This window comes from Butyricicoccus intestinisimiae (assembly GCF_018918345.1).
Lineage (GTDB): Bacteria > Bacillota > Clostridia > Oscillospirales > Butyricicoccaceae > Butyricicoccus_A > Butyricicoccus_A intestinisimiae.
In genome coordinates, this window is record NZ_JAHLQI010000001.1 from 576717 (window position 1) to 634387 (window position 57671).

Consider the following 57671-nt stretch of genomic DNA (forward strand, 5'->3'; position numbering starts at 1 on the left):
AAATTCCATTATGCTTCGCATAGGAAAACAGTGCATAGCCAAGTGGCAGACCAACGATAAGTGCTACACATATGGTGCCAACCGTAAAAATCAGTCCCTGTAACTGCAGGCATAAATTTAATTGTTTATTTGTCATACCCACAGCCTGTAATACACCGTATTCCTGCTTCTTCGTGGTGATATTGATGATCATGGTGTTTGCCAGATTCATAAACCCAATGAGACCGACAATTGCCATGAACAGATAGCAGCCAAGCTTCATCATACGGCTTGCGTATTCTGCGGTTTGCAATTCTGCGTGATAGGTGTTCAGCTTGATATGAGAAGTATCGGAGAGCAGGTCATTCAGGCTTTGCTCTACAGATGCCACATCTTTTTTATCACAGTCCACCCACAGATAGCCATAGGCTGTTCCCCTCGGATTCATGGAACGGTATACTTCTTCCGGAATGACCAGATAAGTGTCCGCGCTTACAAAGGAGCCTGCGATTTTTCCATGATAGGTATAGGTTCCGCTTCCGTTATCAAAGTTGAATGTAATCGGTGCACCCGCAGAATACCCGTCAGCTTCCATCCACATGGACCAGCCAAAGAAAACATCCCCGTTTTTGACAGCCTGTGCATAGTCCATGGAACCGATATCGCCATCCTCGCGCATCATTTCAAAATCCTCTTGATTTACGATTGCAACCGGAAATTTTGTTCCGTTCAGATCTGCAGAGACGATTTCTCTCGTCAGTACATCCGTTACACCGGGGATGGATTTGATTTCTTTAATCAAAGAATCATTCAGTGGGTTGTTCTGTAGGATTGTGTCCAGATTATTCTCCGAATAGGCTTCATCATAATTCTGGGAATAATCCAGCTGCAGTTCAAATTGTCCATGATTAACGGAAAGACGCGCCTCGTGCTCCGTGTCAATATTTCCTACATAATTAGAGATAATTACAAACAATACACAGGAAAGCCCCATGGTAAGAATCGTAGCAATGGTTCTTTTCGGATTGCCTGTCACATTTGCCATTGCCATGGAGAAAACGGTGACATCTTTTCTGCCTTTTCGTCTGCCCTGTTTTTGCGTTTTGGAGCCGCCAAAATACCGTGTCGCTTCGATGGGTGAAATCCGGGAAACAATTTTCATGGGTTTGCGCAGAGCCAAAACGACCGTAAGAAACGATACCAAAATGCAGATGAGCATAATTGTCAGTGAAAACAGAGGCACCTGATGGTTCTTGATTCCGGACGATACCAGATTTCCCTGCTCCACCAGCCAGTTGAAGCTGACTTTTGCAATCAGGAAACCAAACAGCAGCCCCAGCGGTATCGAAGGAACCGCCAGAAGAATGCCCTCACGAAAGATCAACTGCTTCATCTGCTTTCTGGTTGCACCCAGCGCCTTGATTTTTCCGTACTCCTGAACCTTCTGGGCGATCCCGACCTGGAAGATATTATAAATGACCACAACGGAAAACAGCACGATTCCGAGGATCAGGGTTCCACAAACCACAATCATTTCATAGCTCGGCTGCAAGACCCATTGCAGGTAGAGGTCATTGATAATCACGTTTTTCTGGTCAATGCCGCAGGAATCCGCGATTTCTTTTATAACAGGCGCAACATTATTCATAGATACATTTGCAGAATCGCTCAAGGTAAAATAGATATTATATTGCCTGTCACCCTCCGCAACACGCTCATTATAAAAATCCTGCGAACCGAATACAACATAGGAAGCCTCGATGGTATATTCATCCCGATCATATAGGATTCCGCTGACAACAAATTCTTCCGGCTTATATTCTGACTGCATCCCTGCGCGGTAATCCAGTGTAACCGTATCTCCGATCTTTACATCACCATACCCCATTGCACGAAAAAATGCTCTTCCTGCGGCAATTTCCTGCATTTTTTCCGGATACTTTCCTTCCTTCAACTCATATTCTTTATTATAAGGAAGCATTTTTCTTGCAGTCTCATCCATGCAGACAAACCCGCCTTTTTCATTGCCTTTTATGATACCTTCGGTGCACATAGTGCCTGTAGCATCTATTTCCGCACGGCGGTTTACTTCTTTTAACTGCGATCCGTCTGCGGCGATAAACAGGCCGTAGTTGCTTCCGTATGAGCTTGCAGCCTGATCCTTCTGTAAGAGGATCAGTCCATTTCCAATTGTACTGATAATGACCAGAAGCATGGTAGTCAGGCAAATCGCCGTCATAATGAGGACACTTCTTGTCCGATTTCTTTTGTCGTTGCTGAATGCAATTTTGCTGATCGTCCTCAATTGAAATCCACCACCTGTCCATCCTCGATGACTAAAATACGGTCAGCAACCTGCGCGATCTCATCATCATGGGTAATCATTACAATCGTCTGTCCATATTTTTTTGCGCTCATTTTCAGCAGCGCGATCACCTCGTCACTTGTCTTGGAATCAAGATTTCCGGTTGGCTCGTCCGCAAACAAAATCTCCGGTCTGTTTACCAAGGCTCTTGCAATCGCAACGCGCTGCTGCTGTCCTCCGGAGAGGGTATTCGGAAGATTATGAATCCGGTGTTTAAGACCCAGTGTGGTGATAATATCATTGACATAAGCTTTATCCACTTTTTTTCCGTCAAGCCCCAACGGAAGAACGATATTTTCCCACACATTGATGGAGGATACCAGATTGAATGCCTGAAATACAAATCCGATCTTTCTTCTCCGGAAAACGGCAAGCTGATCCTCCTTCATGGAATACAGGTCCTTGTCAGACAAGATCACGCTGCCGCTGGTTGGTGTATCCAGCCCGCCCAGCATATGCAGCAGGGTACTTTTTCCGGAGCCGGATTTTCCGACAATGGCGACAAATTCTCCCTGTTGAATCTGGATATTCACATGATTGACGGCTTTGACCTGATTTTCCCCCGTCCCATAAAATTTGCAAAGCTGATTCGTTTCTAATATCACGCCCACTCCAATGGCCTCCTTTTCTTATTTACCAGCATTGTATCAAAGGAACCTTTCATTTCACTTTCAAAAAGAGAGCAGAAGTCTTACAGATTTGAAAGACTTCTGCTCATCATCTCTACGAAAGTCCATTTTCCGGCAGCTGAATCAAAAAGGTACTTCCTTTTCTGACTTTGCCGGAGGCTACCGTGATTGTCCCACCATGCTGCTCAATAATCTGTCTGGACAGATACAGACCGATGCCAGTTCCGCTCTTTTCGCGGACTTCCGGCGCAGTCCCTCTGTAAAACCGCTGGAATATTTTATGGTATTCACTCTGCGGGATTCCGATTCCCTGATCCTCGATCTCAATTCTCACAAAGCCAGTTCTTTTTTGTAGACGGATCGTGATTTTTGAATGTTCTGGGCTGTATTTGATGGCATTGTCCAAAACATTAATGATTGCTTCTCCAAGCCAACGTTTATCCTGCATGAGTGCACAATGCTCCAGTGATTCGTTGCAGTCGAAAATAAGTTCTATCCCTTTCTCCGCTGCCTTTGGATACGTTCGGTTTACTGCGGAGATGATCGTATCCATAATGGGAAGTGTTTTCTGATCAAGCTGAATCAAACCTGTCTCCAGTTTGGATATTTCCAGCAGAGACTGCAGCAATGTTTCCAATCCGTCCAATGCACTCCGGCAGCGGATGCGAAATTCCTGTTGCTCCGTCTCACTCAGATTGTTCCGCAGCAATATGCTAAAGCAGGTATCCAAGGCTGCAACCGGGGTTTTCAGCTGATGGGAAATGTCGGATACCATTTCCTTTGTGCTTTCCTTCTCCGCTCTGGCTTCCTCTTGCAGCAGCTGGATATGATGTCCGATTGCTTCAAGCTGAAATTTCAGTCTTCCCTGCCCGACATGATCTTCTGTGTCCGGCACTACCTCAAAGTGATTTTCCCGAAATGCAATCAGGATTTGCTCTAGCTGCTCCAATCGTTTCCGACTTTCTTTCGCCTCAGCTTTCTTCCGGTAAAACAGGAACGTTAGCAAAGACAGACATAGCACTGCACTTGTACAGCCGGTTATCATGATATTCTGCCGGAAGTGCACATAAAACGAAGTCCCTTTGTTTTCCCAGTACCCGTATTGCTCTAATAATTGCTTACCTTGTTCATTGGCTTGATGGTCGTTTCCTTTCAGCCATCCTGCGGCAACATCCATGCCGGTGGTCTCTGCGCCCGCCGCAACTTCTGTCAGGATATCCATTTTACATTGATAATCCTGATAATATAAATAGGCGGTAAAGCAGTTCAATACCGCAAAAAAGAGTAGAACCGGCAGCACCAGTGACAAGGCATCAACCCACTTTTTACGATGTCGTTTCGTCACTGACTTACCTCCTGATTCCATATATACCCAAGCCCGCGGATGTTTTTAATATAGACCGGTGCAGCCGGATTGTCTTCGATTTTCTCACGGAGTCTTCTGATATTGACAGCGATTGTATTTTCATCCACAAAATTCCCTTCCAGATCAAACACATTTTCCAATATTTGTGTTTTTGAAAGAATCTGTTTCGGGTTTTGAAGAAAAAAGGACAGCATTTTCAACTCCGTTTTTGTCAAACTGATTTCACGACTTTTTATCAGGACTTTCATTTCTCCTGCGATAAATACGATATCTCCCGAAATCATCTTTCCGGCTTCCGTTTTCTCCTGTCTGCGGCGGAAATGTGCTTCTATTTTCAAAAGAAGTACCGAAAGACTAAACGGCTTTGTAATATAATCATCTGCCCCTGCTTCATATCCCATGACCTGATCTGTCTCCTGATCTAACGCGGTAAGACAGATAATATATACATTTTGACAATTCCGCATCCATCTGACAAGCTCTAATCCGTTTCCATCCGGAAGATTCACATCACAAATGGCAACATCCACATTATTATCACTTGCAATTCTTTTCGCTTTTTTCACTGATTCTGCTGAAAAAACCTCATATCCGGATTTTTTCAGTGAAAAAGTGATTCCACGATTCAAGTTTTCATCGTCCTCAACCACAAGGATATTTGGCATAGCATATGCACCTCTCTTTATTAACTATTCATCTTAAAATGCTTCAATGCCTCCACAATTGCACTCTCTTTATCTTCTGGACACTGCGGTTGCCTGCTATCTTCATTTTTAGGTAAATTATAATTCTTTCCAACCTCAATTCCGCATTTTCTCTTTACCTATGAGATATACAGATTGGAAACCTTCATGTTTTCTTCATAAGCCTTGACCATATCCACTTGAAAGCAGGTCATTATCCTGCTTGAAAACTGTTGACAGGCTAACAGCTTACTTTTAAGCGTAAACTTTTCAAGTACTTTTAAGAATTCCAAACTGCTATGAACTAAGTTTTCTTCCATAGACAATACTGCCTCCACTTCCATAACATCTATTCCACTGCCAACTCTGTCTCTTAATATCGAGTAGCCTAAACTGCGGTCAGCTCTGACAACAATTTCAGTGCCACAACCTATGACATCTAATCCACAGCCTAAACCCTACTGCATTTTTCCGACCATCCACTTTTTCTTCGGTCAGACTAAAAAGTAGATATGTTTCCCTACAAGAAAACCGAGCTTTCCGCAAGGCTTCTCTGATGATACTAACCTCGCAAAAAGCCCGGAAATACGCCACTTTTCAGCACTTATTTATCTTTCTTTGACAGCAAACAGACCGTCTCATCTGTTGTTTTTAAAGGTGGGAAAATTTCTTTTGTCAGATGCTCATGATAATATACAGGAAAATGAAAATGAATGGATTTGACCCATCGACCATCTTTCTGTTTTTCAGAAAATAGTTCAATTCTACTAATAAAAGATTTCATAAACGTTTTCTTTTCAAAGTCAGTCATAAGATCATAGACTTTGCGAAACTGCAGAAGATATTCATATACAGAATCTCGTGACAACTGCCGCTGTTGAACATGGTTTATACGTGTTTGAACTTCTTGTATACGAAGATTAGCTCCATCGATACGTATAAATACATTTTCTAGTCTGCGATTTAAACTTTCATAGCGAAGATTATAATGTGTATCTTCCACGTCGAGGGAGTCCAATTGATTTTCAAGTTGATATTGTGTTTGCTTAGCTTGTCGAAGTTCTTTTTCAGCAGCTGTTAAAGCAACTTGAAGCTCATCTGAATCAACAGAAGTACCGATTAAATCTTTTAAAACTTGAGCAAATTGAGCATTATCCACTAAAGATATAATAGTATCTTGAACAGAAGAATCAATAGTTTTAGCATTTATTTGGTGATGCTTCCAAGTACATGTGTAACCGGATTGGCGAGTTTGATTGCGACATGTATAGCCATATGAAGGGGGATAGTAGGTTCCATCGGGTTTTCTTTTTTGAGAGTGAATACCGTACATGGACGCACCACAGCCGGGACACTTTAAGAGACCAGATAGAATGTATTCATGTTCTTTTACCTTTTTTTCTGGACGATGAGCGTGCTCTAAACGTTTTTCATGCGCCTTTTCCCAAAGTTCAGGAGTTACAATAGCTTCATGTATTCCGTCATATACAGGATAGTCTTTTTTCTTAACAACGTGATATTCGTTATGTTTACCTGAAATTTTTTCGGTTTTATGTCGTCCGTATGCGATTTTACCTGCATAAACAGGATTATCGATAATTTGAGCTACATAACGAGTTCCAAATTTCGTTAAATGCCCGTTCTGCCTAGGTCTTTTTTTAATTCCATGTTCATTAAGCCACTTGGCAACGCCGTCAACACCTAATGTCGTATGTACATACTTATCGAAAATGATTCGAATAGCGTTGGCCTCTTCTTCATTAATTTCAAGAAAACCATTGTTGAGGTCATAACCATATGGAGCAAAACCACCATTCCATTTTCCTTCTCTAGCCTTTTGAAGGCGACCAGCCATAGTTTGAGCACGAATATTTTCACGCTCAATTTCAGCAACTGATGATAAAATGGAAATCATCAGTTTTCCAGCACTTTGGGAACTATCAAGACCATCTTCAACACAAATAAGATTTACATCACAATCTTGCATAAATTGCAAATAGTATAGAATATCAGCAGCATTGCGACCAAAACGCGATAGCTTAAATACAAGAACATATTTAACATGATCTGTATTTTTTTGAATATCCGACATCATTTGCATAAACTGAGGACGATTTTGTGTGTTCTTTCCAGAGAAACCTTGATCGGAATACTCGCGTACAATAGTATAATCTTTATAGTCTGCGTATTTGCGGAGACTATTCAACTGAGCATCCAAGCTATAGCCATCTATCTGCATTATAGTAGACACACGAGTATATGTATAGACATTAATTTTTTTATTTGCAGACTGCATGTATTTCCCCACCTTGATTACAAACGATTTACTATTGAAATCATTATAACATGATATTGAAGAGAAAAAAAGAACAATGTTGAAGTGATGTTTAACTATAACAAACAATATACGCCAGAATTCAAAGAAATGGCAGTACCAGTGTATGCCCCCGGACGAAAGATATTCGGTAAAGTATGAGTCGCAAGGCAAAGTCAAAGGGCCTACCGCCTGTAATTCACAGACAGCAAGCCCTTTCGGTTGCTTGAATAATTTTTTCTGAAATATTATTTAACTTTTTGGGTCACTTCACTTGCAATACTCTCTACTTTCTTGTCATTTAATTGGACCAAAAAGTTTTTCATACTCTTCAACGCTAAGATGCTCAGCGACCCACGCTCTCGCATCTTCTTCCGTTACCGGAACAATGTCTCCATCATTCCTATACATCGATGGATCAGGTCCTACAGTAGAGTACAGAAAGAACGTTCCATCAATTTTCTCATATAGAATCTCATATGCATAGTAGATGCCTTCAATGCCACCAGTCTTTATATAAGCCAATGTCATTGCTTGATCTGTATCGTACAGTTTTTTATCAATAATTTTTCTCATGCTTACTCTCCTTCCAACCATACAATAACTTCATATACCACGGAGAATTCAATCTTGTTCTTAACTGTCCAATAATGCGTTCGTACCCCATGCGCTGTCGTTCTAACTCAGTGTTGTAATACGCTGTAATTTTTTCCATCGTTTTTTCCCACTGTTTGCTATCCTCCGCCTGTTGAACAGCCAATTCCATAGCATACTCTAACCTAGCCGCCTCAACTCGTTCGTCCACAGTGCGTGCTTTTTGTTCAGCGATCATCATGACTTGTTCGCTCTGCTTCAAAGCTTTTTTCAACTCCATGTTCTCGGCTTCTAGCTTGGTCGGTTCTTGATGTTCCAGTGCTCTGTTTTGTTTCTCCACTAAGCCGATCTGTTCTTGCAGTGAGTCGGCTAACCTCTGCTGCTCTGAGGAGAGGTTTGAAATCGTCTGTTCTTGTTCGCGTATAGTTTCTTGCAGACCTTCGTTCTCTCTGATCAGCTGTTCTAATGTGTTCATATTTTTCTCGTCCAATAATGTCATCTGCTTTCCTTAATAATACGTCTTGAATTTCACCGATGATTTTCACTAATTGAAGTTTAAGCGCATTCCGCCTTCTCACAACACGATTCTGCTCACATCGCTCAGAAATACTGCCCTTTTGCTCTATTTGTCTTGCAACAAATCCCTCATGAATTGTCGGTATAATTTCCTTTTTCTGACGCGCATAGCTCCTATGATCAACTGCCTGGCATCCAAGAAATTGATTACACTGTTTTGCCCATGCCGCTCGCCAAATCTCTGCATTTTCTCTGCTATTCCATTGATTAACCTGCACGGTTTCACGTTGCCATAGCTTGCGACCACGTGCCCCAATCTTCTGCTTTCCTGTCTTAGAATCGATAATGGGAATTCTATCTCCATTTGAATCCAGTTTATAAATTTTTCGCTCTTTTGTACTCCATGCCCCATCAGAGTTTATGCCACGAACTGTAAGAAGAATATGAACGTGTGGATTTCCGTCCTGTCGATCATGTAGTGCCCAGTCGGCGCACATACCCTTGGATATAAACTGCGCTTTTATGTAGCTTCTAACTAGCTCAATCTGCTTTTCTCTGCTTAGTTCCTTGGGTAACGCCATCTCCACCTCTCGTGCAAGCTGTGAATTGCTTTTACATTCAACCTTTGATACAGAATCCCATAACGTTTGTCGGCTACTATAGCTTTCTGGTGCATGAGATGGTAACAATATTTCTGAGTAGATAACACCGCCTTTCCTCGTAAAATCATGTACTTTCCCTGTGTCATGATCGACTAGCCTTGCTCCTGCTCTGTACGCTGCACACGCTACAACGCTTCTTCCTTGGCTGCGACTAACAACCTTAATCGAATAATGAAAAATTGCGACTTCCACCTTCCTCCCATTTTAGGAATTTAATTCCCAAAATTACTGCCATCGCTTTCATCATAAATATGCGAGAATTACCAATTTAAAACGAAAAAATTTTGCTCTCCGCAGGAGTCCTCGAAGAGTGCACTTACAGACATACACATGTGTGTCTATAAGTGCGCCTTTGGTGCCTTTGACATAGTAAAAGTTTCATATTTTTAATAAGAAGGAGGTGAATGTCATGGCGAGTTCCTATGAAGATCGTATTTCCAAGTTGCAAAAACGCCGTGCTGAACTGCTTGCCCAAGAAAAAAAGCTAACGGCACAACAAAAAGCTGCTGATCGCAAAGCGCGAACCCGTCGCTTAATTGCCATCGGTGCCGGTGTAGAAAGTGTTTTACAACGTCAAGTGCATGAAGGTGATGAGTTAAATAGTTTTTTAGATCTATTACGCATTTATGATATTGGAAAAGAATTTTAAAAAGTGCGGATAACAAAACAAGAGGTCTCTCGACCTCTTGTTTTCGTTACCGCACTTGTGCTTTATATAGAAACTTTTCCGTTGTTACATCGTTTCATTATGATAGATAAGTGTCACGATCTGAGCACGAGTACAATTGTCATCCGGGGAGAACGTAGTCTCGGAAGTACCAGATGTGATACCATTCTCAGCCGCCCAAGCAACGGCGTTTGCATACCAAGCATCTTCCGGCACATCCGTAAATGCAGTCTTTACATTCTTCGGTTCCGGATTGCCAGCACGATTCCAAAGGAACTGTGCTACCTGAGCGCGAGTGCAACCTTCATTCGGGGAGAACGTAGTCTCAGAAGTGCCATCTGTAACCTGGTTTTCATACGCCCACTTTACAGCATCAGCATACCAAGCATCATCCTCAATATCATGGAACGGAATTGTCTCTGCGATCAAAGCTTCCGTATTTCTTGCATCTAAATTGTACAAGAACTGAACGATCTGCGCGCGGGTACAATTGTCATCCGGAGAGAATGTGGTCTCAGAAGTGCCGTCCGTAATCTTATGCTTCAGCGCATAGTCTACCGCATCATAGTAATATGCATCGTCTGCCACATCTACGAAGCGTTTATCTGCCTTCTGATCAGTATAGGTCTTGCCATTCGCAGTAACCGTTGCGGTATATGTTACCTTCATGCCAGAGCCAGATTTTTCAATCTTAGCATTTACATCGTTGGTCTTACCGCACTTCGCGCAAGTAAAGGTTGCAACACAGGACTGTGTACCATTCCAATTGAACTCCGGTTCGCCATAGGTGTGGCCGGTTGCCGGAATTGCAGTCTCCTTAACATCCGTATAAGTCTTGCCATTAAAGGTAATGGTTGCTGTATGCTTCGTAGTACCTGCAGTCTCGCAAGTAGCCTCTGTAGTCTTATGCGTTACCGCACAATCCTGCTTCAGATCCGATCCACCAGTTGTGCAAACGAAAGTAGCTACGCAAGAGGTATAATCGCTAGACCACGCGAATGTCGGTTCCTTATACTCAGCACTGAGCTTTGGAATTGCTTCGGTCTTAGTCTTACCACAAACCGTGCAGGTATAAGTCTTTACGCCCTCACGAGTATCGGTCGGCGGGGTCGTAACCTTACCCTCATCCCAAGAATGATTTTCAGTCTTAGCGATTTTCTCGGTCTTGGTGTCTGTGTAATCCTTACCGTTCAGAGTAACCGTTGCAGTATAGGTGCGAACGCCTTCCTTAGCACAAGTTGCTTCTGTTGTTACCTTGCTGCTAACCTTGCAGTTGGCAGTCTGAGTGTCATCGCCAGCCTTACACGATACGCTTGCAGTGCAGGAAGTCTTATCATTAGACCACTTAAACTTCGGTTCACCGTAAGTGTGACCGGTTGCCGGAATGTCTTTTGTCTTAACATCCGTATAAGTCTTACCGTTTACTTCCACAGTAGCGGTATATGTTTCCACGCCAGTCTTAGTGCAAGTCGGGTTCTTTGTAGTTTTGTGTGTTACAGCACAATCCTTCTTCAGATCTGCCCCACCGGTCGTACAAACAGCAGTAGCTACGCAAGAGGAGTAATCTTCAGACCACGCAAACGTCGGTTCCTTATACTTAGCATTGAGCTTCGGAATTGCTTCGGTCTTGGTCTTACCGCAAACGGTACAGGTGTAGGTCTTTACTCCCTCACGAGTATCGGTCGGCGGGGTTGTAATCTTTCCTTCATTCCAAGAATGGTTTTCAGTCTTAGCGATTTTCTCGGTCTTGGTGTCTGTGTAATCCTTACCGTTCAGAGTAACCGTTGCAGTATAGGTGCGAACGCCTTCCTTAGCACAAGTTGCTTCTGTTGTTACCTTGCTGCTAACCTTGCAGTTGGCAGTCTGAGTGTCGTCGCCAGCCTTGCAAGATACGCTTGCAGTGCAGGAAGTCTTATCATTAGACCACTTAAACTTCGGTTCGCCGTAAGTGTGACCGGTTGCCGGAATGTCTTTTGTCTTAACATCCGTATAAGTCTTACCGTTTACTTCCACAGTAGCGGTATATGTTTCCACGCCAGTCTTGGTGCAAGTTGGATTCTTTGTAGTCTTGTGTGTTACGGCACAATCCTTCTTCAGATCGGCCCCACCGGTCGTACAAACAGCAGTAGCTACGCAAGAGGAGTAATCTTCAGACCACGCAAACGTCGGTTTCTTATACTCAGCATTGAGCTTCGGAATTGCTTCGGTCTTGGTCTTACCGCAAACGGTACAGGTGTAGGTCTTTACTCCCTCACGAGTATCGGTCGGCGGGGTTGTAATCTTTCCTTCATCCCAAGAATGGTTTTCAGTCTTAGCGATTTTCTCGGTCTTGGTGTCTGTGTAATCCTTACCGTTCAGAGTAACCGTTGCAGTATAGGTGCGAACGCCTTCCTTAGCACAAGTTGCTTCTGTCGTCACCTTGCTGCTAACCTTGCAGTTGGCAGTCTGAGTGTCATCGCCAGCCTTGCAAGATACGCTTGCAGTGCAGGAAGTCTTATCATTAGACCACTTAAACTTCGGTTCACCGTAAGTGTGACCGGTTGCCGGAACCGATTCAGTCTTAGTTGCTCTGCATTCAGTACAAGTGTAGGTCTTTACACCATTCTTTGTACAAGTCGGCTGAGTCGTAATCTCGCCCTCATTCCAAGAATGGGTTTCGGTCTTTGGAGTCTCTACAGTCTTTGTATCTGTATATGTCTTTCCTCCGACAGTAATTGAAGCAGTATAAACTGTTTCACCAGTATGAGAACAAGTAGCTGGCTTCGTTACCTTACTGGTAACATCGCAGTCTTGATTATAATAATCCCAACTGGATGAGCCATTTCCTGCATATGCATAATCTGCTACACAAGAAGTTCCGTTCCATGTAAAATTCGGAACAATTTCAACATCAAAGGTAACATAAGCGCCGTTCGGACTGGTAGCAGTGATAGTTGTCGTTCCAAGATTGTATGCTCGAATTTCACCGCTAGATGCTGCCGTAGCTACACTCTTATCACTCGACTTCCATGTAATATCTCCATCTGGCGTAACAGTAACACTCGGATACGCAGTGCCATTATGCCGCATTACAAACTTTGCATTCGTATCACTCGTAGAAGTATAATCTACGCTCTCCTCACTGTAGTCGCCAAATTCGTTATATTTATTATACTTAACCGTCAGCTTACTCTGATCGACTGTAATTTCCTCATAGTGTCCGATTTCCTCATGATGTTCGGTCTTGTAAATCGGGTCTTTGCCACCGGAATAACCAACAGATGCACCAGCACAAGATGAATATCTCAAATGGTCAGCGGCAGCGTGTGCAGCAGCATTCTCCCCAGGAGTAAGATCATTATCAGAAGCAGGATATTCATCGAAGTAAAATTTTGTCTGACAATTGTTACAAATATAGTAATGTCGATATCCAACTACAACCTGAACATCCTCTTCCTTCTGATCAACGACCCAAACCTTGTTTGTTGAATCTGAATCTGTTGTAGTCTGAGATGATATGGTAGATGTGGATGATTTGGTTGTTGTATTTTCATTGTTAATTGCAAATGCCGGTGTCACTACATTGACAGCCAAAACGCCGGACATAATGACCGATGCGAGCTTAGATTTGTTAAATTTCATAAGGTTTTATCTCCTAAATAGATCAAATGCAGTATTTTTTTCAAAATACTATCCTAAGTATAGCTCTTTTACACAAAAATTGCAATGTAGATCATTCATCTTTTCATGATGGAAATAATCAGGCTAAAAATGCATAATTAATTTTGCCGGAATTAAATTCCTTCAATTTTAATTATGCATTTTGAATATTCTCTCATATTTCTGTTAAACACAGAAAGTGAGACCGAATAATGGATCAAAATTACTTGAATGATGCAGATGAAAATCTAAAGTTTATCCGTTGCGCCAAATTTATGTTTGATATGATGCAGAAATATAGTGATGCATATACAAATGATTCTTGTTCTACATCTGACTCTTCTCCTGATAGTGATAAAGCCGCTGTTCAAAAGTGAAGTGACCCCAAAAGTTAAACAATATTTCAGAAAAAATTTATTCAAGCAACCGAAAGGGCTTGCTGTCTGTGAATTACAGGCGGCGGGTCCTTTAACTTTGCCTTGATTTCGCGGTTGGTTATTGTAGTAGTCCAGATACTCCATGAGTTCCTATTTGAAGTATTCCATGGATTGAAATTCTTGCGGATAAAACAGTTCACTCTTGAGTAATCCAAAGAACTTTTCAATCACAGCATTGTCCAGGCAGTTTTCCTTGCGACTAAATAGATGTGCCCTCCCCAATCGTTAACCTGCGTTGCACTCCTTACTTCAAATCGTCTCGCCGCCTCGCAATAACGCCTATCATGGTTTCTACCACCATTTTGTTAGACATCATATCATACTGTCTAACAAATGAGGTGCAGTTCAAAGTCACTCTCTACGTTTTCGTATGGAGATTGCAATATCGACGCAGATTAAATCTGATAAAAAGTTCGATATTTGTGACATAGAATGAAAAAGGCAGTGTAAATTGAGTTATTTTGAGTAAGAAAGCAACAGATATTTTCAAAGGGTATAAGTTGAAATGTCCTTGTATAATCATAGCAGAACTTTGAGCTAAACATCTTTTCGTGAAAAAAACGCACATATTTCTAGCAGATAGAAAATTATTTTTATTTACTAGGAGATACGACATGAGCAAGGTTGGAATTGACGCAGTTGAATTATCATTAACAGTAAAGGCGCTTGAATGGAGACTGTTAGAGTGCAATGATAGAGTGGATCTGCATCATGGTCGGAATGATTTAAAAGCAATCTGGAATAGTGTTTCAAGAGATCAGCCAAGCTGTAATTGCATTGATCGGATTATCATCAAAGACAGTGAAAAATTTTATCGATGTACGATAGGAATTATTTGCCCTACAGATAGTAGACCCATTTTATACTGCAACCTACATTTAACAGTACACCATGCAAGGGGAAATAATTTTTTTAATATGACATGGAGCGAATATGATCGTTATATTAGAACAGTGGCAGATTACCTTACGGAACGTTATGGCGTAGAAATTGATGTTGAGCAGGCAACCGTTAGTTATATAGAGTTAAATTGTAACATCTCATTAACACAGGAATATAGTAGCTATGGCCGAGTACTGAAGTTGCTAATGGCCAGCTTGAATAAGAAATTTAAGGCTCTTCAATACTATGAGCGGGAAGGAGCAGTTCCCATATACGATTCACTTTTACGGGAAAACAAGTCTATATCCGTCCTCATGTATAATAAAATAAATGAAATGGGTCTAAGTGGCGATGAAAAGGTTTTGAGGATAGAATTTGCTTTAAAGACACCTAACAAGATAAGAAGAGTTTTCAACACTAGAAAATGGAATGCTCTGACTGATACGGCAATTTGTGAATGCTACCATAAATTATTTAAGAGTTTGATTGTTTGTTCATTTAAGCGTTGGAAAAATCTTTCTCAGAAGATGCTTGTACAAGAGCTGCGACAACTACAAGGGAAAAATGGCTGGCCACGGAAATGGGCACAACTTTTTATGAATCGGATTCGAGATAAAGACTTACAATCATCAAAGCCACTCATACTTGATATCGAGCAGGTATATGATGCGATGAGATGCTTGCCAGATCCTTCGAGAAATATTAGCAAGAAAATCTTACTTTTACAGCGAAATGAGCAGGCTATCTGCGACAGTACATACCTACATAAGGATTTATTAAAGGTTGATGAAATCTTTCAAAAAGAACAATGTGCATATAAAAATTTCTCGTCTGAATAATCGGACGAGAAATTTTTAGGAATTAAATTCCGATTTTTTTACAGAGATTATACCAAGTACCACGTGATATAGAAAGTTTCTGGCAGCACTCAAGAATAGTTAGTTTACCAGCTTTGTTTTGAGCTCTTAAGGATAGAAACAATGCTTCATCTATGCGACAAGGAGGACGTCCAATAGATCTTCCAGTGCGACTAGAGACACGATGGTCATTTACAATAGGCATGGCGTCAATGCCTTCTTGACGACGCTTGTTAATGACTTCACGTTCTTGCTGGGCGATACAACTAAGGACTTCAATCAGAATGTTACATACCATATCTCCGATCCACTGTTGCTCTGCTGGAAACTCAATCATAGTGGTGGGAATATCGATAATGCGTACTATTACACCGTGAGAACGAAACCAAGCTAACTCATTCTGAATGCCATCCCGATCTCTACCCAATCGGTCAATTGATTTGATTATAAGTTCATCTTCGGTACAGATGATGGCTTTAAGTTTTTGATACTCTGGACGATCAAAACTTTTACCAGAGGATTTATCTGCAAAAATCTGATCTGGTTTGTATTTTTCAGCAGCTTTCAATTGCCTAGCAAGATTTTGGTCGGCTGTGCTTACACGAGCATAGAAAAACTTCATTTGCTATCCAGTTCCCAACACAGCTGTTTACTCATAGAGTCACGGACAACAATTTCATATCCCATGGCATTTAGTAGAGTTAACAGCGTATCGATGCGCATACCGTGTTGACGTTGCAGAAAATTACAGACTGCGCTCTGGCTGCTGAGACCACAAGCTTCAGCAAGACGAGATTGTGTCATACCACGTTCGTGCATAGCAGTACGCAGCAGTTTACTAGTGTTCATAATTTTCACCTCATTGTAAATATGTGTTTTTTTACACAAGATTGTCTAAAAAACTAGAGTTTTTTGAACACTCTTGTCTCATCACGAAATCATAATATTATTTAGCAGAGCAAAAGGAAAAATAGATGTAAAATATCACGAATTAATAATGGTAGATTTTTATAACATCAATTCGTAATAAATGAAATATCCGAGTCATTTATGATAACTCGGATATTTTTACTAAAAAATTGTGGTGCTATTTTCAAAAAACTCATTATTGATGCGGTGTTGCTTAATACGTCTGCTAATAGTTGAAGCGTTAACCTTGCTATGAGACTCATGGTGGAAAAGATTTGTAGCAATAAATTGATTTGATTGCTTTTGAGCTTTCATCTTAAAAATATCAGCACAAGTGATGATGTTCCCAGACGAATCAACAAGAGGTTTGCGCTTTGCTCCCGCATGACGGATATTGTTCTTTTCTTCAATGATTAAATAAAGATTTCCCTCGTGCTGTACAACGCGCATGAGCAATCCGACTTTGGATAGGCGATGACGTAGATCATAAATGAGGTTATTGGGATTATTGGAGGCAATATGAACAATCTGACTAATCATTTGCATAAATATTATAGCCTTTCTTAAAAAGGTTCGTTATTACCAGCGCGCAATTTGGAATTAGGAGTATCCGGTTTATTTTCACGCAACCGGCGACGTGCACTAGAATATGAAATAGAATCAAAGTGTCTACTTATTTCGCTTGATAAGCAATCTATAGAAGGCTTATAAGATAAAGATTGTATAAATTGGTAGATAGAATCCCAAGTGATAACATTTCCAACACAATCTCTAAAAATTTTATGTGGACGACCAGCATTGCGGGCGTTAACAACAGTCTGAGTTTCATCCCACGAAAGAGATAATGTGCTGTCGTTATATTTTTGCACTCTAATTCCTGCTGCGTGCAATTTTTGAATTATTTTTTTTGATTCTTCATCCGAGGATAGCGTATAAGGGCGAATTAAAAGTTTAAACATTTTGCTCAAGAATACCAAAGTGATAAAAAATTTCTTCAATAAGTTTGCGTTTTTCAGGAGTTACCTGAGGCTGTTTTTGATCTGATTTTTTAGAAATATTAAAGTTTTTTCGTAACTCAAGACCGTTAGCTCTCTTTACTTGTGCAATTTCAAGACTACTGAGCTTTACACCATAATGATGTAAAGCAAAATCCTTAATTTCGCTGTATGTAACAGATAAACCTGCATTATTTTTTAGAGATGAGAGATCAAGATCTACATCAATATAATCATCTGGTTTTTTCCCACCTAACAGAGCAACCGTCTCCACATGGCTCGATAGGTCCGGATTGATGTCGATCATCGGGAATCTATCTAAACCAATATGGTTTGTACCAAAATATCTCCGTTTGTTCGTGGAAACATATCTACAAATTCTGTAGCAAAAATATCTTGATACATTTCGCTATCCATATCTCAGCCTGAACCTTGTTTGTCCACGAAAAAAGTTCAACTTTTTTATTCGTTTCTACTATTATTTCTACTATTATAGTGATTCCAACATAAAAGTCAAATTTTGCGAGGAACCGCCATCGCCTCAACCTTGTCCGTTCTTCCTACAAAGAACAGGTCAACGGCTATTTTTCGTCCTAACTGATGTTCATTTTTCCATGCACTCGACCTTATTATGTCTGAAAATCCAGCATTGAAAGGGAGAACCGAACCTATTACTTCTTCGCATTCTCTTCCAGTTCCAGCATGTACTTATCAAAGTCGGACATAAAAAGTCTGTCCTGAATGACACGATACTTTTCAAATTCAGTCTCGGCTTTAGCCTTGGCAATCTCTGCCGTGATCTTTCCTGCATCCTGAAGGACCTCTCTGTCATCAGCCATCAGGAATAAATCCAGACGCTTTGCCCAGTCCTCCATTGTCATCGGAATATGACGCTCTGCGCGATCCTCTGCCAGATCCAGATATGCCGAAACGATACGCTCTAATGAACGCATTTCCTTTTCTGAAAGATAATTCTTTGCAACGCTCACATCACTTTTTACAATCTTGCCTTCCGGCGCTGCTGCCCATGTGGTTAGCCCCATATGTGGCTTATCAGCATCTGCTCGCTCATAAATCAACTCTGCTGCCGTATGTCCGTGAACTGCATAATGCATCTTGTTCTGCACCTTAGCAAAGAACTGTTTTGTCGTTTTTGCTGTGCGGTCGTAATCAAGAGCTGTAGCATAGATGTCTGTTATCTTCTGATAGAATCTACGCTCAGACAAACGGATCTCACGAATCTGTTCAAGCAAACGATCAAAGTATTCTGTTGTGAGCACTGATCCACCATTTTTTAGACGTTCGTCATCCATAACCCAGCCTTTGATGGTGTAGTCCTTGGCAATTTGATTGACCCATTTACGGAACTGCACCGCACGCTCAGAATTGACCTTGAATCCAACAGCAATGATCATCTCCAAGGAATAGTGATTTGTGCTGTAGCTTTTTCCGTCAGCGGCAGTTATTCGAAATTTTCGAATAACTGAATCCTCCTGTAGTTCGCTATCCTCGAATATTTTCTTAATATGATAATTTATTGTGTTAGTACCCACGTCATATAATGTGGCCATCATCTTCTGCGTTAGCCATATATTCTCATCCTCATAGCGCATCTCGATACTGTCCTGCTGATCACCGACAGAGGCAACATACGTCAGGTATTCTGCAGCACTGGAACGGATGGTTATTTCATCTTTTTTCTTTTTCAAATAGGATGCCTCCTTTAATGTTTCCAAATCATTATTCTGCCTGTGCATCATAGGATTGCTTCACAATTTCCATGATTTGATCTAATTCATCCTGATGCTCCATAAACAATTCTACATCACCATTTCCCCAACGACCTAAACCTGTGATATCCTTGCAGATACCGTTAGGATCATTAATCTCTGAAAACTTCATATTAATCGAAATACGCAATCTTTGTTTCTGGAAGACAATATCAACAAAATTAGTATCCAGCTTATAAGCAACATACAACTTTTTATATTCCTTCTTCACCGCTGGAGATAAGTTCATAATACGCTTATCCAAAGACTCAAACAGCATTCTTGTAAAAGCATTAACATCATATGATTCTAAGGAATACTTCTGCACTGTTTTTTCTTCTGCTTGATATGGTGCTAGTTCTGCAGCTGTTAAAGTTGGATATGGCCAAATAGTTTCTGCTTTCTTTGCTAATTCATTTGCTCTCTCTTGGATGTGTTTCTCATTCCATTCATTCTGCAAAACCACATATTTATTAAGCCTAAGTGCACTTTCCTTAAATCCACCCGGCATATCCATCTTATCCAAGAAAGGCCTGTCACTCATCTCGGAATTATATGCAGTCAAAGTAAGATTGCCAATTGTATGTAAATATTTCTTCTGTACCTCCTGCCACTCAGGGCCAAGATCAGTTTGCCACTCCAAAGAAAGATTTTTGTTTTGCGGCATAATATGCTCAATGGTGTAATTTTCTATAGTAATTGGAGCTTTGTTTTCAAAATTTTCCAAGCGACTTAGAATATAATTTCTAGCACGCATATTATAAATATCACGATTTACGAATGCACCTTCAAACTTATCGTTATCCGGGAATTCTTTATAAGTATCCTGCATTACAAAGAATGCCTTAACAGAATTCAGGTAATCATCTGGTTTAATATAATTCTTCAACGTTGCAAAGGTCTTGTTCATCGAATTAGTCGGAATTTCGCAAATTGCACGTCTCAGGACATAGCTAATACAAAGCTTCAGAATTTCCTTCAACTCATCTGATGTTATCAGTTCTTCGGTACAGTCATGATGAATCTTCAGTAAGAATGGATAAGATACTTCCATTCTCAAATCGATAATATCTTCATATAACTTCTTTAAATCCGTGTCAGAGTTTCGCTTAAATACGATGTTAGTGTAATATTTTGCGTAGTCCAGCAAATCTTGACACAGTTCTCTAATACTTCCAAATTCGCAGTTCAAGTGATACAACTTGAACTCTTCATATACACGTCCTTGCTTTGGAATACGAGAAAGCTTCATGGTTAAGTAATGGCGGAAAAAAGCATCCATTACAGATCCTTGCGTTTCATAAATAAACAGTTGTTCCATAGGCCGCCAGAGATGCTCATATACATAGGTTTGCTCTGATGGCTCTAATCCCATCAAAACATAGTTACGAATCAAATCAGATTCTGAAAGTTCCTTACCGGTAGAGTTCAAGCTTTCAAAAATTGCCTGTGCATCGTCTACAGTACGGTCTAACGTGATATTAACAATCTGTAATTTTCCAATTGACTCGTATACCTCTGCAGGCTGAATTTCTTTATCGGCCAGCTTGTTAGCGAAAAAGTTGTAATTTTCAATCAGCCTTGATCGAGTACCTTCTGCAATTGGCTTTTCCTCAACAAGGCTTATAAGAATGTCCCTATCTGTTTCGGTTAACAGTAACTTATACCGTTCATCACCATTTTCGTACTCATTTTTTAGAAGCATATTATCTATACGACGAGCATTAATTGTTGTGTCACCAGGATTCTTTATTGCATAATCGCGCAAAGCCAGGAGAAGAAGAGTTAACGTAGTCATTCGCTGCTGCCCATCAATAATCATATATTTCTGAACACCTGTTGGCATTGCCTGCTCAGCAATATTAACAATAGATCCAACAAAATGGCCAGCTTTACCTTTTCTCTGCATCTCTACAATATCGTTCCAAAGTCGTTTACACTGATCAATGTCCCAGCTGTAAAATCGCTGATAAACTGGAATCAAAAACTGTTTATTTCCATTTAATATCTCATAGATATTGCCTTTACGTGCATCCATACCGCACCTCCATTACTTCTTTTCTCCGTAAGAAACCGTATCTTCTGCCACCTTGCTTAGTTCTATTTCAGACACATATTTATATAGCTTTTCCTCTTTTCGTGGTTCCACATTATCTGTCCAAAGCTCACACTGACTAATTACTGTACTTATTGCAAAATCGTAATCTTCCGGAGGATACTTATATTTCTTAAGGAGTCGCTTAACCATCTTTCGCATTTGTGCTCTAGCGGTTTCTTTTTTCTGCCAATCGATAGTGCGATTTTTACGAAGCATTTCTGTAAGTTCTCTTGTCAGAGCAATCAATTCATCATTCTTGTAAAAATCCTTGATATGCTCTGGTTTTGTAAGTGCATCATAAAATGCCAGCTCTTCTTGCGAAAGTCCCAACTCTTGACCATTCTTATAGAGATTTGCAATTTCCTCCGCAGTTTTAAGCAATTCTTTAATAACTTCTTCATTGGTGATTAATCCGTTATAATAGGAGTTCATCAGTTGCGCTATCTTTTCTGAGAATTTTTGTGACTGCACCACATTTGTTCTCTTATATAGGGCCACCTGCTCAGCCATAAGTTTTTTCAAAATCTCAACAGCTATATTCTTTTCCTTCATTCTAGAGATTTCATCCAAGACAGCCGGATCAAACAAGCTGAAATTTTCACCGCCACTTTTGCTGCTGTCAAATAAGCTGATGACACCTTCGCTCTGTACTGCCGCTTTCAAAAGTTCATTGATTTGATCGTTAATCTCAGTAAGCGACAGGCTCTTTCCACCAGTACCACCGTAAGTGATTTTAATAACCGTAGAGCGCAAAGCTTCCATATAAGCTGCTTCATGCCTTTCCTGTTCTGTTGTCATACTGGAACAAAGCGAATGAGACTGTTTCAAAAGCATAGCTTCCTTCAAGAACAAATCTTTTCTTTCTGGTACACTTGCATCGAGAATAAAGTTTACACCACCCGTAATAAGCTTAGCCATTGTAAGCGGAGAGCCACCTACAAAGCCGCTAAAATCAAAGCCATGCAGTAAATCCTTGCAGACCTGCAGCTTTTCTTGAAACTTCGGATAGGCCATCTTTGCAATATTCATGTCACCATATTTAGACTGATCGCGCTTCGTATATTCTTTCATCGCCGCCTTTAGAGCTGACGCAATTCCAACATAGTCAACGATCAATCCGCCTTCTTTATCCTTGAATACACGGTTAACACGAGCTATTGCCTGCATCAAGTTATAGCCATGCATTGGCTTGTACACATACATGGTAGCCAAAGAAGGTACATCAAATCCGGTAAGCCACATATCTACAACAATGGCTATTTTCATCGGATCGTTATTATCTTTAAATTTCCTCGCGAGTTCTTCCTTGTGCGCTTTGGTTCCGATAATCTCTTTCCAATCTTCTGGATCATTGTTACCGCCAGTCATGACCACACCCACTTTATCTGTCCATGTAGGTCTAATTTTTAAGATACGGCGGTAAATTTTCATTGCAATCGGACGAGAATACGCCACAATCATAGCTTTACCTGTCAGAAGATTTGCTCTGTATTTTTCATAATGTTCAACGATATCATCACAAAGAGATTCAATCGTAGAATCTGCTCCCAGTACGCTTTCCATCTGGCCAAGCATCTTTTTGCTCTTCTCAATCGTTTGCGCGTCGGATTGTTGCTCCAAGACATCATAAGTGGAATCAATTAACGCCAGCGTATTCTCATCTAACTTTAGATGAACCACACGACTTTCATAATAAACCGGACGAGTAGCGCCATCTTCCACTGCCTGTGTCATATCATAAACATCGATATAGTCACCAAAAACCTCACGAGTATTTCTGTCTTTAGCTGAGATCGGTGTACCAGTAAAGCCAATAAATGTAGCATTCGGCAATGCGTCATGAATAACACGGGCATTACCAATTACCGTATGCGCTTCCTTTTCACCGTTTTCATTCTCTGACATAACGATTTTCTCATCAAAACCATACTGCCCACGATGTGCTTCGTCTGCCATAACAACAATGTTTCTACGTTCCGATAAAGCTTTCTCTCCACGCTCAAACTTAAACATCGTAGTAAATATGATTCCATTCGCACTTCTGCCATCAAGAAGTGACTTCAAATGTTCCTTACTCTCTGCTTGTACCGGTGTCTGACGCAAAAAATCTGCGCATTGTGAGAACTGTGCATAAAGCTGATCATCCAAATCAATACGGTCTGTCATAACTACGATTGTTGGACTGTCTAATGCATCCTGCAATAAATGTGCATAGAAAACCATAGATAATGACTTACCAGAGCCCTGTGTATGCCAGAACACGCCACCCTTGCCGTCGGTCTTAGTTGCTACCTTTGCTTTTTCGATTGCTTTGCGGACTGCGAAATATTGATGATATCCGGCTAATACTTTGAAACGACTATTGCTAATGCCTGAGAAAAGAATAAAATTCTTCAAAATATCAAGTAAACGTTCCTTTTTGAACATACCCTCATAGAAAGTTTCAAAGGACGCATACGCAGTATCTTCGTAATTACCGTCTTTTGTTTTCCATTCCATAAAGCGATCTAATCCGGAAGTGATCGTTCCTGCTTTATTCGTAGACAAATCACTAATTACACAGATTGCGTTGTAATAAAAGATAGATGGAATATCCTGCATATAGTTGCGAATCTGATGGTATGCATTCTCTGCTCCCACTTCATCTTTTGCTGGACTCTTTAATTCCATCAAAACAAGCGGCAATCCATTTATGAATAGAATAATATCCGGACGACGGTTATTTCCATTTTCAAGAAATGTAAACTGATTTACCACATAAAAAGAGTTATTCTTTATATTTTGATAATCAATCAAACGTACAATCGACGATTGCTCCTCGCCCTTCACAAAGAACTTAACCGTGACGCCATTTTGCAGATAATCCATGAATATCATATTCTTCTGCAGCAGGCTTCCGGTATCAAAATTCTTTAATTTGGCCAGTGCCTCATCAATAGCTTCTACAGGCAGACCACGGTTGATACGCACCAAACTATCTCTCAGAATAGAATCCAGAATCGGACTGGTATAATCTCTATCAAAATCCGGAGCGTAGAGGTGGTCATAGCCCATGTTTTCAAACAATTCAATGATTGCCTGTTCATATGTATCCTCTGTAAATAAATTTGGCATGTTCAACCTCCTGTATTTTTCGTTATATTTCTATGATAAACAAGAATTTAGTGGCTTAAAGGTCGATGTCGGAAACATCAAGCTCGCCGGACATCAACTTAGGCAGTAGCGCATCTCGCATAGCTGCAAGTTTGTGCGATTCACGAGTACGATTTTGCATTTCCAAAAACATAGGATATACGATAGCATCAAAGCGATGAAGTGTTTCCTTATCAGGCAATATTGTTGGATAATTTTTCAGAATATCCGTTTTTAGATTATTAAAAACACTTCCATTACTGAGATTAACCAAATGCTGGCGAATGTACTTAAAATATAAATATAGATATTCCCGTGAAAATTTTGATTTTGGGAAGTAAAGCCATCCGTCATGAATGCAGCTATCAACATCAAGGATTTTAGGTATGCCTGGAGTTGCACTATTAGAAAGTATGAGCGATCCTTCTTTAAGAAAGACGGTCTTTTTTAGTCCATCTTCAATTATGTGATCCTTGATGTCGATAACAAATGGCGTTTGAAGGCTTGTTACATCTGAAATTTTAAGCCATCGTAAACCTGAATCAGATAAGTACTTTTGAATTGGTCTGGGTGAACCACCACGCTTAATATCCGCGAAATCACCCAGTTTTCCATCAATCCAAGAATCAGGCACACTACCGTTCCATGGAATATAATCAAGGAACCATGCTTTGAAAAGAGCTTCTGCTTGCTGCTCTAAATTCTTGTTTATCTTACCATTCACTTTTATTTTTTCATCTATATTCAACAGAAAGCGAGCGATGCGCTCTTGAGTTTCTTTTTCTTCTGGAAAAGAAATCACAATTTCTTCCTGCAATCTTTTTCGATTTATTTCAGTCTGACCGGTTGAGCCTTCCGCAAGCGTTTCAATTTTAGGTTGAAACGCTTTAACCGCATACCCATAATAAATAGAATCAATTTCCTCGGTTGGACGAAGAAGTATCATATGTCCATCTATTGTTGTTGGTGTTGGCACATCATACAATTGAGCAACACGACCAGCAGTTCCAGTACCAGTAGAGTTAATCAGCACATCTCCTGGTTGAAGCATTTTATCAGCTGGTACTTTCTTTTTTGAACAGTCATGTAATCTTGATTCCTCATAATTGATTTCAAAATTTCGATTACATTTCTGATTTAACACACGAACTGTATTCTCATTTTCTCTTTCTACATATTTAGGTGGAATGCCTTTAGACATAAATGATGTGATTTCGCCTAAACATCTTTTCCTCCACTCTGTCATATCGTCACCTTCCTTAACCTATGTATTTCTTGTGAGCCAATTTAACATTGCTCTGTTTGACCATTGCGTACTGCAAGGTCGTATCTATTCGTTTATGCCCCAAGAGCTGCTGTAACTGCTCAATCGGCATTCCTTTATCAATCGCCATCGTAGCAAGTGTTCTTCGGAACTTATGCGGATGGACTTTTTGTATATCTAACTGCTTGCCCATTTCACGCAGGCGAGATTCGATACCGCCTATCTTGATTCTCTCATGTGGAGCACGCAAAGTAACAAAAAGTGCCGGGTTTTCATCTGTTCGACTGTCGATATAGTTTTGCAGATGAATCTTTGTCCGAGCATCAAAGTAGACAATGCGTTCCTTATCACCCTTACCGAAAACCACACATTCACGCTCATTGAAATTGATGTCCGCTTTGTTCAGCAAAACCATTTCACCGATACGCATTCCGGTAGAAGCCAGCATATCAATCATCGCCAAGTCCCGAAGTTCTGTACAGCTGTCACGCATTTTCTCCAAGTCCTCATCTGTATAGGTTTCCTTGATGTTGGTTGCTGTTTTCACCTTATGGATACGGCGAACAGGACTTTTCAAAATATAATCCTCGTCCTCCAGCCAAGAGAAAAAGCTGGACAAAATCCTGCGGATATTATCTATCGTCACACGACTGGACTGGTTCTTGCTCTGATAATCTGTCAGATAAGAACGCAAATCCTCAGTCTGAATGTGACGGATACCTTTGTCTATCGAAGCTACCATCGTTTCAATGGTTGTGCGGTAATATTTCAGCGTTTTCTCTGAACAACCTTCAATCCGCTTTGCCGAAACAAAAGAATCTATCAGCTTTGGGTTATCGTCTGTTTCGTTCTTCTCTGACTGCGCCGTGATCTCACAGCCAAACAGTGCATTTTCAAGCACTTTTTGCAGCTGCTGCATTTGTGCATTGTCGAGGTGTGGCAGCATTTGCTGCACCACCTCTGAAATAATTTGCTGTTTCATAGGTCATTCTCCTTCAAATTTATTTTCCAGAGAACGACTCAACGGCAGTTCCGTTGGCTTTAGCTCCCGCCGTTGGTGGGAGTATTTAGGTTAAACAAGAATTTAGAGCAGCAAGCAGAAGCGATTTTTCAATCAATCCTTAGCAACGCTGTCACGACCGTTAATCTCGGCGAAATTGCAGATGTGAAAGGTGGAAAGCGATTACCTAAAGGTGTCAATCTTATAGATATACAAAACACACATCCATATATTAGAGTACGAGACTTAAATAATGTCCTATTTGCCTCTCTTACTCCTGATTACGCCTATGTTGACGAAGAGACACAAAAAAGTATTTCCCGTTACATAGTTTCTACGGGAGATGTTCTGATCTCGATTGTTGGAACAATCGGTCTAACAGCTATTGTAGATTCAACCTTGGATAAAGCCAATCTGACCGAGAATTGCGTCAAAGTAACAAACTTAAAGCATATAACACCAGAATATCTATTGCTGTATCTTCGATCTCAATTAGGAAGAGAAGCTATTACTAAAGGTACAGTAGGTGCTGTACAACAGAAGTTGCCGATTAAAAATATACAAGCTATTCCTATTCCGCTATTAAGCGAAAAGGATAAAAATACTCTGCTCTGCACCCTTGATTCTATTTTTGCCGAAATATCAATTAATGTTATTCAATCCGCAAAGCTTTCTTCTTTGCGTGATACTCTGTTGCCAAGATTGATGTCCGGCGAGCTTGATGTCTCTGACATCGACCTCTAAACCGTTAAATTCTTGTTTATCTTATCATTGAGTGCGATTTTATCATCAAACGACTTCAAAAATGAGCCGATTTTTTCTTGATCAACTAATGGAGGCACATCAATTTCAAGATTCCTTACAACATCAGTCTGCACACGCTGTCGTCCAGATGAACCGACCATAGATTTTATTGACGGTTCTCTTATTTCCGGGCTACAAACAAGGTAGTACAAGTAATCCTTATCAGTAATTCCTTCTTTTGCTCGGAACACAATATATTCCGTTGAGCCAAACCCGACCTCTCCATCATTTAAGATTGAGACCTGCGCTGTTTTCCCATTTTCTAAGCACGGCGTAATTCGTGCCATAATCGTATCTCCATTACGGAATTTTGTGCCACCAGAAAAACATTCTTCAACATAATATGGAATATCTCGATAAAATGGGCGGAGTACATCCATAGGGATTTTCTTAGCTATAGCACCTTTTTTTATTGTTTCTCTGGGATTGAAATCTGCAATATCAGAGAGCTTCTTTTTTATCCATTCAGATTTCATGTCCAATCGCCTCCAGTTTTTCACGAATTACAAATTCGTTTATTCTTTCTTGTCCTGTATTCATAAGCTAACTCTCACTTTCAGTTTCGTCTTCATCCGTTCTATACGCATCTTCAACCGAATAAGTACCATCATCCAGCATCTTAACATTTATGCCTACGTTGATTGTGTCCTGTGTTTTTCCTCCATCTTTCAATTCATATATAAACTGCAATACTGCTTCAATATAATATTCAATTGCATTCTCGTCCGAATTCAAGGATTCAATATTATCAATACTAATCAAATGAGCTGTAGTTGAAGTAATCAACCGTCCTTTTTCAACAAGTCCAAAATTTCGATCGATTATCTGCACGAGAAAATCTCCAGAGTTTAACCAATCAATAATTTCCTGGTTTTCATCAAACTCTTCAATTGGTTGATAGGAATATTTGTCAATTTCCTTTGCCCACGCTTCTAACTGTACCTTAACTTCACTTTCATTTTTGCATATGAACAGTGATGAATCTGATACATTTTCTGCAAACTCATTTAGCAGAAATCCTCCAAAAGCATTGTCTTTGGAATAATATATAATTTTCGAGTTGCGATGCGTTAATGAAAATTCCAAAATACTTTCCCATAATAGCGCATCCTTAAATCCTTTATCAGACTTTTTGTCTTTTCCCTCAAAAGGAGGTAATTTACTAAATGCTCGATTTATTATACTTTCAAACCTATTATTAGAAGCAATCGGAAGCTCTATAATTTTATTCAATCCTACTGAAATCTCTTTTTTGTATTCCACAATCTTATTTTTTATGTATTCCGGATAGTTTATGTCCGGATTTTCTTGAATAGAATATTCAGGAAATCGTTTCTTTGATATCGTACTTTTATAAGTTGAAAGCAATTCATCATGCTTTTCTATAATCTGCTTCTCCATTTCATTCCATACAACAGATGGAATTGCTACGGTTACCTGATTATATATGTCAAGTTGATTAATCATATCAATTACATTTTCAAATGTTGAATTAAAGCTAAACGTTGTGAAATCTGCTTTCTTTTCATATGCTTGAAACAGAGCATTCGTATCAAAAATCAAACAATACGTTATTTCATTGCTTGAGCTCATATCCGATCGCCCCCAGCTTCTTCCTGATCTCTCCCTCCAGCTCATGCGACTTTGCAAACATTTCCGCAAGTTCAGATGTTAACCGATCCATCTTTTCTTCAAATGGCTCATCGTCTTCTTCCTGCTCTTCAATACCTACATATCTGCCCGGAGTAAGGATAAAGTCTTGCTTTTCAATTTCCTGCAAATCAGCAACGGCACAGAAGCCTTTAACATCTTCAAGTGTTCCGTCTACAAAAGCTTCATAGGTATCTACAATCTTCTTGATATCACCATCTGTCAACTCTCGAAGCTTACGGCTCACCATCGTTCCCATCTTGCGGGCGTCAATAAATAAAGTCTTTCCCGGTTGTTTCTTCTGTTTATTGATAAACCAGAGCGAAACAGGAATCTGCGTTGTATAGAATAGCTGAGTAGGCATTGCAACAATGCACTCAACTAAATCGGCATTGATAATGTTCTTACGAATATCACCCTCTCCACCTGACTGAGAAGAAAGTGAACCATTCGCTAATACCATACCAATACGACCTGCTGGTGCAAGATGAAAAATCATGTGTTGAAGCCATGCAAAGTTGGCGTTTCCTGCTGGTGGTGTTCCATATTTCCATCTCTGATCTTCTTTTAGTTTATCCAATCCCCAATCAGAAAGGTTAAACGGAGGATTAGCCATAATATAATCTGCTCGCAATGTTGGATGGCGATCATCTAGAAACGTATCTGCAGCATAGGCTCCAAGATCTGGTTCAATTCCACGAATAGCAAGGTTCATCTGTGCCATCTTCCATGTAGTAGGGTTTGAGTCCTGGCCGTAGATAGAAATGTTACTGATGTTACCGCTGTGGTTCTCAACAAATTTTGCAGACTGAACAAACATACCGCCTGAGCCACAGCAAGGATCATATACTCTTCCCTTGAAAGGTTTCAATACTTCTACCAAGGTGCGTACTACGCAAGATGGTGTGAAGAATTCGCCGCCACGTTTTCCTTCTTGTTCCGCAAACATAGAAAGACAATACTCATAGGTACGACCCAAGATATCCTTTTCGCTACCGTGTTCGATCATCTGAATATTGGTAAATAAATCTACCACATCTCCCAATCTTCGTTTGTCCAATTCTGGACGTGCGAAATTCTTAGGGAGAATGTCTTTCAATCGTTTATTTTCTTTTTCAATTGCACGCATAGCCTCATCAATAACTGTACCAATCTCTGGCGTATGTGCTTTTGCTGCAATCTCACTCCAACGTGCACCTGCTGGTACAAAGAAGATACCTTCAGAAGTATATTCATCAATATCTTCCTCGAATCCGTCGCCTTCTTCAACAAGTTCCTGATATTTATCGTCAAATCTATCTGAGATATATTTCAAGAAAATCAACCCCAGGACAACGTTCTTATATTCTGATGCATCCATATTGCCACGAAGTACGCAGGCCGCATCCCATATTTGTTTTTCAAATCCAATATCGGCTGTATTTTTATCTGCCATTTTAGTTTTCCTCCTCTGATGATTCATCTTCTACCGAAAAATTAAGTTTCTTTTTCTTCCAGTTTTTCATCAGGTATTACCTGCATAATATCTGCAAAATCACAATCAAGTCCTTTACATATTCTCAGCAAAACATCTGTTGTAATATTGTCGCCTTTCGTGAGTTTTGCAACCGATGCCGAACTAATACTGCATCGTTCCATCAAATCTTTTTTCTTCAAATTTTTATCTATCAAAAGTTTCCATAATCTGTTGTAACTGATACGCATTTTCTACCTCCGTCGTTACAGCTATAAATCAAAAACAGTATCAATATACATCATGAAGGAATCCATATCGTCCTTCATTAAGTTTCTTTGTAAATGTGATGACATTGGCTCCGAGAGCCTCAAAATCAATATTACTCGGAACGTGATCTGTATTTTCCACAATAATCAACTGTCCCGTCAAATGATGAACAAAATACTTAAACAGACCATCCTTCATGCTATCGGGTAATTCAGTATCATTTTCATCAAATCCATGCAATGGAGTATCTATAATCAAGAAATCTGCATTGTACTTTGCGTGATCATGAAAATAGTTTCTAAAGGCAAGAGCTACAACTGTATTCAAGTAAGAGTGATATCCCTTACCGTGAGAAGCCTTTGTCTCACCATTTACTTCTATATCAAAACTGCTTAAATTAAATCGAGCACCAGTCAAATTCAAGTACTGACATTCTCTTAATATCGAATCCATATCCTCGCTTACAGTCGTCTGGAATTCAGTATCAAAATATTCTTTTGGATGATATTCGATTGCCTTCTCTTCTTCATTTTCTGCAATGTCATATCTAGTCAAATCCTGTTCCCAGCCTTTTGCATATTGAACAATAAGATCGACCTCATTTGATAACTGAATATAACCTCTGTATGTCTCTATAGTCTTTTCTATTTCTGATGCCTGTGGCTTCAGTTCTTGTTGTATGAGCTTCTCAATGTCAGCTCTCTGTTCCTTGAGTTCTCTCAATTTTTCTTCGACAGCAGCTTTTTCCACCTGAACATCTTTTTCTGATGCTACCAACCCATCCATTTGAGAAACTATTCGAGACAATTCACCACGAGATGCCTCAATGTATGATTTCTTTGCACGAGGAGTAATCTTTCCATCGCAGAACGGACAAGTTGAAACCTTCGGTGCTGTGCTCATATTTTGCTCGCCATCAACAATGAAAGTCAAGCGTTGAATATCTGCTTTATATTGACTACGCAGATGTCCATATCTTGAAAGAAGCACTTCGCATTCTGTTACTTTTGCTTCTTGTTCCATAATATCCGCAAGCAGTTTCTGGCTGGTTTCGATTGCAGCAGAAATAGATGATTCGGTTTTCTGTAAAGATTCCACCATCTCACGTAGTTGTTCTTCTATATTAGCATCGTCCAGATTTTCTATTTGAACTGCCAGTTCTTTCTGACGCTGATTTGCTTCTCGAATCTTCTGATTCACATAGTCGTGAACTGCTTCTTTACGAGCCTTCTTTATCTCTTTTTTGGTCTGAGCATCATGTTCACTAAAATCTCTACCAGTAAGCAAGAATAATAGTGAAGAAAGAAATAATGTTTTTTCGTAAGTCGCAACTGGCTCAAACAGTGGATCTGGTTTGTCAATTCTTTCTTCCTTAATGTAATACAGGCGAAGAAGGTTTTCCCAAGTCATACGTTTCTTCTCAAAGCGCATATTACCAGGCACTTCGGGTTCTCCATCGATGCCTAACAGCTTCATCATCACTAAATTAAGAACCGGCTTCGGCTTTTTTACATTCTTGCCTGGTTTTTTTATAACATATATCCCGTTCTCAATTTCTTCAGAATCCGCAACCACCTCTACTTGTCCAGAGCCAACTTTACGTGAAAGGATCACGTCACCATATTGTTCTGTGCCAATAATAACGGACGCTGAATCATACCCTGACGATTCTTTGAATGGATTTTTTAGTTTATCGTAATTTCCACCGAACACGAACTCCATACACTTCAGGACGCAGGACTTTCCTGTATCCGAACGTCCCTGTATTATATTCAAACCGGAAGTAAAATCGACAATGGCATCTTCTTTCAAATCACTCCTGGCGATTATTCTTTTTATATAAAAACCAGCCATATCGTTACCTCCTCAAAAATTCTGCCGATACATTACTTATCGTTTTCATAATTTTCTGCTCGCTTTGTCCTTTGAAATGCTCCACCGTCTTCCGAGCCAACATCTTATAATTACTTGCATATTCCGATTCCATTTTTCCTGCCACAGTTTTTCCAACTGCTGAAATAGAATATTGAAATCCATTCTGTCTGCGTTTTACAGATACCAGACCATCTAGCACCAACGACTTCATCGTGCTTTGCATCATTCCTCTTCGTGCAGCAAATTCACTAAGACCAAACTCATTCTCTCCATGCAGTGCCATATTGCTGATGCCAAAGTACTTACTGTAAATTGTAATGAAATCATAATCCGCTATTCTATCCAGCGTCATCTGTTCATCTTCCGAAACATATAAAAGCAATAGTATCCTAAGGCTTGATTCAAATGTGGTGTTAAATATTTTATTCATCAATATCCACCCACGAATTTATCGTTCCGTCATTCACCAGAATGTGGCAAATGCCTTTCTTGTGTACATTCTTCATAAGGCTTTTTATCCTATCAATCGAAGAAGCGTCTAATGTCGTATTGGTGATTTTATCAAGGACCGCTTGCAATCGCTGGTATCCATTATCGTAATCCTGAAGATATGTACTTTCTATACCGTCGTAAGCATCCTTTTTTAGAGCTTCAAATTTTTCTTCTCCACCATCAAATACATTCCTTACAGAATGATGCAGCCATTCTGCCTCATAATAAGATGTCCTTTGTGAAGTGAAGTCCCTACGGTATCTCCCCGGCAACGTTCCAATAATATCTGGAGTGACGGCTTGGGCGAGCGCATCTGCGTACGCTGCACAAAGAGCATTAACATACGGCATTTCTTCCGGTTTAATATCTTTTTCAGGTGCAAGTACTGTCGGTAGCTCTAAAACCTCATCTCCAACATGTAGCTTTCCGTCTTTTACATAAACTGTGCTTACTTCAACCGTTACATATCTATTTCCATAGGAATCAATATGAACCGGAAGCGTCGTATCAATGTAGCCTTTATTAGACGCCATAGCATCAATAAAGCGATAGAAAAGCTCTGCACACACTTCATCGATATTATCAACTTCAAGGTTTCCTTGTATTCCAAATTTCTTTAGCTTGCCGATCAATTCTTCTCTGGCTTCATAGTCCACTGTTTGGAAAGCATCAACAAACTTACTTTTGCTAAATCGGCTCTGAATAGTGCGTGCGTCATCCTGCTTTATTTTTCTATTCTGAGCACCAGAATATATCTTTGATAGAGTTGAAACGTCTTTACTCGATAGTGGGTTAAAGTCATCATTTTCATCTAACTTTTCTTCATCATCCGTCATCGGGTCACGAATAACGAGATTCGTCAGATACAGCACATACTCCTGCTGTGTCACACTACAACCGATATATCGATGCATCAATTGTACGAAATCACTAAATCTCATCGTTTACCTCCAACTTCAGATTTTTCTTTGGACAGTTCACTGTCCAACACTGTCCGCTGGCGTCCGGCCGGTGGACTTTTATTTTGTTAAGATGTGATTGTAATCGAAAGAGAGCTAGATACACTCCTACCGATTTTACACTTATTAATTATAGCAGAAGCGTATAAGAAAAACAATAACTTTGCGATGACAAAATTATGAACAGCGATGCGAAAAGGAATTTTTCTTGTTTGTTTGCTATAACTACATCACTTCAGCAGTTTGCGCAGACAGCTTTCCAGTGCTGAGGTGACCACACAACAGAATATATCGCTCCCGGCAACTGGAAAGGCTGGTGGCACACATGAGATGGAGATTTCTCCTGACCGTGGTACCACTATACCCTTTTGCCGGTAGCAGCAAGGAACCTCCATCTCGGATTGACAAGATGGAGGTTTTTATATGTCAAAAAACGCAAATCAGAGTAAACAATATCGTATCTACATCAAGAATTCAAAAAGCTGGGTGGATGTTAACAAGGAGTTCTACACGAACTACTATCGTGACATCAATTCCTATCGCAAGCGTCAGCAGGAGCATGGCCGTTGTGTCTGCCCTGCAAGCAAACGCTATTTATGCGACATGGACTGTATGACCTGTCCGTATGTCAAGGCTGGCGACCAGCTTTCTCTCGATAATACCGTAAGCGACGGTGAAGGAAATGAAAAGAGCTGGCTTGATGACATGCCGGATGAATCCGCAGCTATCGCTGAATTAATGGAGGATGCAGAACTTCTCCGTGCCCTCTATGCAAAGCTGAATGAGCTGGACCCGGAAGGCCGTCTTATCTGCCAGCTTATTATGGAAGGAAAATCTGAGCGTGACTGTGGCAAGGAAATGGGGCTCTCCCGTAATACCTTTGTATACCGCAGGGACAAGCTACTCCAGAAGCTTCGCTCAGATCTGAAAGATTACATCTAATTTGAACGGTCGTCCTCTGATATTTCAGGGGACGATTTTTCTTTTCAAAAAACTTTTTATAATTTTTCGGCCAAACGGCCATCTCACCTCCATTGAGTAGTGTAAGGCGAAACAAAGCGACCTACAGAAAGCGAGGTGAACACAGTGAAACAGACCTTTCACAACAGAAGCGGCACTGACGCAGAAGTAATTGCTACTCTCACAGCAATCAGTCAGGTATCCGCAAGAATGGCGAAGAATCTTAGACTCATCGCCGCACAGAGGCAATCCGAGGAAGGAGGAACAACAAATGGCAAAAATGAACGATATGGCTATGGCCATCGAAGAACTGAGAAATGCTGCCGCTGCTATTAACGATGCAGCAAACTGGCTTGCACAGCAGTTTACATCCGATGTTCAGCAGCAAATAGAAAATATTGCTGCTAATACAGAGGAGAAAGCAAAACCTGCACTGACCCTTGAAGAGGTTCGAGCTGTTCTGGCTGACAAATCTCGTGCTGGACATACGGCTGAGATCCGAGAGCTTCTTAAAAAGTATGGTGCAAGCAAGCTGTCACTCGTAGACCCAAAACATTATGAAGCCCTGCTCAGGGAAGCGGAGGTGCTCTAATATGCCACCAAAAGGACATGCACTCCTCTCCGCATCCTCTTCTGACCGATGGCTTCACTGTCCACCGTCGGCAAGGCTCTGTGAAACCTATGAGGATAAAGGTAGTGATTATGCTGCAGAAGGTACCGACGCACACGCTCTTTGTGAATACAAGCTCCGTAAAGCTCTCGGCATGAAAGCTACTGATCCAACCAAAAGTCTCGACTGGTACAACGCCGAAATGGAAGATTGTGCCACCGGATACGCCAGCTTTATTATGGAGCTTTTGGAAGACGCCAAGCAAACCTGCTCCGATCCAGTTGTCATGATTGAACAGCGAGTGGACTTCTCCCGTTGGGTGGAACAAGGCTTCGGAACCGCAGACTGTATTATTATTGCAGATGGAACACTTAGAATATGCGACTACAAAAATGGAGTCGGTTGTCTTGTTTCTGCTAATAAGAATCCCCAACTTTCCTGCTACGCTCTTGGCGCTCTGGAACTTTTCGATGATATTTATGACATCGATACGGTCAGCATGACCATCTACCAGCCTAGACGTCAGAACGTTTCTACCTATGAAGTCAGTAAGGATAACCTGTATCAGTGGGCCGATGAAGTTCTGAAACCTACCGCTGACCTCGCCTTCGCCGGTGATGGAAATTTTCTGTGCGGTGAATGGTGCGGATTCTGTAAGGCAAAGCATGAATGCCGGGCCAGAGCTGAAGCCAATCTTCTACTCGCACAGCACGATTTCAAACTACCACCTCTGCTGGAAGATTCGGAAATCGAAGTTATCCTTTCCCGTGTCGATGAACTGGTCTCTTGGGTCAACGACATCAAGGAGTATGCACTTCAGCAGGCAATCAGCGGTAAAGAATGGACAGGCTGGAAACTGGTCGAGGATCGCTCCAACCGCAGATATACCAACGAAGACGCTGTATCGAAGGCCGTCAAAGCTGCTGGCTTTGACCCTTATGAAAAGAAGCTACTTGGTATCACTGCTATGCAGAAGCTGCTCGGCAAATCTCGTTTTGAAGATCTCCTTGCAGACTATATTGAAAAGCCACAAGGCAAACCTACTCTTGTGCCGGAAAGCGATAAACGTCCGGCAATGAACACAGCAAAAAATGATTTTATGGAGGAATATGACAATGAGTAAAAATGTAAAAATGACAAATCCCATGAAGGTTATCACTGGTCCTAACACACGCTGGAGCTATGCCAACGTCTGGGAACCTAAGTCCATCAACGGTGGCACTCCGAAATATAGTGTCAGCCTGATTATCCCGAAATCCGACACAAAGACTGTTGGAAAGATTGAAGCTGCTATCGAGGCTGCATACCGTGAAGGTGAAGCAAAGCTCAAGGGCAATGGTAAGTCCGTACCTGCTCTTTCCGTACTTAAAACGCCACTTCGTGATGGAGATCTTGAAAGACCGGATGATCCTGCATACGCTGGCAGCTACTTTGTGAATGCAAATGCAACCTCTGCACCTGGTATCGTAGATGCAGACCGCAATCCTATTCTCACCCGTTCTGAGGTTTACTCTGGAGTCTACGGTCGTGCCAGCATCAGTTTTTACGCTTTCAACAGCTCTGGCAATAAAGGTATCGCCTGCGGCCTTAACAATCTGCAGAAGATTCGTGATGGCGAGCCTCTTGGCGGTAAGGCATCTGCTGAATCTGACTTTGCAACTGATGACGACGATGATTTTCTTGACTAATGGAGGTAGCAAACTATGGAGACAATCATGATTAGCACAATTCTTGTAAACATCTGTATCGGCTGCTTCGCTTCCGTCGGTCTTACTACTGCAATCTCTATGATTCAGAGTATCATCAACGACCATAAACGCGAAAAGCGTGAGCAGGAAAAAGACAAGCGCGACCTCGAATACCACGAAAAGCGCATGAAAGACTTTAAGTAATCTATCAACCTGCTGGCGGTAGGCTCATTGCCGCCAGCACATTTTCTGACAAAAGGAGACAACCTATGAATGAATTTGCAGAAATATTAAATCTATTTATTGCTAATGTCATCGCCTATACCTTTTTTGCGGCGGTATATGGCTTCATCATCTACAACGTAGGAAAAATCATTTTTTACCTTGTTCGTTATGCGGTATACCACATTCGTCGTGACATCAATAAATATAAATCCAATAAAGATAAACAGTAACAAGGCAGGCGGCAGGGATTTCTCTGCTGCCTGTTTTATAGAAAGGACAATCTCATGAAAACGCTTAGTATCGATATTGAAACCTACAGTGATGTGCCGCTTCAGAAAACTGGAGTATATCGCTATGTAGAATCACCTGATTTTGAAATCTTACTCTTTGCCTACAGTATAGATAGCCAGCCTGTTCAAGTCATCGATCTTGCCTGCGGAGAACAGATTCCAAAAGAAATCCTTCTTGCTCTAGAGGATGAATGTGTCATCAAGTGGGCCTTCAACGCTTCCTTTGAACGCATCTGTCTTTCTCGTTTCTTAGGTTACCCGACCGGAGAATATCTGAACCCGGAAAGCTGGCGTTGCTCTATGATATGGTCCGCCACGATGGGGCTTCCTCTCTCTTTGGAGGGTGTCGGCGCTGTTCTGGGACTTGAAAAGCAAAAACTCTCAGAAGGTAAAGATCTCATCAAATACTTCTGCCAGCCTTGTGCTCCTACCAAAGCCAATGGTCAACGCACACGTAACCGCCCTTTCCACGCTCCGGACAAGTGGGCCCTGTTCAAGAAATATAACATCCGTGATGTAGAAACGGAAATGGGCATCCAGCAGAGGCTCACAAAGTTCCCGGTTTCAGCTCAGATCTGGGAGGAATATCATCTGGATCAAGAAATCAACGACCGTGGAGTCCGCTTGGATATGGATCTTGTTGTTGCCGCCATTGATATGGATACTCGCTCTAGGAATGAACTAACAAATACCATGAAAGAAATCACGGAGCTAGAAAATCCAAACTCCGTCCAGCAGATGAAGGCATGGCTTTCCGATAATGGACTGAAAACAGATACTCTTGGTAAGAAAGCTGTCACAGATCTCTTAAAGACCGCTCCACCAAAGCTTGCACAAGTTCTCACCCTAAGGCAGCAGCTAGCCAAATCCTCCGTCCGCAAATATCAGGCAATGGAAAAGACCGTTTGTGCCGATGGTCGTGCCCGTGGCATGTTCCAATTTTATGGAGCCAACCGCACTGGAAGATTTTCCGGTCGTAATATTCAGCTGCAAAATTTACCACAAAACCACCTGGCAGATCTTGCAGAAGCACGCTCACTGGTACGCTCTGGCGACTTTGAAGCCGTTAAACTCCTCTACGAAGATGTGCCGGATACACTCTCACAGCTTATCCGCACCGCTTTCATCCCCAGAGAAGGTACACAATTCCTGGTGGCTGACTTTTCTGCTATTGAAGCTCGTGTCATCGCATGGTTTGCCGGTGAAAAATGGCGACAGGATGTCTTTGCCAAAGGTGGTGACATCTACTGTGCCTCTGCAAGTCAAATGTTTAAGGTTCCCGTTGAGAAGCACGGTATCAATGGTCATCTCAGACAAAAAGGTAAAATTGCAGAACTTGCCCTTGGATACGGTGGTTCTGTGGGTGCACTAAAAGCAATGGGTGCTCTGGATATGGGGCTTACCGAAGATGAACTTCCCCCGCTGGTGGATGCATGGCGACAGTCCAATCCGAACATCATAAAATTCTGGTGGGATGTGGACCGTGCCGTCATGGAAGCTGTAAAGTTCAAACATACTACCTCACAATACGGTCTTACCTTCTCCTGCAGAAGCGGTATGCTTTTTATCACTCTCCCATCGGGAAGAAAACTGGCATATGTGAAACCGAAGATTGGGACAAATAAATTCGGTGGTCAGTGTATTACTTATGAAGGCATCGGAAGCACCAAAAAGTGGGACCGTCTTGATTCCTACGGTCCGAAATTTGTCGAAAACATCGTACAAGCCACTGCCCGTGATATTCTCTGCTATGCTATGCAGACACTTCGCTGCTGTTCTATCGTCATGCATATTCACGATGAAGTTGTCATCGAAGCTGATCCCAGCATGTCATTGGATGCAGTTTGTGAGCAAATGGGCCGTACACCACCTTGGGCCAAAGGTCTGCTGCTAAGGGCCGATGGCTATTCGACACCATTTTATAAAAAAGATTAGATTTTTTCGGCCAAACGGTAAACTCATCTCCATTTAGTAGTGGAGATAAAAATTTCATTTCTGTTTACATCAAAATGAGGCGTTCATCTCCAATGGATATTAGAGATGGACGTCCTTTCTTCATGTCCATCCAGAAAGGAGGAACCTGACATGTCGATCAGCAAATATAACAGCGAAGGCTACCCTGATCCTACTGCTTTTGGCGCACTTTCTTCTATCGAGAATGAAGCCCGTGCACTACGTGCTTTCAGGCCAATCGTATATATATGCTCTCCCTTTGCCGGAGACATTGAAAAGAATGTAGTTGCTGCCAGAACGTACAGCCGCTTTGCTGTGGAACAAGGATACATTCCTATCGCACCACACCTGCTGTTTCCACAGTTTTTAAATGATACCGACCCCAAAGAACGTGAACTTGGTCTCTTCTTCGGAAATGCCATCATGAGCAAATGCTCTGAGATCTGGGTCTTTGGAAGTCATATTTCTTCCGGCATGGAAGCAGAAATCAAACGAGCAAAGTGGAAAAATTACCGTTTGCGCTATTTCACAGAGAATCTTGAGGAGGTTTAACACATGTACGAAGTAAAAGAAAATTCAAGAATATTAAAAGACGGAACTGAAATCACAACCTATAGCAGAGATGTGGTCAGCTGCAACATCTTAGAGGTCGAGGCAGGAACTACCGGTTATTGCGGTGGCGATACCAGTCATGGCGGTCGCACCTATTTCCGTATTCAGGATGCAGCTTGCACAGATATGGAAATCCATAACTATACCACTCGCTGCGGCAGTAATGGTTTTGAGGTTTGTCTCGGTGGTGATTGCGAGTTAGAGACCATGATTCGAGCTTTGAAATTTATCACCAAGGTTCTCGAAGAAGAATCCAAGGAGGTGTATGACTGATGTTTACCATTTATTCTGCAGATGTTACCGGCAATCCCAGTAACTGTTCCTATCCACACAAGCATGTCATCTTAGACGAGGACAGCCTGAAAACTGCTATCTGCCACGACTATGTCTGTGCCGAATATAAAAACAGCTACCGCAACGGCGACAACTTCATCGGCAGCGACTGCCTTCCTGTGGACTGCGATAATGATCACTCTGAAAATCCGAATGACTGGGTCACTCCTGATGATATTATGCAGGCTTTTCCGGGTGTCAGCTTTGCTATCCATTATAGCCGCTACAATAACCGTGAGAAAAATGGCAAAGCCGCACGACCGAAGTTTCATGTGCTGTTTCCAATCGAATATGTATCGGATGCTTCACTCTACAGCGATATGAAAAAGCTGGTCAATTCCATCTTTCCGTATTTTGATACACAGGCACTAGATGCAGCTCGTTTCTTCTTTGGAACAACTACTGCGGATGTTGCAATCTATCCGGGGCGCATAAATCTGACTGAGTTTTTGGATGAGGACCTGTTCGATGAGAATCTGCCGGAAGGTCAATACGATGGTTTTGCCATTCCGGAAGGAAGTCGTAATGCAACTATGTCTCGTTTTGCCGGTCGTGTAATCAAAAAATACGGTGACTGTGACAAGGCATATCAAGCATTTATGGAAGAATCAACAAAGTGTACACCTCCGCTGGAAGCATCTGAGCTTGCAACTATCTGGCACAGTGCACAGCGTTTTTATGCACGACTCTCCCAGCAGGATGGCTACATTGCACCAGAAGTATATAATGACCCTTCCTGTTACAAGCCCGGAGACTATTCTGACGTAGGACAAGCTGAGGTGTTGGCAAAATACTTCTCTGGCGAGCTTCGATATTCTCCGGCTACCCACTTTATTCGATATTCTGATCATTACTGGCAGGAATCCGAACCGGGTGCACAAGCCGTGGCTCATGAGCTTACCAGAAGGCAACTGAAGGAATCTGGCAACGATATGCTCGAAGCTCTCGACAAATTGAAAAACTCCGGTGCACAGTCCCTGCTTGATTCCATGTCTAAGTCCAAGGCAGAACAGCTGATGAATGAGGATCAGATGGAAGCCTATCAGGAATTTCTGGCCGCAAAAGCATATCAACAGTTCGCTGTAAAGCGCAGGGATTCCAAGAATATTACTTCCACGCTAAAAGAGTCCCGTCCAATGCTGGAGATCTCACCTCGTGACCTTGATGCTGATTGCTTTGCTCTGTGTACACCAGAAGCAACCTATGACTTGCGTAAAGGAATGGCTGGTGCACGAGAACATCTGCCGGAAGATTTCATTACCAAAATTACATCGGTATCTCCGAATTATAAGGGCCAGCAAATTTGGCTGGACTGCCTTGATCTCATCTTTCGGGGTAATCAGGAACTCATCGATTATGTTCAGATGATTTGTGGTCTGGCTGCCATCGGCAAGGTTTATGTGGAAGCCCTCATCATTGCCTACGGTGATGGCCGCAATGGTAAGTCAACCTTCTGGAATGCTATTTCCAGAGTGCTTGGTCTTTACTCTGGCAACATCTCTGCTGACACACTCACTGTTGGCTGTCGCAGAAACATAAAACCGGAAATGGCCGAGGTCAAAGGTAAGAGACTTCTCATTGCCGCCGAGATGCAGGAAGGCGCTCGTCTGAATGATTCCACCGTCAAACAGCTCTGCTCTACAGATGATGTCTTTGCTGAGAAAAAGTACAAGGACCCGTTCTCGTTCAAACCGTGTCACACACTTGTACTCTACACCAACCATCTGCCTCGTGTCTCTGCATCCGATGATGGTATTTGGAGACGACTTATTGTCATCCCATTCAATGCCAAAATTACAGGAAGCAACGACATCAAGAACTATAGCGAGTATCTTTATGACAACGCTGGCGGTAGCATTTTGGCGTGGGTCATCGAAGGTTCCAAAAAAGTCATCGAGTCTGATTACCAGATTCCCGTGCCGGAGTGTGTACAGAATGCCATCGATGAATATCGTAGCCAGAACGATTGGTTTGGTCACTTTCTTTCTGACAAATGTGAAATTGACCCGTCCTATAAAGAAAGCTCTTCTTCTCTTTATCAGGCCTACCGCAACTATTCTCTGGATTGCAACGAGTATGTACGCAGTACCGCTGACTTCTACTTTGCATTGGAGAAAGCTGGCTTTGAGCGAGTTACCATGAGCAGAAAGCGTTACTTTAAGGGTCTGCGCTTACGTAAGGATACCGGTGCAGACGAGGATTTTATGAATTAGGGCCACTTATGACAAGGTGTATCAAGGTGTTTTATAAAACTTTTCTTAGGCCTACAAAAATATGAATAAGAAAAAGTATGGAAAATACCATTGATACACCTTGCACATCTTCAAATTAACGGCCTGATGGAGGACAAGTATGTTAGAAAAAACGATAGAAAAGAAATTGACAAATGCAGTAAAAAAGGCTGGTGGTATCGCGCCGAAGTTCGTGTCTCCTTCTTTCGCAGGGATGCCCGACCGTCTGATCTTATTACCTGATGGGAAGTTTGCCTTCGCAGAATTAAAGGCACCTGGAGAATCCCCACGCCCACTGCAAAAGGCACGGCACAGACTCCTTCGCTCTCTGGGCTTTCGAGTCTATGTGATTGATAGCATCGAACAGATTGGAGGAATGATTGATGAACTTCGCACCTCATGATTACCAGGCCTATGCCATTAACTATATTGAGACACATTCTGTAGCCGCCGTCTTGCTCGATATGGGTCTTGGAAAAACAGTTATTTCCTTGACTGCCATCTCTGATCTGTTATTCGATAGCTTTGAAGCCCACCGCATTCTTGTGATTGCCCCACTTCGAGTAGCCAGAGACACATGGCCCGCTGAAATCAAGAAATGGCAGCATCTGAAGCACCTGACTTTTGCTATCTGCGTCGGAACACCGAAAGAACGAAAAGCCGCTTTGATGGCCAGAGCCGATATAACAATCATCAACAGAGAAAATCTTCAATGGCTTATCGAGTCCAGTGGATTTCCCTTCGACTACGATATGGTGGTCATCGACGAGCTTTCTTCCTTCAAAAATCACAATTCAAAGAGGTTCAAATCTCTGCTGAAGGTAAGACCCAGCGTCAAGCGCATCATTGGCCTGACCGGAACACCAAGTAGTAATGGTCTCATGGATTTGTGGGCCGAGTTTCGATTACTGGATTTAGGAAAACGCCTCGGCCGCTTCATTACCGAGTACCGAAACAACTACTTTGTACCGGACAAAAGGAATGGTCAGATCATCTATTCCTATAAGCCACAGCCCTACGCGGAGGAACGTATCTATAGTCAAATTTCTGATATCACCATTTCCATGAAATCGACAGACCATCTGCAGATGCCAGAACTCATCTCTTCCGAGTATGAGGTTCATTTATCCGAAGATGAAATAAACAGATACGAGGATTTAAAACAGGAACTGGTGTTGGATCTCCCTGATGGAGAAATCACCGCAGCAAATGCCGCTTCTCTCACCGGAAAACTATCACAGCTTGCCAACGGTGCCATTTATTCTGATACCGGTGAAATCATCGAGTTCCATGACAGAAAGCTGGATGCTCTGGAGGATATCATCGAATCCGCAAATGGCAAATCCGTCCTTGTAGCCTACTGGTTCAAACATGACCTCTCACGAATCAAAAAGCGCTTTGATGTGAGAGAGATAAAATCCAGCAAGGACATCACCGACTGGAATGCTGGAAAAATTCCGGTTGCAGTCATTCATCCTGCATCTGCCGGTCATGGACTCAATCTACAGGCTGGTGGCTCCACCCTTATCTGGTTTGGGCTGACATGGTCACTGGAATTATATCAGCAGACCAACGCCCGACTGTGGAGACAGGGTCAAACCTCCGGAACCGTGGTGATAGAGCATATCATCACTAAAGGAACCATTGATGAGTGTATTTTGAAGGCTCTCTCCAAGAAGGAGCTGACACAGAATGCCCTTATCGATGCGGTAAAAGCAAATCTATGACAGTCTTTGACAAAACACGACAATCCGTGCAAATCCGAGGGAAATAAAACAATCCGGAGGTAAAGCATGAACGCAAAAGAATATTTATTACAGGCTCGCTATCTTGATGAACGCATCACATCAAAGACTCAACAGATTGCATCCTTAAATGATCTTGCTACCAAATGTACTTCTACCATTTCAGATATGCCGAGAAACCCAAATCACGGTGGTTCCAGAATGGAAGATGCCATTTTGAAAATCATTGATTTGGAGGATGGCCTGAAGAAAGACATCGAAAAGCTGGTGGATTTAAAGAAAGAAATCATTGGTGTTATCCATGCTGTTCCCAACGTAGAATATCAGATGCTACTGGAAAAACGCTATCTCTGCTTCATCACTTGGGAACAGATAGCAGTGGATCTGAACTACTCTATGCAACACATACATCGTATGCATAGCGCAGCATTAAAAGAAATCGTGGTTCCACAGATGGATGAGAGTTAATGTGATAGAATGAGAGTCCTTTCTTATGATAATATTACAATAGCGAAAGTGATAATCGCAGAAAGCCTTGTGGGAGTCAATCCTACAGGGCTTTTCTTATGCCAAAACGGAAGGAGGAATTCGATGCCAAGAAAACCAAAACGTCCCTGCTCCTATCCCGGATGCCCTAATCTGACAGACGGACGCTTCTGTCCAGTGCATGAAAAGACGGAAGCCAAACGATACGAGAAGTACGACCGAGATCCGAATACCAAGCGTCGCTATGGACGTGCATGGAAACGTATCCGTGACAGCTATGCTGCTGCCCATCCCCTTTGTGAGAGGTGCCTTGAGAATGGTGTCTACACACCAACCGAGCAGATACACCATGTAAAACCTCTTTCACAAGGTGGAACGCATGATAGAGAAAACTTGATGGCTCTTTGCAAATCCTGCCATGCCAAGATTCATGCGGAACATGGCGACCGTTGGCACAACCGGTAGGGGCGGTCTACTTCTCTACGGTGAAGTCACCGGGGAACGGGCGTGGGGTCTCACGCACAAAGTCGCAATTTCAAACGGGGTATATAGGCCCCTGAACTGGAGGTGTAAAAATGGCTAAGGACGGTACAAACCGTGGCGGCGCTCGTATCGGCGCTGGAGCCAAGAAAAAGCCCTTAGCTGACAGAATTGCTGAGGGAAATCCGGGCAAACGTGAGTTGACTGTCATCGACTTTACAGACAGCACTGTCGATTTAGAAGGTCAGCCGATGCCCAAACCATCCAAGATGTTATCTGCAAAGCAAAAGAACGGTAAAAAGCTAGTTGCTGCAGAAGTTTATAAGAAAACATGGAATTGGCTGCACGAACGTGGCTGCGCTGCTCTTGTCTCTCCGGAGCTTCTGGAGCGCTACGCCATGAGTGTTGCTCGTTGGATTCAATGCGAGGAAGCAATCACAGAGTTTGGCTTTCTTGCAAAACATCCGACTACCGGCAATGCTATTCAATCTCCTTATGTGGCCATGAGCCAGAACTTTATGAGTCAGACCAATCGTCTCTGGATGGAGATCTATCAAATCGTAAAAGAAAATTGTGCCACTGAATATAACGGAGCCACACCACAGGATGATGTGATGGAAAGACTCTTGCTGGCACGGAAAGGAAATTGATATGGATTTATCTGAATTTATGAGGTTACTAAAGAAGTATCGCAGGCATTTAACCTTCCAGCAGTTTAGCACGCTCAAAGGGCAGGCTAAAGCTGGTGACATAGATGCCGCTTTCAAGGGATTAAAAAAGTTATTGCACAGGAGGGCTACATCATGCTGATTGAAAAGAAAAATGTCGCAGATCTTCTTCCTGCTGATTACAATCCCCGAAAAGATTTGAAGCCCGGCGATAAAGAATATGAAAAATTAAAACGCTCCATTGAGCAGTTTGGCTATGTAGAACCAGTCATCTGGAATGCCACCACCTCTCGTGTCGTTGGCGGCCACCAGAGACTAAAGGTCCTCATTGATATGGGCATCACGGAAGTAGAATGCGTCATTGTTGAAATGGATGAGGATAAAGAGAAAGCACTGAATGTTGCTCTTAACAAAATCAGTGGTGAATGGGATAACGACAAGTTGGCCCTTCTTATCTCTGACCTGCAAGGCGCTGACTTTGACGTCTCCCTCACCGGATTTGAGCCAGAAGAACTTGAAGATCTGTTTCGTGAAGATACGAAAAAAGGTGTACAGGATGACAATTTTGATGTGGATGCTGAGCTTGTAAAACCGACCTTCTCCAAGACCGGTGACCTGTGGCTCCTTGGTGATCATCGTCTTGTCTGTGGTGACTCCACGAAGCCTGAAACCTGCGAACTTCTGATGAACGGAAAGAAGGCAAATCTGGTTGTGACCGACCCTCCGTACAATGTCAATTATGAAGGTAGCGCTGGCAAGATTAAGAACGACAATATTGAAAACGATGCCTTCTATCAATTCCTACTTGATGCCTACACTCGCATGTATGAAGCGATGGCAGATGATGCTTCTATCTACGTTTTCCACGCAGACACCGAAGGGTTCAACTTCCGTAGAGCCTTTGCCGATGCTGGTTTTTATCTCTCTGGCTGCTGCATCTGGAAAAAGCAGTCCCTTGTCCTTGGACGCAGCCCTTACCAGTGGATGCATGAGCCTTGCCTCTTCGGTTGGAAGAAATCCGGTAAGCATCAATGGTATACCGGACGAAAAGAAACGACCATCTGGGAATTTGATAAGCCTAAAAAGAATGGTGATCATCCTACAATGAAGCCTATTCCTCTTCTGGCCTATCCGATTATGAATTCCAGCATGACTAATTCTCTGGTCCTTGATCCATTTGGTGGTTCCGGCAGTACACTCATCGCATGCGAACAGACCGGTCGTATCTGCTACACCATTGAACTGGATGAAAAGTTCTGTGATGTCATCGTCAAACGCTACATCGAACAGGTCGGTTCCTCTGAGAAGGTTTCCGTCATCCGTGATGGATTAACCTATTCCTACGATGAAATTACTCCGGAGGCTGAGGATGCCACTCTTTTGTAAGTCGGTAATGTACACAATCCAGAAGGCACATATTTGTCGATGTTTTTCTCCGATATCGCTTGCTATTATGTGCCTTTAGAGTGATATATGTACTACCAAAACAAAGGAGGACACCACATGAAGATCATTTTAAACGAAACCGAAAGAAAGCCGCTGGCAGCCCTGCTTGGCGAGTACACAAACACAAAACCGCAATACCTGAGAGCTCCTTCCTACGCCTATCAGATTGGGGACCTTCTCCTGACACGCGAAGGAAACATTGAGGGTCCGGACACTGTGAGCCAAGCTGAATACGACGAATTGCTTGCTCTCTTGGACGCAAGTGGCTACTGCCCGAAAGAAACAGATTTTCATCCGGCTCAGGGACCAGAAGTTGAAGCAACTTCTACAGACGAAACAGGACTTACCATTACCATTCCACTTGAGGATGTTAATGTTGGGAACCTCACCAACCTTCTGGATGCCAAAGGATTCCTCATCAAGCATGCCCTGCACATTGATGACCTTCGCTTTGAACTGAGTGAAGACAATATTTCCTTCCCTTGGTTCTCAGCACTTCCTGCACCGGATGAAACCCACGCCTACAGCACACTGATTGCAGCCCTTTGTAAAATGAGCAAGGATCAGAAACGAATCAGCGCCACAGAAAAACCGGTAGACAACGAACGCTACGCTTTCCGTTGCTTTCTCCTTCGCCTCGGCTTCATCGGGGACGAGTACAAAACGGACCGCAAAATCCTGATGAGATATCTTCCGGGTAACAGCGCATTCAAAGGAGGTGAAGGCCATGCAATTTCCAAGTAAGGAACAGGTGGCCCGCCAGCGCCGCCTTTATCCAGCTGGCACTCGTATAGAGTTAGTCCAGATGGACGACGCACAGGCCCCTCCAGTGGGCACACGTGGCACCGTCATCGGTGTAGACGATACCGGAAGCATCATGGTGGATTGGGACAACGGATCTGGACTCAACATAATCTACGGTGTAGATCGCTGCCGGAAGGTTCCGACCAACGACTAAAATACACAGTTTTCTCCACGAATATTTGTGTACTATATGGCTCGAATTGACTTGCTATTATGTGCTTTTAGAGCGATATATAGTACTACCAAAAGAAAATACACATTTTTAGGAGGAACCTACCATGAAAGAAATCAGAACATTTGAAGCAGCCATTAAGCAGAATGCAAAGAGTCTTGAGGAACTCGGAATCAACGCAACCTTATTCTGGGCATACAGGACCAGCAAGGAAACCGGAAACGAGCTCATCGACTTCAATGAGGTCATTTGGGATTACGACATTGAAGAAATTGCTCAGACCTTAAGAGCCAACGGCATCACCGAATTTACCATCAGCTCCACCTTTTCAAGCCTCATCGAAACCCTTGCAGCTTTCGAGAAGCAAGACATCAGCATGACGGGCCTTACCACAGTAAAAGCTCGCTACACCGATTGGAAGACTGGCGAGCATGCCCTCATCCCTGCAATCAAAATGACGGTAAAGGAGGCATAAACCATGTGGAAAGAAGGAACGATCGGAATTCCAAAGAAAGACGGCGGATACAAAAGCGTAAAATACTGGGTCAAGCATTTTGATGAGCCAAACGAAGATTACGGTATCAACGGAGGTAAGATTTCAAAACTCAGCCTGAAGATGGATGGTAATTGGATTGCCAACTACGACAGAGGCTGGGACATCGAACCAACCTGCGAAGAAGCAAATCTTGCGCTTAGCATCCTGCTGAACGAATTAAATTGAACCACCTAAAAAAAATATCAGGCAGGACGGTCCCGGATGGGGCTGTTCCTCGTTATAGACGTCGCCACCTGGTGACTATTTTTATTTCTGCGAAAGGAGGCGCATACATTTGCGTAAACTTGAAAACTACACACCGACACGCTTTATGACTGCGGACTCCAGCTACAATAAACAGATGGCGGATTACGCAGTCAATTTTATTGAATGTCTCTGCCACACCAAAGGCACATGGGCCGGTAAGCCATTTGAGCTCATCGACTGGCAGGAACAGATTATAAGAGATATCTTTGGCACTTTGAAACCGAACGGCTATCGACAGTTTAACACTGCCTATGTGGAAATTCCTAAGAAAATGGGTAAGTCAGAGCTTGCTGCTGCCGTTGCCCTACTCCTTACCTGCGGTGATGGCGAAGAACGTGCTGAGGTGTATGGCTGTGCAGCTGACCGCCAGCAGGCAACCATTGTATTTGATGTGGCTGCCGATATGGTGCGTATGTGTCCTGCACTGAATCGGCGAGTAAAAATTCTTGCTTCCCAGAAGCGTATCGTCTACCAACCGACTAATAGCTTCTATCAGGTACTGTCCGCTGAGGCTTACTCAAAGCATGGTTTCAACATTCATGGCGTCGTATTCGATGAGCTACATACTCAGCCCAACAGAAAGCTCTTTGATGTTATGACTAAGGGCTCCGGAGACGCCAGGATGCAGCCGCTTTACTTCCTTATCACAACCGCCGGAACAGATACCAACAGCATTTGCTATGAAACGCACCAGAAGGCCAAGGACATCTTGGAAGGAAGGAAAATAGATCCAACCTTTTATCCTGTCATCTATGGTGCTGATGAAACCGATGACTGGACAGATCCGGAGGTCTGGAAGAAAGCAAATCCTTCTCTTGGTATCACGGTCGGCATTGATAAAGTTGAGGCTGCCTGTGAATCTGCAAAACAGAATCCCGGCGAGGAGAATTCCTTCAGACAGCTAAGACTTAACCAGTGGGTCAAGCAGGCAGTTCGTTGGATGCCAATGGAAAAATGGGATGCCTGCTCGTTCAAGGTTGATGAAGAATCCTTAGATGGTCGCGTCTGTTACGGTGGTCTGGATCTTTCCTCCACCACAGATATTACAGCATTCGTGCTGGTATTTCCTCCGCTGGATGAGGATGACAAGTTCTGTATCTTACCATATTTCTGGATACCGGAAGATACGCTTGATCTTCGAGTAAGGCGAGACCATGTTCCTTACGACGTCTGGGAACGTCAAGGCTTTCTGAAGACAACCGAAGGAAATGTTGTTCATTACGGCTACATCGAGAAATTCATCGAGCACCTTGGAGAACGATTCAACATTAGAGAAATTGCCTTTGACCGCTGGGGAGCTGTTCAGATGGTACAGAACCTTGAAGGTATGGGCTTTACTGTTGTTCCATTTGGTCAGGGATTTAAGGATATGTCTCCACCAACAAAAGAACTCATGAAGCTGACGCTGGAGCAAAAACTGGCTCACGGTGGTCATCCGGTGCTTCGATGGATGATGGATAACATTTATATCCGCACTGATCCGGCAGGAAATATAAAGGCAGACAAAGAAAAATCCACAGAGAAAATCGACGGAGCTGTTGCCACCATCATGGGGCTTGACCGTGCGATCCGCTGTGGAAACAATACCGGTGCTTCTGTCTACGATGAAAGAGGCATTTTATTCATATAAAAATGGAGCCCTTGTTTTCACACAAAAACTCCATTCCTAGTTACTTATTTGAATTTATAATTCCTTCGATGTCACGACCACCGTAAAATATTCGTGCTACTGTAACTGCCCTTTCCTCGTCATCAACCAGATAATACACGATAAAGTTGTCAACCGGAAGCTGATGCATTTTCATCGAATGCCAAGGCTCCCAATCAACTAACGCATAACGAGCTGGCATGAAATCCAATGAACGAACCTCTTTTCGGATGCGGCCCAGCTGAGCGGTAGCAGTTTCTGGAACAAGGAGTTCATTCGCAATGTACGAATAGATCTCACGTAAGTCGTCAAGCGCATCTACAGAATAGCCGACTTTATAGCTATCTGTCATATGCCAAACTCCTTTGCAAGTGCCGCATCGACTTCATCTGCAGAATATACCTTTCCTGCTTTGATGGAATCAACACCCTTCTGAAGTTCTGCATCAAGCTGTTCTCTGGTCATTGCACCAACAGCTAATGGCTTAGAAGAAGGAAGTTTCAGTTCAAATGGCATACCCTTCTTCAGTACGATCTGGCTATAAAGCATCTGAATTGCACTGGATGGAGAAATGCCAAGCTGAGAAAGAATGCTCTCAGCATTATCCTTGAGATTGGTATCTATTCTTGCATAAACAGCGGATGTATTTGCCATAGTATCGCCTCCTTTTTCTTTATTATATTCGCTTTTGCTTGCGATTGCAAGCATTTGCATAGATTATTTTATGACAAAACTTTGAATTTTATACGCCCTTTACGGCAGAAAGGAATATTTATGGGATTCTTATCAGGACTGTTTCACTCAAGAGACAAGCCCACCAACAGCACCAATGGTAGTGCCTACCGCTTTCTCTTTGGTGTAAGCAACTCCGGCAAAGCCGTCAATGAACGAAGTGCCATGCAGATGACTGCAGTCTATGCTTGCGTCAGAATTCTTTCGGAGTCCATCGCTGGGCTTCCGGTTCATGTCTATAAATACACAGACTCTGGCAGCAAAGAAAAAGCCATCAAACATCCACTATACCGATTGATACATGATGAGCCAAATCCGGAAATGACATCCTTTGTCTTCCGGGAAACTTTGATGACGCATCTGCTTCTTTATGGAAATGCCTATGCGCAAATTATCCGAAATGGCAAAGGCGAAGTCATCGCACTCTATCCGCTAATGGCCAATCGAATGAGTGTGGATCGTGACGATAAAGGGCGTCTTTACTACCAATATCAAATGCAAGATTCCGATGCACCAACTATGAAAAACGGAACAGTCATCCTAAAGCCATCGGATGTACTCCACATTCCAGGCCTTGGCTTTGACGGTCTGGTCGGTTACTCTCCTATTGCTATGGCTAAAAACGCTATCGGTCTTGCAATTGCGACCGAGGAATATGGTGCTAAGTTCTTTGCAAATGGTGCTACTCCAGGAGGCATACTGGAATATCCCGGCACCGTAAAAAATCCTGAAGCTGTCAGAGAAAGCTGGACCAAAGGCTTCTCTGGAAACAACTCTCATAAGGTAGCTGTTTTGGAAGAAGGCATGAAATACACGCCTATCTCCATTTCACCAAATGAAGCACAATTTCTGGAAACAAGAAAATTTCAGATTGATGAAATAGCTCGAATCTTCAGGGTGCCACCTCATATGGTCGGTGATCTGGAAAAGTCGAGCTTTTCTAATATTGAGCAGCAATCTCTCGAATTTGTGAAGTACACCTTGGAGCCTTGGATTGTCCGTTGGGAGCAGTCCATTAACCGAGCCCTTCTATCTGAATCAGAGAAGACTGCTTATTTTGTAAAGTTCAATGTCGACGGTCTCTTGCGAGGTGATTATCAGAGCCGAATGAACGGTTACGCCACTGCAAGACAGAATGGCTGGATGTCTGCAAACGATATCCGTGAACTTGAAAACCTAGACCTCATCCCACCGGAACTTGGTGGTGACTTATATCTCATCAACGGAAACATGACCAAACTGGAGGATGCAGGAATATTCGCAGCGAGCGACACAGGGGACCCCGAAGAGTTGAATAACTCTTTGGGGAGAGGACGAGCAGCGAAACAAATGAGCTTTTCGCACTCGTGCGGAAACGAATGCTGTGTAGCTTGTGAGGACGACAGAAAGGAGGACGAGAACGATGAAGAAGTTCTGGAAGTGGAAGAATCAGACGGTGACCAATCAGGAGACGCAGGAACAGACACTGGAGAGGACACTGTTTCTAAACGGCACCATCGCAGAGGAAAGCTGGTTTGATGACGATATCACACCTAAGCTCTTTCGAGATGAGCTGTTTGCAGGAAACGGAGACATCACCATTTGGATTAACTCTCCGGGAGGCGACTGCGTGGCTGCAGCTCAGATTTACAACATGATGATGGAATATCCCGGCAATGTCACTGTGAAGATTGATGGCATCGCAGCCTCTGCTGCATCTGTCATCGCTATGGCTGGTACAAGAGTGCTGGTATCACCAGTTTCCATGCTCATGATTCATAATCCAATGACTGCAGCTATGGGAGATACATCTGAAATGCAAAAGGCTATTGCCATGTTGGATGAAGTCAAGGAATCCATCATCAACGCCTACGAAATCAAAACGGGCATGAGCCGTGCCAAGCTCTCTCATCTTATGGATGCCGAAACCTGGATGGATGCACACACAGCTATCGATATGGGTTTTGCCGACGAAATCCTGGCAAGGCCTGCAGAAACACCTGTAGAAAATAATGCGACTGGCCCGATGCTCTTCTCTCGTGCAGCGGTGACCAATTCTCTTATGGATAAGCTGGCTGCAAAGTGCCGCATTAAGAAGCCTGAAACACCGGAACGCTCTGTGGATTCTCTCATGGAGCGTCTTGACCTAATCAAACAATACATTTAATGGAGGTATTCAACTATGACTATTTTAGAACTGCGCGAAAAGCGCAATACAGCGTGGAATGCTGCAAAGGCATTTCTCGATTCTCACCGTACCGAGAAAGGTACTCTTACTGCCGAGGACGATGCTACTTATTCCAGAATGGAACAGGAAATCGCCGATCTTGGTAAAGAAATTGCTCGTCTTGAAAGACAAGAAGCATTGGAGGCCGAGCTTAATAAGCCGGTAAACAAGCCTCTCACTTCTAAGCCGGGGAATTCTGCCACAGATAAACCTGTAAAAACTGGTCGTGCTTCTGATGAATACAAGAATGGTATGCTTCAGGCACTCCGCACCAACTTCCGTCAGGTATCTAATATTCTACAGGAAGGTGTTGATGCCGATGGTGGCTACCTTGTGCCGGAGGAATATGACAGTCGTTTGATTGATGTTCTTACCGAAGAAAACATCATGAGAAGTCTTGGACACACTATCACAACTTCCGGTGACCATAAGATCAACATCGCTGCTACGAAACCTGCGGCTGCATGGATTGAGGAAGGTGGCGCACTTCAGTTTTCTGATGCGACCTTCAGTCAGATCCTTTTGGATGCGCACAAACTCCATGTAGCTATCAAGGTCACTGAAGAACTTCTCTATGATAATGCCTTCGGTCTTGAAAATTACATCATCGATCAGTTTGGTAAGGCTTTGGCAAATGCCGAGGAGGATGCATTCCTCAACGGCGACGGTTCCGGCAAACCGACCGGCCTTTTCGCTGCGACTGGCGGCGGCACGGTAGCAGGTACGCTTTCTGCTGCGATCAAGTCTGATGATATGCTTGACCTGGTATACGCTCTTAAGCGTCCGTATCGCAAGAATGCAAGTTTCATCATGAACGATAAAACACTGGCACAGCTCCGCAAGCTGAAGGATAACAATGGTGCATACATCTGGCAGCCATCTTATCAGACCGGTGAACCGGATAAGGTACTTGGCTATGCCGTTCATACCTCTGCATATGCGCCGGAGAATGCTATCGCTTTCGGTGATTACAGCTATTACAACATTGGTGATCGTGGTACTCGCTCCTTCAAGCAGCTCACTGAGCTCTTTGCAGGCAACGGTATGATTGGCTATGTAGCAAAGGAACGTGTCGATGGCAAGCTGATTCTTCCGGAAGCAGTACAGATTTTGAAACTCAGTGGTTCTTCTAAGGGCTAAGCATGAAAGGTAGCGTCTTCTTTTATGAGGGCGCTACCTTCCTTTTATGATTGGAGGCGATAAACGATGATTGTCACTTTAGAAGAAATGAAGCAGTATCTCCGAGTGGATTTTGATGATGACGATTTCCTCATCGAGACGCTCATCACATCAGCTACACGCCTCTGCATGGATATTACAAGGCAGAATGAAGATGTCTTTGAAGAAAGTGAGAATGCAAAGCCTGCTGTCTATTATGCGGTAGCCTACCTCTACGAACATCGTGAGGAAGCTGACCATCATGCTCTGACACTGACTTTGCGCTCTCTTCTCTTCGGTTCCAGAAAGGAGGCTTTCTGATGAATATTGAGCTGCTAAATGTTCGCATCTACATTCAGAAGAATGAAGTCATCTCCGATTCAATTGGAAATCGAAAGAACACTTGGAAAGATTACTACACCTGCTATGCCACCGTTAGTGCAGAAGCTGGAAAGGAATCCACCGATGCCGGTCTTGTCATAGATGATTCCAAGATTGATTTTACGATCCGTTACTGCAAGAAAGCTGCTGCTCTTACCTCTACTGGATATCGGGTACAGTTTGGAAGTGAACTATACGATATTTTAGCAGTAGACCATATGAATTTTAAGCGAAAATGTATCAAACTCTCCTGTCAGAAAGTGAGGCGGTGACATGACCCAGAAAGTAAAAATTAACGCTCTCGCAGAAGCTGTTATGAAAGAACTGACCGAATATGCTAACCTTGCGACGGTAGATATGAAAGCTGCTGTCAAAAAAGCCGGTAACACTGTAAAGAAGCAGATACAAAGTACTGCTCCAAAAGATACTGGTGCCTACGGCAAGAGCTGGTCAGTGAAGAACACAAAGGAAACCTCCAAATCACTGGAGGTCACTGTGTATTCCAGAAATCGCTATCAGTTAGCTCACCTCCTGGAATTCGGTCATGCCAAGCGTGGCGGTGGCCGTGTGGCCGGTCGTTCCCACATTGCCCCTGCCGAAGAAGCCGGTATCAAAGAACTGGAATCTGAGATTGAGAGGTGTCTGAAAAATGGATAGATTACTGCAAATCCTATCGGAGATGGCCCTCCCCTTTGCTTACGACCACTTTGCTGAAGGAGAATCGCCAAATCCACCATTCATCTGCTACCTGCATCCGGGAAGCGATAACTTCTCCGCAGATGGCCGTGTCTATTACAAAATCAACGAGGTTCGTATTGAACTCTACTGTGATAGCAAGGACCCGGCATTGGAAGCAACACTGGAAGCTGTGCTTGATGAGCACGGCATTTTTTATAACAAAACAGAGGTCTGGATTGAGAGTGAGAAGCTCTATGAAGTCCTCTACACATTTGAAATGGAGGTCTAATCAACATGGGTAATAAAGTCAAATATAACCTAAAAAATGTTCATGCTGCCAAGCTCACTCGTAGTGAGGACGGCTCCTTTACCTACGCTAAGCCAAAGGCTATTCCCGGTGCAGTCAGCATCAGTTTGGATGCCGAGGGTGACAGCTCTCCGTTCTATGCCGATGGTATCGTATATTTCCGTTCCACTGCCAACAACGGTTACAGTGGTGATTTGGAAATCGCACTCATTCCGGAATGGTTCCGTACAGAAATTCTGAAAGAAGATCTTGATAAAAACGGCGTGCTTATTGAAAATGCAACCATCACCGAACTGGAGAAGTTCGCATTGCTCTTTGAGTTTGACGGTGATGTCAGAAGCATTCGCCATGTGCTTTACAACTGCACTTCCTCTCGTCCTTCCATTGAATCTGAGACTAAAGAGGATACCATCGAGCCGGGTAAAGAAAAGCTCACGCTTACCGCTGATCCTAGAGAGGATGGTCTCGTCAAGAGCCGCACCGGTGATGCGACAGATGCAGAAATTTATAAAAACTGGTACCAGCAGGTTTATGTGCCGGTACCTAAAACAGAAGGATAAGGAGGACGTAAGGCATGTTAGAAAAAACAATTACAATCGGTGATAAGCGAGTCAAATTCCGTTCCTCCGCGACTATCCCCAGACTCTACCGTGCAAAATTCAAGCGTGATATCTTCAAAGACCTCTCACGTCTGGAATCATCCTATAAGGGTAACTCTGATGATGGCTCATCCTTTGAGATCGAAGACTTGGAGATTTTTGAGAACGTGGCCTATATCATGGCCTACCATGCTGAC

At 42.5% G+C, this 57671-nt stretch carries 62 protein-coding genes and 2 pseudogenes (2 of these 64 cut by a window edge); 34 read left to right on the forward strand and 30 right to left on the reverse strand.

Going from position 1 to position 57671, the window contains the following annotated elements:
* From KQI75_RS02915 to mobQ, 9 genes and pseudogenes are all read right to left on the reverse strand, one after another.
* A protein-coding gene (locus KQI75_RS02915; protein ID WP_216469177.1) for an ABC transporter permease crosses the window boundary here: on the reverse strand, nucleotides 1-2284 show its 5' portion. Its footprint begins 146 nt before the window's first position; only the first 2284 of its 2430 coding nucleotides appear in the window; it begins with the start codon at nucleotides 2282-2284; the stop codon falls past the left edge of the window.
* Nucleotides 2281-2955, reverse strand: a complete 675-nt coding sequence (locus tag KQI75_RS02920) for an ABC transporter ATP-binding protein (protein WP_216469178.1) — start codon at nucleotides 2953-2955, stop codon at nucleotides 2281-2283. Before KQI75_RS02920 ends, KQI75_RS02915 begins: the two co-directional genes overlap by 4 nt.
* 112 nt (nucleotides 2956-3067) lie before the next feature.
* Nucleotides 3068-4318 (reverse strand): sensor histidine kinase, encoded by a 1251-nt coding sequence (locus KQI75_RS02925; protein WP_407927177.1) that lies wholly within the window; start codon nucleotides 4316-4318, stop codon nucleotides 3068-3070.
* Nucleotides 4315-5004 carry a response regulator transcription factor gene (locus tag KQI75_RS02930; protein WP_216469180.1) on the reverse strand — a complete coding sequence of 230 codons (690 nt, stop codon included), beginning with the start codon at nucleotides 5002-5004 and terminating at the stop codon, nucleotides 4315-4317. Before KQI75_RS02930 ends, KQI75_RS02925 begins: the two co-directional genes overlap by 4 nt.
* Before the next feature lie 20 nt (nucleotides 5005-5024).
* Nucleotides 5025-5192 (reverse strand): annotated as a pseudogene (locus tag KQI75_RS13545) (23S rRNA (uracil(1939)-C(5))-methyltransferase RlmD); the annotation flags it as partial.
* 434 nt (nucleotides 5193-5626) lie between these two features.
* On the reverse strand, nucleotides 5627-7318 hold the full coding sequence (locus KQI75_RS02935) for a recombinase family protein (RefSeq protein WP_216469181.1): 1692 nt from the start codon (nucleotides 7316-7318) through the stop codon (nucleotides 5627-5629).
* A 315-nt stretch (nucleotides 7319-7633) separates the two neighbouring features.
* Nucleotides 7634-7912 carry a hypothetical protein gene (locus tag KQI75_RS02940; RefSeq protein ID WP_216469182.1) on the reverse strand — a complete coding sequence of 93 codons (279 nt, stop codon included), beginning with the start codon at nucleotides 7910-7912 and terminating at the stop codon, nucleotides 7634-7636.
* Nucleotides 7896-8210: a hypothetical protein gene (locus KQI75_RS02945; protein ID WP_216469183.1), complete on the reverse strand. Its 315-nt coding sequence runs from the start codon at nucleotides 8208-8210 to the stop codon at nucleotides 7896-7898. The genes KQI75_RS02940 and KQI75_RS02945 overlap by 17 nt, the downstream gene beginning before the upstream one ends.
* A complete protein-coding gene (mobQ, locus tag KQI75_RS02950) occupies nucleotides 8158-9300 on the reverse strand; it encodes a MobQ family relaxase (protein ID WP_216469184.1) in 1143 nt (380 codons plus the stop codon). Before mobQ ends, KQI75_RS02945 begins: the two co-directional genes overlap by 53 nt.
* Nucleotides 9301-9517: 217 nt before the next feature.
* On the opposite strand from mobQ, the gene KQI75_RS02955 reads away from it, so the two are divergent.
* A complete protein-coding gene (locus tag KQI75_RS02955; protein WP_216469185.1) occupies nucleotides 9518-9757 on the forward strand; it encodes a relaxasome subunit MobC in 240 nt (79 codons plus the stop codon).
* Between the two features lie 84 nt (nucleotides 9758-9841).
* Here KQI75_RS02955 and KQI75_RS02960 read toward each other — a convergent pair whose 3' ends face one another.
* Nucleotides 9842-13396 (reverse strand): S-layer homology domain-containing protein, encoded by a 3555-nt coding sequence (locus KQI75_RS02960; protein WP_216469186.1) that lies wholly within the window; start codon nucleotides 13394-13396, stop codon nucleotides 9842-9844.
* A 230-nt stretch (nucleotides 13397-13626) separates the two neighbouring features.
* Here KQI75_RS02960 and KQI75_RS02965 point away from each other — a divergent pair, with 230 nt between their 5' ends.
* The gene (locus KQI75_RS02965) at nucleotides 13627-13791 is read left to right on the forward strand and encodes a hypothetical protein (RefSeq protein ID WP_216469187.1); all 165 of its coding nucleotides are present in this window, start codon (nucleotides 13627-13629) and stop codon (nucleotides 13789-13791) included.
* A gap of 41 nt (nucleotides 13792-13832) precedes the next feature.
* Here KQI75_RS02965 and KQI75_RS13550 read toward each other — a convergent pair.
* A pseudogene (locus tag KQI75_RS13550) lies at nucleotides 13833-14052 on the reverse strand (IS3 family transposase); the annotation flags it as partial.
* Nucleotides 14053-14465: 413 nt separating this feature from the next.
* On the opposite strand from KQI75_RS13550, the gene KQI75_RS02970 reads away from it, so the two are divergent.
* Nucleotides 14466-15572, forward strand: a complete 1107-nt coding sequence (locus tag KQI75_RS02970; protein WP_216469188.1) for a hypothetical protein — start codon at nucleotides 14466-14468, stop codon at nucleotides 15570-15572.
* Between the two features lie 22 nt (nucleotides 15573-15594).
* Here KQI75_RS02970 and KQI75_RS02975 read toward each other — a convergent pair whose 3' ends face one another.
* From KQI75_RS02975 to xerA, 10 genes are all read right to left on the reverse strand, one after another.
* A complete protein-coding gene (locus KQI75_RS02975) occupies nucleotides 15595-16212 on the reverse strand; it encodes a recombinase family protein (protein WP_216469189.1) in 618 nt (205 codons plus the stop codon).
* The gene (locus tag KQI75_RS02980) at nucleotides 16209-16439 is read right to left on the reverse strand and encodes a helix-turn-helix domain-containing protein (protein WP_216469190.1); all 231 of its coding nucleotides are present in this window, start codon (nucleotides 16437-16439) and stop codon (nucleotides 16209-16211) included. Before KQI75_RS02980 ends, KQI75_RS02975 begins: the two co-directional genes overlap by 4 nt.
* Nucleotides 16440-16661: 222 nt before the next feature.
* Nucleotides 16662-17045 (reverse strand): hypothetical protein, encoded by a 384-nt coding sequence (locus tag KQI75_RS02985; protein WP_216469191.1) that lies wholly within the window; start codon nucleotides 17043-17045, stop codon nucleotides 16662-16664.
* Between the two features lie 17 nt (nucleotides 17046-17062).
* Nucleotides 17063-17458, reverse strand: coding sequence for a hypothetical protein (locus KQI75_RS02990; protein ID WP_216469192.1), 396 nt, complete (start codon nucleotides 17456-17458; stop codon nucleotides 17063-17065).
* Nucleotides 17451-17801 carry a 23S rRNA methyltransferase gene (locus KQI75_RS02995; RefSeq protein WP_216469193.1) on the reverse strand — a complete coding sequence of 117 codons (351 nt, stop codon included), beginning with the start codon at nucleotides 17799-17801 and terminating at the stop codon, nucleotides 17451-17453. Before KQI75_RS02995 ends, KQI75_RS02990 begins: the two co-directional genes overlap by 8 nt.
* A 364-nt stretch (nucleotides 17802-18165) precedes the next feature.
* On the reverse strand, nucleotides 18166-19203 hold the full coding sequence (locus tag KQI75_RS03000; RefSeq protein ID WP_216469194.1) for a virulence RhuM family protein: 1038 nt from the start codon (nucleotides 19201-19203) through the stop codon (nucleotides 18166-18168).
* 31 nt (nucleotides 19204-19234) lie between these two features.
* On the reverse strand, nucleotides 19235-21301 hold the full coding sequence (locus tag KQI75_RS03005) for a DUF262 and DUF1524 domain-containing protein (RefSeq protein ID WP_135976459.1): 2067 nt from the start codon (nucleotides 21299-21301) through the stop codon (nucleotides 19235-19237).
* Between the two features lie 12 nt (nucleotides 21302-21313).
* On the reverse strand, nucleotides 21314-24475 hold the full coding sequence (locus tag KQI75_RS03010) for a type I restriction endonuclease subunit R (protein ID WP_216469195.1): 3162 nt from the start codon (nucleotides 24473-24475) through the stop codon (nucleotides 21314-21316).
* A 55-nt stretch (nucleotides 24476-24530) separates the two neighbouring features.
* Complete coding sequence (locus KQI75_RS03015) at nucleotides 24531-25739, reverse strand: restriction endonuclease subunit S (RefSeq protein ID WP_216469196.1); 1209 nt, start codon at nucleotides 25737-25739, stop codon at nucleotides 24531-24533.
* Nucleotides 25740-25752: 13 nt separating this feature from the next.
* On the reverse strand, nucleotides 25753-26739 hold the full coding sequence (gene xerA / locus KQI75_RS03020; RefSeq protein WP_216469197.1) for a site-specific tyrosine recombinase/integron integrase: 987 nt from the start codon (nucleotides 26737-26739) through the stop codon (nucleotides 25753-25755).
* Nucleotides 26740-26814: 75 nt separating this feature from the next.
* Here xerA and KQI75_RS03025 point away from each other — a divergent pair, with 75 nt between their 5' ends.
* Entirely contained in the window at nucleotides 26815-27501 is a 687-nt protein-coding gene (locus KQI75_RS03025) for a restriction endonuclease subunit S (RefSeq protein WP_330655477.1), read from the forward strand.
* Here the strand turns inward: KQI75_RS03025 and KQI75_RS03030 are convergent.
* The 7 genes from KQI75_RS03030 to KQI75_RS03060 all read right to left on the reverse strand — a co-directional run bounded on the left by KQI75_RS03030 (nucleotide 27498) and on the right by KQI75_RS03060 (nucleotide 34242).
* On the reverse strand, nucleotides 27498-28037 hold the full coding sequence (locus KQI75_RS03030; protein ID WP_216469199.1) for a restriction endonuclease subunit S: 540 nt from the start codon (nucleotides 28035-28037) through the stop codon (nucleotides 27498-27500). The two genes, KQI75_RS03025 and KQI75_RS03030, sit on opposite strands and share 4 nt — an antisense overlap.
* 67 nt (nucleotides 28038-28104) lie before the next feature.
* A complete protein-coding gene (locus tag KQI75_RS03035; protein WP_216469200.1) occupies nucleotides 28105-29154 on the reverse strand; it encodes a PIN domain-containing protein in 1050 nt (349 codons plus the stop codon).
* Nucleotides 29138-30646: a class I SAM-dependent DNA methyltransferase gene (locus KQI75_RS03040; RefSeq protein ID WP_216469201.1), complete on the reverse strand. Its 1509-nt coding sequence runs from the start codon at nucleotides 30644-30646 to the stop codon at nucleotides 29138-29140. The genes KQI75_RS03035 and KQI75_RS03040 overlap by 17 nt, the downstream gene beginning before the upstream one ends.
* Nucleotides 30647-30687: 41 nt before the next feature.
* Nucleotides 30688-30915, reverse strand: coding sequence for a helix-turn-helix domain-containing protein (locus KQI75_RS03045; protein WP_216469202.1), 228 nt, complete (start codon nucleotides 30913-30915; stop codon nucleotides 30688-30690).
* Nucleotides 30916-30955: 40 nt separating this feature from the next.
* Nucleotides 30956-32788: an AAA family ATPase gene (locus KQI75_RS03050; protein ID WP_216469203.1), complete on the reverse strand. Its 1833-nt coding sequence runs from the start codon at nucleotides 32786-32788 to the stop codon at nucleotides 30956-30958.
* 4 nt (nucleotides 32789-32792) lie between these two features.
* On the reverse strand, nucleotides 32793-33239 hold the full coding sequence (locus tag KQI75_RS03055) for an ABC-three component system middle component 2 (protein ID WP_216469204.1): 447 nt from the start codon (nucleotides 33237-33239) through the stop codon (nucleotides 32793-32795).
* On the reverse strand, nucleotides 33232-34242 hold the full coding sequence (locus KQI75_RS03060; RefSeq protein WP_216469205.1) for an ABC-three component system protein: 1011 nt from the start codon (nucleotides 34240-34242) through the stop codon (nucleotides 33232-33234). The genes KQI75_RS03055 and KQI75_RS03060 overlap by 8 nt, the downstream gene beginning before the upstream one ends.
* 441 nt (nucleotides 34243-34683) lie before the next feature.
* Between KQI75_RS03060 and KQI75_RS03065 the strand changes: the two genes are divergently transcribed.
* The 21 genes from KQI75_RS03065 to KQI75_RS03165 all read left to right on the forward strand — a co-directional run bounded on the left by KQI75_RS03065 (nucleotide 34684) and on the right by KQI75_RS03165 (nucleotide 51395).
* Nucleotides 34684-35202 carry an RNA polymerase sigma factor gene (locus KQI75_RS03065; RefSeq protein ID WP_216469206.1) on the forward strand — a complete coding sequence of 173 codons (519 nt, stop codon included), beginning with the start codon at nucleotides 34684-34686 and terminating at the stop codon, nucleotides 35200-35202.
* 289 nt (nucleotides 35203-35491) lie between these two features.
* Nucleotides 35492-35812, forward strand: coding sequence for a DNA ligase (locus tag KQI75_RS03070; RefSeq protein WP_216469207.1), 321 nt, complete (start codon nucleotides 35492-35494; stop codon nucleotides 35810-35812).
* A 1-nt stretch (nucleotide 35813) separates the two neighbouring features.
* Nucleotides 35814-36953, forward strand: coding sequence for a DUF2800 domain-containing protein (locus KQI75_RS03075; RefSeq protein ID WP_216469208.1), 1140 nt, complete (start codon nucleotides 35814-35816; stop codon nucleotides 36951-36953).
* Entirely contained in the window at nucleotides 36946-37518 is a 573-nt protein-coding gene (locus KQI75_RS03080; RefSeq protein WP_216469209.1) for a DUF2815 family protein, read from the forward strand. The genes KQI75_RS03075 and KQI75_RS03080 overlap by 8 nt, the downstream gene beginning before the upstream one ends.
* A 27-nt stretch (nucleotides 37519-37545) precedes the next feature.
* On the forward strand, nucleotides 37546-37722 hold the full coding sequence (locus KQI75_RS03085; protein WP_407927178.1) for a hypothetical protein: 177 nt from the start codon (nucleotides 37546-37548) through the stop codon (nucleotides 37720-37722).
* 65 nt (nucleotides 37723-37787) lie between these two features.
* Complete coding sequence (locus tag KQI75_RS03090) at nucleotides 37788-37973, forward strand: hypothetical protein (protein ID WP_021420024.1); 186 nt, start codon at nucleotides 37788-37790, stop codon at nucleotides 37971-37973.
* Nucleotides 37974-38027: 54 nt separating this feature from the next.
* Entirely contained in the window at nucleotides 38028-39968 is a 1941-nt protein-coding gene (locus KQI75_RS03095; RefSeq protein WP_216469211.1) for a DNA polymerase, read from the forward strand.
* Between the two features lie 150 nt (nucleotides 39969-40118).
* A complete protein-coding gene (locus KQI75_RS03100) occupies nucleotides 40119-40538 on the forward strand; it encodes a DUF7768 domain-containing protein (protein WP_216469212.1) in 420 nt (139 codons plus the stop codon).
* Between the two features lie 3 nt (nucleotides 40539-40541).
* Complete coding sequence (locus KQI75_RS03105; RefSeq protein WP_216469213.1) at nucleotides 40542-40871, forward strand: hypothetical protein; 330 nt, start codon at nucleotides 40542-40544, stop codon at nucleotides 40869-40871.
* Entirely contained in the window at nucleotides 40871-43144 is a 2274-nt protein-coding gene (locus KQI75_RS03110) for a phage/plasmid primase, P4 family (RefSeq protein ID WP_216469215.1), read from the forward strand. Before KQI75_RS03105 ends, KQI75_RS03110 begins: the two co-directional genes overlap by 1 nt.
* Before the next feature lie 139 nt (nucleotides 43145-43283).
* Nucleotides 43284-43565 carry a VRR-NUC domain-containing protein gene (locus KQI75_RS03115; RefSeq protein WP_216469216.1) on the forward strand — a complete coding sequence of 94 codons (282 nt, stop codon included), beginning with the start codon at nucleotides 43284-43286 and terminating at the stop codon, nucleotides 43563-43565.
* Complete coding sequence (locus KQI75_RS03120; protein ID WP_216469218.1) at nucleotides 43546-44889, forward strand: DEAD/DEAH box helicase; 1344 nt, start codon at nucleotides 43546-43548, stop codon at nucleotides 44887-44889. Before KQI75_RS03115 ends, KQI75_RS03120 begins: the two co-directional genes overlap by 20 nt.
* Nucleotides 44890-44955: 66 nt before the next feature.
* Nucleotides 44956-45375: a hypothetical protein gene (locus KQI75_RS03125; protein ID WP_216469220.1), complete on the forward strand. Its 420-nt coding sequence runs from the start codon at nucleotides 44956-44958 to the stop codon at nucleotides 45373-45375.
* Nucleotides 45376-45498: 123 nt separating this feature from the next.
* A complete protein-coding gene (locus KQI75_RS03130) occupies nucleotides 45499-45858 on the forward strand; it encodes an HNH endonuclease (protein ID WP_216469221.1) in 360 nt (119 codons plus the stop codon).
* 110 nt (nucleotides 45859-45968) lie between these two features.
* Nucleotides 45969-46523: a P27 family phage terminase small subunit gene (locus KQI75_RS03135; protein WP_008817762.1), complete on the forward strand. Its 555-nt coding sequence runs from the start codon at nucleotides 45969-45971 to the stop codon at nucleotides 46521-46523.
* A gap of 153 nt (nucleotides 46524-46676) precedes the next feature.
* The gene (locus KQI75_RS03140; RefSeq protein ID WP_216469223.1) at nucleotides 46677-47927 is read left to right on the forward strand and encodes a site-specific DNA-methyltransferase; all 1251 of its coding nucleotides are present in this window, start codon (nucleotides 46677-46679) and stop codon (nucleotides 47925-47927) included.
* A gap of 117 nt (nucleotides 47928-48044) precedes the next feature.
* Entirely contained in the window at nucleotides 48045-48731 is a 687-nt protein-coding gene (locus KQI75_RS03145) for a virulence (RefSeq protein ID WP_216469224.1), read from the forward strand.
* Nucleotides 48715-48945 (forward strand): DUF4314 domain-containing protein, encoded by a 231-nt coding sequence (locus KQI75_RS03150; RefSeq protein ID WP_216469228.1) that lies wholly within the window; start codon nucleotides 48715-48717, stop codon nucleotides 48943-48945. The genes KQI75_RS03145 and KQI75_RS03150 overlap by 17 nt, the downstream gene beginning before the upstream one ends.
* A gap of 124 nt (nucleotides 48946-49069) precedes the next feature.
* The gene (locus KQI75_RS03155; protein ID WP_216469229.1) at nucleotides 49070-49438 is read left to right on the forward strand and encodes a DUF7698 family protein; all 369 of its coding nucleotides are present in this window, start codon (nucleotides 49070-49072) and stop codon (nucleotides 49436-49438) included.
* A 3-nt stretch (nucleotides 49439-49441) separates the two neighbouring features.
* Nucleotides 49442-49684 carry a DUF7678 domain-containing protein gene (locus KQI75_RS03160; protein ID WP_216469231.1) on the forward strand — a complete coding sequence of 81 codons (243 nt, stop codon included), beginning with the start codon at nucleotides 49442-49444 and terminating at the stop codon, nucleotides 49682-49684.
* A 109-nt stretch (nucleotides 49685-49793) separates the two neighbouring features.
* The gene (locus tag KQI75_RS03165) at nucleotides 49794-51395 is read left to right on the forward strand and encodes a terminase large subunit (RefSeq protein WP_216469233.1); all 1602 of its coding nucleotides are present in this window, start codon (nucleotides 49794-49796) and stop codon (nucleotides 51393-51395) included.
* Nucleotides 51396-51435: 40 nt separating this feature from the next.
* On the opposite strand, the gene KQI75_RS03170 is transcribed toward KQI75_RS03165, so the two are convergent.
* Both KQI75_RS03170 and KQI75_RS03175 read right to left on the reverse strand, forming a co-directional pair.
* The gene (locus KQI75_RS03170; RefSeq protein ID WP_008817773.1) at nucleotides 51436-51765 is read right to left on the reverse strand and encodes a type II toxin-antitoxin system RelE/ParE family toxin; all 330 of its coding nucleotides are present in this window, start codon (nucleotides 51763-51765) and stop codon (nucleotides 51436-51438) included.
* Nucleotides 51762-52067 (reverse strand): type II toxin-antitoxin system RelB/DinJ family antitoxin, encoded by a 306-nt coding sequence (locus KQI75_RS03175; RefSeq protein WP_009587702.1) that lies wholly within the window; start codon nucleotides 52065-52067, stop codon nucleotides 51762-51764. Before KQI75_RS03175 ends, KQI75_RS03170 begins: the two co-directional genes overlap by 4 nt.
* Nucleotides 52068-52187: 120 nt before the next feature.
* Between KQI75_RS03175 and KQI75_RS03180 the strand changes: the two genes are divergently transcribed.
* From KQI75_RS03180 to KQI75_RS03220, 9 genes are all read left to right on the forward strand, one after another.
* The gene (locus KQI75_RS03180; protein WP_216469235.1) at nucleotides 52188-53663 is read left to right on the forward strand and encodes a phage portal protein; all 1476 of its coding nucleotides are present in this window, start codon (nucleotides 52188-52190) and stop codon (nucleotides 53661-53663) included.
* Nucleotides 53548-54291: a head maturation protease, ClpP-related gene (locus KQI75_RS03185; RefSeq protein WP_246566323.1), complete on the forward strand. Its 744-nt coding sequence runs from the start codon at nucleotides 53548-53550 to the stop codon at nucleotides 54289-54291. Before KQI75_RS03180 ends, KQI75_RS03185 begins: the two co-directional genes overlap by 116 nt.
* Before the next feature lie 15 nt (nucleotides 54292-54306).
* On the forward strand, nucleotides 54307-55491 hold the full coding sequence (locus tag KQI75_RS03190) for a phage major capsid protein (protein ID WP_216469237.1): 1185 nt from the start codon (nucleotides 54307-54309) through the stop codon (nucleotides 55489-55491).
* 66 nt (nucleotides 55492-55557) lie between these two features.
* On the forward strand, nucleotides 55558-55830 hold the full coding sequence (locus tag KQI75_RS03195) for a head-tail connector protein (RefSeq protein WP_008817778.1): 273 nt from the start codon (nucleotides 55558-55560) through the stop codon (nucleotides 55828-55830).
* Nucleotides 55830-56162 (forward strand): phage head closure protein, encoded by a 333-nt coding sequence (locus KQI75_RS03200; RefSeq protein ID WP_216469239.1) that lies wholly within the window; start codon nucleotides 55830-55832, stop codon nucleotides 56160-56162. Before KQI75_RS03195 ends, KQI75_RS03200 begins: the two co-directional genes overlap by 1 nt.
* 1 nt (nucleotide 56163) lies before the next feature.
* Nucleotides 56164-56547 carry an HK97 gp10 family phage protein gene (locus tag KQI75_RS03205; protein ID WP_216469240.1) on the forward strand — a complete coding sequence of 128 codons (384 nt, stop codon included), beginning with the start codon at nucleotides 56164-56166 and terminating at the stop codon, nucleotides 56545-56547.
* A complete protein-coding gene (locus KQI75_RS03210) occupies nucleotides 56540-56857 on the forward strand; it encodes a hypothetical protein (protein ID WP_216469241.1) in 318 nt (105 codons plus the stop codon). The genes KQI75_RS03205 and KQI75_RS03210 overlap by 8 nt, the downstream gene beginning before the upstream one ends.
* Before the next feature lie 5 nt (nucleotides 56858-56862).
* Nucleotides 56863-57435 carry a major tail protein gene (locus KQI75_RS03215; RefSeq protein ID WP_216469242.1) on the forward strand — a complete coding sequence of 191 codons (573 nt, stop codon included), beginning with the start codon at nucleotides 56863-56865 and terminating at the stop codon, nucleotides 57433-57435.
* A 14-nt stretch (nucleotides 57436-57449) separates the two neighbouring features.
* Nucleotides 57450-57671, forward strand: the 5' portion of a protein-coding gene (locus tag KQI75_RS03220; RefSeq protein ID WP_216469243.1) for a hypothetical protein. The gene runs 153 nt beyond the window's last position; the window shows 222 of its 375 coding nt (coding positions 1-222); the start codon lies at nucleotides 57450-57452; the stop codon falls past the right edge of the window.

Coding starts and splice junctions, on each gene's coding strand:
- KQI75_RS03070 (WP_216469207.1), top strand. CDS start 35,492: ATGGCAAAAATGAACGATATGGCTATGGCCATCGAAGAACTGAGAAAT.
- KQI75_RS02985 (WP_216469191.1), bottom strand. CDS start 17,045: ATGCAAATGATTAGTCAGATTGTTCATATTGCCTCCAATAATCCCAAT.
- xerA (WP_216469197.1), bottom strand. CDS start 26,739: ATGAAACAGCAAATTATTTCAGAGGTGGTGCAGCAAATGCTGCCACAC.
- KQI75_RS03160 (WP_216469231.1), top strand. CDS start 49,442: ATGTGGAAAGAAGGAACGATCGGAATTCCAAAGAAAGACGGCGGATAC.
- KQI75_RS03055 (WP_216469204.1), bottom strand. CDS start 33,239: ATGAATAAAATATTTAACACCACATTTGAATCAAGCCTTAGGATACTA.
- KQI75_RS02960 (WP_216469186.1), bottom strand. CDS start 13,396: ATGAAATTTAACAAATCTAAGCTCGCATCGGTCATTATGTCCGGCGTT.
- KQI75_RS03210 (WP_216469241.1), top strand. CDS start 56,540: ATGGATAGATTACTGCAAATCCTATCGGAGATGGCCCTCCCCTTTGCT.
- KQI75_RS03145 (WP_216469224.1), top strand. CDS start 48,045: ATGAAGATCATTTTAAACGAAACCGAAAGAAAGCCGCTGGCAGCCCTG.
- KQI75_RS03135 (WP_008817762.1), top strand. CDS start 45,969: ATGGCTAAGGACGGTACAAACCGTGGCGGCGCTCGTATCGGCGCTGGA.
- KQI75_RS03120 (WP_216469218.1), top strand. CDS start 43,546: ATGAACTTCGCACCTCATGATTACCAGGCCTATGCCATTAACTATATT.
- KQI75_RS03005 (WP_135976459.1), bottom strand. CDS start 21,301: ATGGATGCACGTAAAGGCAATATCTATGAGATATTAAATGGAAATAAA.
- KQI75_RS03185 (WP_246566323.1), top strand. CDS start 53,548: ATGAAGAAGTTCTGGAAGTGGAAGAATCAGACGGTGACCAATCAGGAG.
- KQI75_RS03150 (WP_216469228.1), top strand. CDS start 48,715: ATGCAATTTCCAAGTAAGGAACAGGTGGCCCGCCAGCGCCGCCTTTAT.
- KQI75_RS02940 (WP_216469182.1), bottom strand. CDS start 7,912: ATGAGAAAAATTATTGATAAAAAACTGTACGATACAGATCAAGCAATG.
- KQI75_RS03075 (WP_216469208.1), top strand. CDS start 35,814: ATGCCACCAAAAGGACATGCACTCCTCTCCGCATCCTCTTCTGACCGA.
- KQI75_RS03085 (WP_407927178.1), top strand. CDS start 37,546: ATGATTAGCACAATTCTTGTAAACATCTGTATCGGCTGCTTCGCTTCC.
- KQI75_RS03180 (WP_216469235.1), top strand. CDS start 52,188: ATGGGATTCTTATCAGGACTGTTTCACTCAAGAGACAAGCCCACCAAC.
- KQI75_RS03115 (WP_216469216.1), top strand. CDS start 43,284: ATGTTAGAAAAAACGATAGAAAAGAAATTGACAAATGCAGTAAAAAAG.
- KQI75_RS02935 (WP_216469181.1), bottom strand. CDS start 7,318: ATGCAGTCTGCAAATAAAAAAATTAATGTCTATACATATACTCGTGTG.
- KQI75_RS03035 (WP_216469200.1), bottom strand. CDS start 29,154: ATGAGCTCAAGCAATGAAATAACGTATTGTTTGATTTTTGATACGAAT.
- KQI75_RS02970 (WP_216469188.1), top strand. CDS start 14,466: ATGAGCAAGGTTGGAATTGACGCAGTTGAATTATCATTAACAGTAAAG.
- KQI75_RS03090 (WP_021420024.1), top strand. CDS start 37,788: ATGAATGAATTTGCAGAAATATTAAATCTATTTATTGCTAATGTCATC.
- KQI75_RS03130 (WP_216469221.1), top strand. CDS start 45,499: ATGCCAAGAAAACCAAAACGTCCCTGCTCCTATCCCGGATGCCCTAAT.
- KQI75_RS03040 (WP_216469201.1), bottom strand. CDS start 30,646: ATGGCAGATAAAAATACAGCCGATATTGGATTTGAAAAACAAATATGG.
- KQI75_RS03050 (WP_216469203.1), bottom strand. CDS start 32,788: ATGGCTGGTTTTTATATAAAAAGAATAATCGCCAGGAGTGATTTGAAA.
- KQI75_RS03110 (WP_216469215.1), top strand. CDS start 40,871: ATGTTTACCATTTATTCTGCAGATGTTACCGGCAATCCCAGTAACTGT.
- KQI75_RS03190 (WP_216469237.1), top strand. CDS start 54,307: ATGACTATTTTAGAACTGCGCGAAAAGCGCAATACAGCGTGGAATGCT.
- KQI75_RS03105 (WP_216469213.1), top strand. CDS start 40,542: ATGTACGAAGTAAAAGAAAATTCAAGAATATTAAAAGACGGAACTGAA.
- KQI75_RS03065 (WP_216469206.1), top strand. CDS start 34,684: ATGTCAAAAAACGCAAATCAGAGTAAACAATATCGTATCTACATCAAG.
- KQI75_RS02975 (WP_216469189.1), bottom strand. CDS start 16,212: ATGAAGTTTTTCTATGCTCGTGTAAGCACAGCCGACCAAAATCTTGCT.
- KQI75_RS03170 (WP_008817773.1), bottom strand. CDS start 51,765: ATGACAGATAGCTATAAAGTCGGCTATTCTGTAGATGCGCTTGACGAC.
- KQI75_RS03195 (WP_008817778.1), top strand. CDS start 55,558: ATGATTGTCACTTTAGAAGAAATGAAGCAGTATCTCCGAGTGGATTTT.
- KQI75_RS03175 (WP_009587702.1), bottom strand. CDS start 52,067: ATGGCAAATACATCCGCTGTTTATGCAAGAATAGATACCAATCTCAAG.
- KQI75_RS03015 (WP_216469196.1), bottom strand. CDS start 25,739: ATGACAGAGTGGAGGAAAAGATGTTTAGGCGAAATCACATCATTTATG.
- KQI75_RS03200 (WP_216469239.1), top strand. CDS start 55,830: ATGAATATTGAGCTGCTAAATGTTCGCATCTACATTCAGAAGAATGAA.
- KQI75_RS02995 (WP_216469193.1), bottom strand. CDS start 17,801: ATGATCGACATCAATCCGGACCTATCGAGCCATGTGGAGACGGTTGCT.
- KQI75_RS02930 (WP_216469180.1), bottom strand. CDS start 5,004: ATGCCAAATATCCTTGTGGTTGAGGACGATGAAAACTTGAATCGTGGA.
- KQI75_RS03030 (WP_216469199.1), bottom strand. CDS start 28,037: ATGAAATCTGAATGGATAAAAAAGAAGCTCTCTGATATTGCAGATTTC.
- KQI75_RS03205 (WP_216469240.1), top strand. CDS start 56,164: ATGACCCAGAAAGTAAAAATTAACGCTCTCGCAGAAGCTGTTATGAAA.
- KQI75_RS02965 (WP_216469187.1), top strand. CDS start 13,627: ATGGATCAAAATTACTTGAATGATGCAGATGAAAATCTAAAGTTTATC.
- KQI75_RS03010 (WP_216469195.1), bottom strand. CDS start 24,475: ATGCCAAATTTATTTACAGAGGATACATATGAACAGGCAATCATTGAA.
- KQI75_RS03140 (WP_216469223.1), top strand. CDS start 46,677: ATGCTGATTGAAAAGAAAAATGTCGCAGATCTTCTTCCTGCTGATTAC.
- KQI75_RS03215 (WP_216469242.1), top strand. CDS start 56,863: ATGGGTAATAAAGTCAAATATAACCTAAAAAATGTTCATGCTGCCAAG.
- KQI75_RS02945 (WP_216469183.1), bottom strand. CDS start 8,210: ATGGAGTTGAAAAAAGCTTTGAAGCAGAGCGAACAAGTCATGATGATC.
- KQI75_RS03100 (WP_216469212.1), top strand. CDS start 40,119: ATGTCGATCAGCAAATATAACAGCGAAGGCTACCCTGATCCTACTGCT.
- KQI75_RS03125 (WP_216469220.1), top strand. CDS start 44,956: ATGAACGCAAAAGAATATTTATTACAGGCTCGCTATCTTGATGAACGC.
- KQI75_RS02955 (WP_216469185.1), top strand. CDS start 9,518: ATGGCGAGTTCCTATGAAGATCGTATTTCCAAGTTGCAAAAACGCCGT.
- KQI75_RS02990 (WP_216469192.1), bottom strand. CDS start 17,458: ATGTTTAAACTTTTAATTCGCCCTTATACGCTATCCTCGGATGAAGAA.
- KQI75_RS03045 (WP_216469202.1), bottom strand. CDS start 30,915: ATGCGTATCAGTTACAACAGATTATGGAAACTTTTGATAGATAAAAAT.
- KQI75_RS03080 (WP_216469209.1), top strand. CDS start 36,946: ATGAGTAAAAATGTAAAAATGACAAATCCCATGAAGGTTATCACTGGT.
- KQI75_RS02980 (WP_216469190.1), bottom strand. CDS start 16,439: ATGAACACTAGTAAACTGCTGCGTACTGCTATGCACGAACGTGGTATG.
- KQI75_RS03095 (WP_216469211.1), top strand. CDS start 38,028: ATGAAAACGCTTAGTATCGATATTGAAACCTACAGTGATGTGCCGCTT.
- KQI75_RS03060 (WP_216469205.1), bottom strand. CDS start 34,242: ATGAGATTTAGTGATTTCGTACAATTGATGCATCGATATATCGGTTGT.
- KQI75_RS03155 (WP_216469229.1), top strand. CDS start 49,070: ATGAAAGAAATCAGAACATTTGAAGCAGCCATTAAGCAGAATGCAAAG.